The organism is Nocardia sp. NPDC003693, from assembly GCF_053981095.1.
Genome location: NZ_JBSFNO010000014.1, coordinates 1 through 56250, shown reverse-complemented (window position 1 = coordinate 56250; position 56250 = coordinate 1). Strand labels below are relative to the sequence as shown.

52 protein-coding genes and 1 tRNA gene are annotated in these 56250 nt (G+C 69.8%); 23 read left to right on the top strand and 30 right to left on the bottom strand.

Translation table 11 applies throughout. The features are described from left to right. The first annotated feature begins 19 nt into the window (after window positions 1–19). The 4 genes from ACWDOP_RS17575 to ACWDOP_RS17560 all read left to right on the top strand — a co-directional run bounded on the left by ACWDOP_RS17575 (window position 20) and on the right by ACWDOP_RS17560 (window position 3470). A complete protein-coding gene (locus ACWDOP_RS17575) occupies window positions 20–1450 on the top strand; it encodes an amino acid permease (RefSeq protein WP_456345930.1) in 1431 nt (476 codons plus the stop codon). A gap of 10 nt (window positions 1451–1460) precedes the next feature. Next, window positions 1461–2273: a serine hydrolase domain-containing protein gene (locus ACWDOP_RS17570; protein WP_456345929.1), complete on the top strand. Its 813-nt coding sequence runs from the start codon at window positions 1461–1463 to the stop codon at window positions 2271–2273. 118 nt (window positions 2274–2391) lie between these two features. Further along, window positions 2392–2925, top strand: a complete 534-nt coding sequence (locus ACWDOP_RS17565) for a DUF3145 domain-containing protein (protein WP_454201189.1) — start codon at window positions 2392–2394, stop codon at window positions 2923–2925. 128 nt (window positions 2926–3053) lie between these two features. Then, window positions 3054–3470: a hypothetical protein gene (locus tag ACWDOP_RS17560; protein WP_456345928.1), complete on the top strand. Its 417-nt coding sequence runs from the start codon at window positions 3054–3056 to the stop codon at window positions 3468–3470. Between the two features lie 10 nt (window positions 3471–3480). On the opposite strand, the gene ACWDOP_RS17555 is transcribed toward ACWDOP_RS17560, so the two are convergent. The 7 genes from ACWDOP_RS17555 to aceE all read right to left on the bottom strand — a co-directional run bounded on the left by ACWDOP_RS17555 (window position 3481) and on the right by aceE (window position 14381). Next, window positions 3481–5541: a protein kinase domain-containing protein gene (locus ACWDOP_RS17555; RefSeq protein WP_456345927.1), complete on the bottom strand. Its 2061-nt coding sequence runs from the start codon at window positions 5539–5541 to the stop codon at window positions 3481–3483. Between the two features lie 305 nt (window positions 5542–5846). Beyond that, window positions 5847–7277, bottom strand: a complete 1431-nt coding sequence (locus tag ACWDOP_RS17550) for an acyl-CoA carboxylase subunit beta (RefSeq protein WP_354989761.1) — start codon at window positions 7275–7277, stop codon at window positions 5847–5849. Between the two features lie 184 nt (window positions 7278–7461). Then, complete coding sequence (locus ACWDOP_RS17545) at window positions 7462–8712, bottom strand: KasA/KasB family beta-ketoacyl-ACP synthase (protein ID WP_454201186.1); 1251 nt, start codon at window positions 8710–8712, stop codon at window positions 7462–7464. A gap of 9 nt (window positions 8713–8721) precedes the next feature. Beyond that, window positions 8722–9039: a meromycolate extension acyl carrier protein AcpM gene (acpM, locus tag ACWDOP_RS17540; RefSeq protein WP_354989759.1), complete on the bottom strand. Its 318-nt coding sequence runs from the start codon at window positions 9037–9039 to the stop codon at window positions 8722–8724. Between the two features lie 84 nt (window positions 9040–9123). After that, on the bottom strand, window positions 9124–10038 hold the full coding sequence (locus ACWDOP_RS17535; RefSeq protein WP_454201185.1) for an ACP S-malonyltransferase: 915 nt from the start codon (window positions 10036–10038) through the stop codon (window positions 9124–9126). A 128-nt stretch (window positions 10039–10166) separates the two neighbouring features. Next, window positions 10167–11462, bottom strand: a complete 1296-nt coding sequence (locus tag ACWDOP_RS17530) for a PucR family transcriptional regulator (RefSeq protein ID WP_454201446.1) — start codon at window positions 11460–11462, stop codon at window positions 10167–10169. 45 nt (window positions 11463–11507) lie between these two features. Further along, window positions 11508–14381, bottom strand: coding sequence for a pyruvate dehydrogenase (acetyl-transferring), homodimeric type (aceE, locus tag ACWDOP_RS17525; protein WP_456346018.1), 2874 nt, complete (start codon window positions 14379–14381; stop codon window positions 11508–11510). 212 nt (window positions 14382–14593) lie between these two features. Between aceE and ACWDOP_RS17520 the strand changes: the two genes are divergently transcribed. The 4 genes from ACWDOP_RS17520 (at window position 14594) to ACWDOP_RS17505 (ending at window position 16392) form a co-directional block, all read left to right on the top strand. Beyond that, complete coding sequence (locus tag ACWDOP_RS17520; protein WP_456345926.1) at window positions 14594–15151, top strand: hypothetical protein; 558 nt, start codon at window positions 14594–14596, stop codon at window positions 15149–15151. A gap of 126 nt (window positions 15152–15277) precedes the next feature. Next, window positions 15278–15700, top strand: coding sequence for a DUF3052 domain-containing protein (locus ACWDOP_RS17515; RefSeq protein ID WP_454201444.1), 423 nt, complete (start codon window positions 15278–15280; stop codon window positions 15698–15700). A 91-nt stretch (window positions 15701–15791) separates the two neighbouring features. Further along, window positions 15792–16256: a peroxiredoxin gene (locus ACWDOP_RS17510; RefSeq protein ID WP_454201183.1), complete on the top strand. Its 465-nt coding sequence runs from the start codon at window positions 15792–15794 to the stop codon at window positions 16254–16256. A gap of 61 nt (window positions 16257–16317) precedes the next feature. Further along, window positions 16318–16392, top strand: a tRNA-Val gene (locus ACWDOP_RS17505). Between the two features lie 852 nt (window positions 16393–17244). Here the strand turns inward: ACWDOP_RS17505 and ACWDOP_RS17500 are convergent. Beyond that, on the bottom strand, window positions 17245–17556 hold the full coding sequence (locus tag ACWDOP_RS17500) for a hypothetical protein (RefSeq protein ID WP_454201153.1): 312 nt from the start codon (window positions 17554–17556) through the stop codon (window positions 17245–17247). 57 nt (window positions 17557–17613) lie between these two features. On the opposite strand from ACWDOP_RS17500, the gene ACWDOP_RS17495 reads away from it, so the two are divergent. Then, the gene (locus tag ACWDOP_RS17495) at window positions 17614–18381 is read left to right on the top strand and encodes a DUF2625 family protein (protein ID WP_456345925.1); all 768 of its coding nucleotides are present in this window, start codon (window positions 17614–17616) and stop codon (window positions 18379–18381) included. Between the two features lie 95 nt (window positions 18382–18476). Here the strand turns inward: ACWDOP_RS17495 and ACWDOP_RS17490 are convergent, their stop codons facing one another. Both ACWDOP_RS17490 and ACWDOP_RS17485 read right to left on the bottom strand, forming a co-directional pair. Next, entirely contained in the window at window positions 18477–19676 is a 1200-nt protein-coding gene (locus tag ACWDOP_RS17490) for a lipid-transfer protein (RefSeq protein ID WP_456345924.1), read from the bottom strand. Then, the gene (locus tag ACWDOP_RS17485; protein WP_456345923.1) at window positions 19669–20115 is read right to left on the bottom strand and encodes a Zn-ribbon domain-containing OB-fold protein; all 447 of its coding nucleotides are present in this window, start codon (window positions 20113–20115) and stop codon (window positions 19669–19671) included. The genes ACWDOP_RS17490 and ACWDOP_RS17485 overlap by 8 nt, the downstream gene beginning before the upstream one ends. A 92-nt stretch (window positions 20116–20207) precedes the next feature. On the opposite strand from ACWDOP_RS17485, the gene ACWDOP_RS17480 reads away from it, so the two are divergent. The 3 genes from ACWDOP_RS17480 to ACWDOP_RS17470 all read left to right on the top strand — a co-directional run bounded on the left by ACWDOP_RS17480 (window position 20208) and on the right by ACWDOP_RS17470 (window position 23394). Beyond that, window positions 20208–21026 carry a GTP-binding protein gene (locus ACWDOP_RS17480; RefSeq protein ID WP_456345922.1) on the top strand — a complete coding sequence of 273 codons (819 nt, stop codon included), beginning with the start codon at window positions 20208–20210 and terminating at the stop codon, window positions 21024–21026. A gap of 72 nt (window positions 21027–21098) precedes the next feature. Further along, window positions 21099–22091 carry a hypothetical protein gene (locus ACWDOP_RS17475; RefSeq protein WP_456345921.1) on the top strand — a complete coding sequence of 331 codons (993 nt, stop codon included), beginning with the start codon at window positions 21099–21101 and terminating at the stop codon, window positions 22089–22091. Window positions 22092–22305: 214 nt separating this feature from the next. After that, window positions 22306–23394 carry a serine hydrolase domain-containing protein gene (locus ACWDOP_RS17470; protein WP_456345920.1) on the top strand — a complete coding sequence of 363 codons (1089 nt, stop codon included), beginning with the start codon at window positions 22306–22308 and terminating at the stop codon, window positions 23392–23394. Between the two features lie 7 nt (window positions 23395–23401). On the opposite strand, the gene ACWDOP_RS17465 is transcribed toward ACWDOP_RS17470, so the two are convergent. Next, window positions 23402–24313 (bottom strand): LysR family transcriptional regulator, encoded by a 912-nt coding sequence (locus ACWDOP_RS17465; RefSeq protein ID WP_456345919.1) that lies wholly within the window; start codon window positions 24311–24313, stop codon window positions 23402–23404. A gap of 398 nt (window positions 24314–24711) precedes the next feature. Here ACWDOP_RS17465 and ACWDOP_RS17460 point away from each other — a divergent pair, with 398 nt between their 5' ends. Continuing rightward, a complete protein-coding gene (locus tag ACWDOP_RS17460) occupies window positions 24712–26184 on the top strand; it encodes a glyceraldehyde-3-phosphate dehydrogenase (RefSeq protein ID WP_454201145.1) in 1473 nt (490 codons plus the stop codon). A gap of 85 nt (window positions 26185–26269) precedes the next feature. Here ACWDOP_RS17460 and ACWDOP_RS17455 read toward each other — a convergent pair whose 3' ends face one another. From ACWDOP_RS17455 to ACWDOP_RS17445, 3 genes are all read right to left on the bottom strand, one after another. Beyond that, window positions 26270–27211 (bottom strand): alpha/beta fold hydrolase, encoded by a 942-nt coding sequence (locus tag ACWDOP_RS17455; protein ID WP_456345918.1) that lies wholly within the window; start codon window positions 27209–27211, stop codon window positions 26270–26272. A gap of 147 nt (window positions 27212–27358) precedes the next feature. Then, entirely contained in the window at window positions 27359–28297 is a 939-nt protein-coding gene (locus tag ACWDOP_RS17450; RefSeq protein ID WP_456345917.1) for a cutinase family protein, read from the bottom strand. A gap of 302 nt (window positions 28298–28599) precedes the next feature. Continuing rightward, window positions 28600–29838: a serine hydrolase domain-containing protein gene (locus tag ACWDOP_RS17445; RefSeq protein WP_456345916.1), complete on the bottom strand. Its 1239-nt coding sequence runs from the start codon at window positions 29836–29838 to the stop codon at window positions 28600–28602. A 424-nt stretch (window positions 29839–30262) separates the two neighbouring features. On the opposite strand from ACWDOP_RS17445, the gene ACWDOP_RS17440 reads away from it, so the two are divergent. Next, on the top strand, window positions 30263–31129 hold the full coding sequence (locus tag ACWDOP_RS17440) for a MinD/ParA family ATP-binding protein (RefSeq protein ID WP_454201141.1): 867 nt from the start codon (window positions 30263–30265) through the stop codon (window positions 31127–31129). A 30-nt stretch (window positions 31130–31159) separates the two neighbouring features. Here ACWDOP_RS17440 and ACWDOP_RS17435 read toward each other — a convergent pair whose 3' ends face one another. The 4 genes from ACWDOP_RS17435 to ACWDOP_RS17420 form a co-directional block, all read right to left on the bottom strand. After that, window positions 31160–33085: a hypothetical protein gene (locus ACWDOP_RS17435; RefSeq protein ID WP_456345915.1), complete on the bottom strand. Its 1926-nt coding sequence runs from the start codon at window positions 33083–33085 to the stop codon at window positions 31160–31162. A 591-nt stretch (window positions 33086–33676) separates the two neighbouring features. Beyond that, complete coding sequence (locus tag ACWDOP_RS17430; protein WP_454201139.1) at window positions 33677–34411, bottom strand: DUF7873 family protein; 735 nt, start codon at window positions 34409–34411, stop codon at window positions 33677–33679. A gap of 93 nt (window positions 34412–34504) precedes the next feature. Next, window positions 34505–35506, bottom strand: coding sequence for an alpha/beta hydrolase (locus ACWDOP_RS17425; RefSeq protein WP_456345914.1), 1002 nt, complete (start codon window positions 35504–35506; stop codon window positions 34505–34507). An 83-nt stretch (window positions 35507–35589) separates the two neighbouring features. Further along, window positions 35590–36246, bottom strand: a complete 657-nt coding sequence (locus ACWDOP_RS17420) for a hypothetical protein (RefSeq protein WP_456345913.1) — start codon at window positions 36244–36246, stop codon at window positions 35590–35592. 497 nt (window positions 36247–36743) lie between these two features. On the opposite strand from ACWDOP_RS17420, the gene ACWDOP_RS17415 reads away from it, so the two are divergent. Beyond that, window positions 36744–36911, top strand: a complete 168-nt coding sequence (locus ACWDOP_RS17415; RefSeq protein ID WP_456345912.1) for a hypothetical protein — start codon at window positions 36744–36746, stop codon at window positions 36909–36911. 32 nt (window positions 36912–36943) lie between these two features. Here the strand turns inward: ACWDOP_RS17415 and ACWDOP_RS17410 are convergent, their stop codons facing one another. Beyond that, the gene (locus ACWDOP_RS17410; protein ID WP_456345911.1) at window positions 36944–37741 is read right to left on the bottom strand and encodes a HugZ family pyridoxamine 5'-phosphate oxidase; all 798 of its coding nucleotides are present in this window, start codon (window positions 37739–37741) and stop codon (window positions 36944–36946) included. A 162-nt stretch (window positions 37742–37903) separates the two neighbouring features. On the opposite strand from ACWDOP_RS17410, the gene gndA reads away from it, so the two are divergent. Next, on the top strand, window positions 37904–39346 hold the full coding sequence (gndA, locus tag ACWDOP_RS17405) for an NADP-dependent phosphogluconate dehydrogenase (protein ID WP_454201134.1): 1443 nt from the start codon (window positions 37904–37906) through the stop codon (window positions 39344–39346). 434 nt (window positions 39347–39780) lie between these two features. Here the strand turns inward: gndA and ACWDOP_RS17400 are convergent, their stop codons facing one another. The 6 genes from ACWDOP_RS17400 to ACWDOP_RS17375 all read right to left on the bottom strand — a co-directional run bounded on the left by ACWDOP_RS17400 (window position 39781) and on the right by ACWDOP_RS17375 (window position 44640). Then, complete coding sequence (locus ACWDOP_RS17400) at window positions 39781–41088, bottom strand: hypothetical protein (protein WP_456345910.1); 1308 nt, start codon at window positions 41086–41088, stop codon at window positions 39781–39783. A 160-nt stretch (window positions 41089–41248) separates the two neighbouring features. Continuing rightward, window positions 41249–41959: a SanA/YdcF family protein gene (locus tag ACWDOP_RS17395; RefSeq protein WP_456345909.1), complete on the bottom strand. Its 711-nt coding sequence runs from the start codon at window positions 41957–41959 to the stop codon at window positions 41249–41251. 69 nt (window positions 41960–42028) lie between these two features. Beyond that, the gene (locus ACWDOP_RS17390) at window positions 42029–42670 is read right to left on the bottom strand and encodes a TetR/AcrR family transcriptional regulator (protein ID WP_456345908.1); all 642 of its coding nucleotides are present in this window, start codon (window positions 42668–42670) and stop codon (window positions 42029–42031) included. Between the two features lie 106 nt (window positions 42671–42776). Continuing rightward, window positions 42777–42929: a hypothetical protein gene (locus ACWDOP_RS17385; RefSeq protein WP_454201130.1), complete on the bottom strand. Its 153-nt coding sequence runs from the start codon at window positions 42927–42929 to the stop codon at window positions 42777–42779. A gap of 162 nt (window positions 42930–43091) precedes the next feature. Then, window positions 43092–43607, bottom strand: coding sequence for a gamma carbonic anhydrase family protein (locus tag ACWDOP_RS17380; protein ID WP_454201129.1), 516 nt, complete (start codon window positions 43605–43607; stop codon window positions 43092–43094). Between the two features lie 64 nt (window positions 43608–43671). Continuing rightward, window positions 43672–44640, bottom strand: a complete 969-nt coding sequence (locus ACWDOP_RS17375; RefSeq protein ID WP_456345907.1) for a GlxA family transcriptional regulator — start codon at window positions 44638–44640, stop codon at window positions 43672–43674. Window positions 44641–44725: 85 nt separating this feature from the next. On the opposite strand from ACWDOP_RS17375, the gene ACWDOP_RS17370 reads away from it, so the two are divergent. Then, complete coding sequence (locus ACWDOP_RS17370) at window positions 44726–45502, top strand: MBL fold metallo-hydrolase (protein WP_456345906.1); 777 nt, start codon at window positions 44726–44728, stop codon at window positions 45500–45502. Between the two features lie 238 nt (window positions 45503–45740). Then, window positions 45741–46850 carry an alanine dehydrogenase gene (ald, locus tag ACWDOP_RS17365; protein ID WP_456345905.1) on the top strand — a complete coding sequence of 370 codons (1110 nt, stop codon included), beginning with the start codon at window positions 45741–45743 and terminating at the stop codon, window positions 46848–46850. Window positions 46851–46968: 118 nt separating this feature from the next. Here ald and sigJ read toward each other — a convergent pair whose 3' ends face one another. Next, window positions 46969–47925, bottom strand: coding sequence for an RNA polymerase sigma factor SigJ (sigJ, locus tag ACWDOP_RS17360; protein WP_456345904.1), 957 nt, complete (start codon window positions 47923–47925; stop codon window positions 46969–46971). Between the two features lie 254 nt (window positions 47926–48179). Beyond that, window positions 48180–49142: a cobalamin biosynthesis protein gene (locus ACWDOP_RS17355; RefSeq protein WP_456346017.1), complete on the bottom strand. Its 963-nt coding sequence runs from the start codon at window positions 49140–49142 to the stop codon at window positions 48180–48182. Window positions 49143–49260: 118 nt separating this feature from the next. On the opposite strand from ACWDOP_RS17355, the gene ACWDOP_RS17350 reads away from it, so the two are divergent. Then, window positions 49261–49590 carry a hypothetical protein gene (locus ACWDOP_RS17350; protein WP_456345903.1) on the top strand — a complete coding sequence of 110 codons (330 nt, stop codon included), beginning with the start codon at window positions 49261–49263 and terminating at the stop codon, window positions 49588–49590. 86 nt (window positions 49591–49676) lie between these two features. Here the strand turns inward: ACWDOP_RS17350 and ACWDOP_RS17345 are convergent, their stop codons facing one another. Together ACWDOP_RS17345 and ACWDOP_RS17340 are read right to left on the bottom strand one after the other, a co-directional pair. Next, on the bottom strand, window positions 49677–50585 hold the full coding sequence (locus ACWDOP_RS17345; RefSeq protein ID WP_454201123.1) for an SURF1 family cytochrome oxidase biogenesis protein: 909 nt from the start codon (window positions 50583–50585) through the stop codon (window positions 49677–49679). Next, window positions 50582–51067 (bottom strand): low molecular weight protein-tyrosine-phosphatase, encoded by a 486-nt coding sequence (locus tag ACWDOP_RS17340; protein ID WP_454201122.1) that lies wholly within the window; start codon window positions 51065–51067, stop codon window positions 50582–50584. The genes ACWDOP_RS17345 and ACWDOP_RS17340 overlap by 4 nt, the downstream gene beginning before the upstream one ends. A 43-nt stretch (window positions 51068–51110) precedes the next feature. Between ACWDOP_RS17340 and cobC the strand changes: the two genes are divergently transcribed. Further along, on the top strand, window positions 51111–52151 hold the full coding sequence (cobC, locus tag ACWDOP_RS17335) for an Rv2231c family pyridoxal phosphate-dependent protein CobC (RefSeq protein WP_456345902.1): 1041 nt from the start codon (window positions 51111–51113) through the stop codon (window positions 52149–52151). Between the two features lie 55 nt (window positions 52152–52206). Further along, window positions 52207–53310, top strand: coding sequence for a Nif3-like dinuclear metal center hexameric protein (locus ACWDOP_RS17330; RefSeq protein WP_456346016.1), 1104 nt, complete (start codon window positions 52207–52209; stop codon window positions 53308–53310). 244 nt (window positions 53311–53554) lie between these two features. On the opposite strand, the gene ACWDOP_RS17325 is transcribed toward ACWDOP_RS17330, so the two are convergent. Beyond that, a complete protein-coding gene (locus ACWDOP_RS17325) occupies window positions 53555–53998 on the bottom strand; it encodes an OsmC family protein (RefSeq protein ID WP_456345901.1) in 444 nt (147 codons plus the stop codon). A 169-nt stretch (window positions 53999–54167) separates the two neighbouring features. On the opposite strand from ACWDOP_RS17325, the gene ACWDOP_RS17320 reads away from it, so the two are divergent. Then, the gene (locus ACWDOP_RS17320) at window positions 54168–54905 is read left to right on the top strand and encodes a zinc ribbon domain-containing protein (RefSeq protein WP_454201119.1); all 738 of its coding nucleotides are present in this window, start codon (window positions 54168–54170) and stop codon (window positions 54903–54905) included. Further along, window positions 54863–56125, top strand: coding sequence for a bifunctional RNase H/acid phosphatase (locus ACWDOP_RS17315; protein ID WP_456345900.1), 1263 nt, complete (start codon window positions 54863–54865; stop codon window positions 56123–56125). The genes ACWDOP_RS17320 and ACWDOP_RS17315 overlap by 43 nt, the downstream gene beginning before the upstream one ends. The last annotated feature ends 125 nt before the right edge of the window (window positions 56126–56250 follow it).

Below are 56250 nucleotides of genomic sequence, written 5' to 3'. Positions count from 1 at the left end.
GCCGGTAGCGTGGGGGTTCGTGCCTGGAATCTCTCGGATTACCGGTTCGTTGCTGCGAACCAAACCTGTGGAACAGCTCGCGTCGGACGGGGAGCACACCGCGCTGCGGCGGAGCATGGGGCTGGTGCCGCTGATCTCGCTGTCGGTGGGCGCGACGCTGGGCACCGGGATCTTCGTGGTGCTGGGGGAGGCCGCGCCGCTGGCGGGGCCCGCGGTGGTCATCTCGTTCGCGATCGCCGCACTCGCGGCCCTGTTCTCGGCGCTGTCGTACGCGGAACTGGCGGGGGCGGTACCGGTTTCGGGCTCGGCGTACTCGTACACCTACGCCACGCTCGGGGAGATCGTGGCCTGGGTGTGCGGCTGGTGCCTGCTGCTGGAGTACGGGGTATCGGTGGCGGCGGTGGCCGTGGGCTGGGGTGCGTACCTGAACGAATTCCTGGGATCGACCGTCGGATGGCGGATTCCGGACGCGCTGTCGTCCGCGCCGAGCGAGGGCGGGATCATCAACCTGCCCGCCGCCGTCGTCGTGCTGATCGCCATGGCCGTACTGCTGGACGGTATTCGAGAGAGCGCGCGGGTCACGACCGTCACCACGATCATCAAGGTCGCGGTCCTGGTGTTCTTCGTCGTCGTCGCGGTCACCGCCTTCGACTCCGACAACCTCCACCCCTTCGCCCCGGCGGGGGTCGCGGGCGTCGGCGCCGCCGCCTCCATGGTGTTCTTCTCCTTCATCGGCTTCGACGCCGCCTCCACCGCCGGCGAGGAAGCCAAGAATCCGCAGCGGGATCTGCCGCGGGCGATCATCATCTCGCTCGGCATCGTGACCCTCATGTACGTGCTGGTCGCCCTGACCGCCGTCGCGGCCGTCGGCGTGGACGAGGTCAGCGGCTCGGGGGCCTCGCTCGCCACCGTGCTCGAAAGCGTCACCGGGAAGGGTTGGCCCGCAACCATTCTCGCCGCCGGCGCGGTGATCGCCATCGCCTCGGTGGTGCTCACGGTGCTGTACGGGCAGACCCGCATCCTGGTCGCCATGTCCCGCGACGGGCTCATGCCGCGCGTGTTCTCCCGCGTCGGCGCCAAACGGGTGCCCACCGTCAACACCGTGATCGTCGGCGGTGTCGTCGCGGTGCTCTCGGCGCTCATCCCGCTCGGAGAACTGGTGAACGCCACCAACATCGGCACCCTGGTCTCGTTCGGCCTGGTGAACGTCGGCGTGCTGGTGCTGCGCCGCACCAAACCCGAGCTGCCGCGCACCTTCCGGACCCTGGTGCCGCTGGTGCCCGTGCTCGGGGTGGCCATGTGCGTGTGGCTGCTCGCGCATCTGCCGGGCGTGACCTGGCTGGCCTTCCTGCTCTGGTCCGCCGTCGGGCTGCTCGTCTACTTCGGATACGGCCGTCGCCGATCGCTGTTGAATCGGGCCCGGACTCCGGGCGGCGGCGATGGCTCGTAGGCTCGATGGTGTGCGAGCGCTGGAGCAGATTCGAAATTGGCCGGTTCGGCACGCCGCGGCGGGTGTCGCGGTGCGCGGTAAGGGCGGGGTCGACGCCGAGGGGGAGACCGATCGGGTCTTCCGGCTCGCGTCGGTGACCAAACCCCTTGTGGCCTACGCGGTTCTGGTCGCGGTGGAGGAGGGCGCGGTCGAACTCGATCAACCCGCCGGACCGCCCGGATCCACCGTGCGGCACCTGCTCGCCCACACCTCCGGGCTGGCCTTCGACACCACCGAGGTGCTGGCCGAGCCCGGCGCGCGGCGGATCTATTCCAGCGCCGGATTCGAGGTGCTCGCCGATTTCGTCGCAGGGCAAACCGGAATAGCGTTCGGCCGCTACCTGCACGAGGCCGTTTTCGAGCCGCTCGGCATGACATCGTCCGTGCTCGACGGCCCTGCGGGGCACGGGGCGCGCTCCTCGGTCGCCGATCTGCTGCGATTCGCCAGTGAATTGCTGGACCCGGTTGTCGTTAGTCAGGAATTGCTCGGCGACGCCTGCGCAGTGCAGTTCCCGGACCGCAACGGAATACTGCCCGGCTACGGGTCGCAGCGGCCCAACGATTGGGGTCTCGGCTTCGAAATTCGCGACCACAAGCTGCCGCACTGGACGGGTGGGTCCAACTCGCCGGGTACTTTCGGGCACTTCGGGCAAACCGGAACATTTCTGTGGGTCGACCCGGACGTCGGCATAGCGTGTCTCGCGCTGGCGGACGAAAATTTCGGTGACTGGGCGCGCGCGGCGTGGCCGACCCTCAGCGACGCCGTGATCGCGGAGTTTGCGTAGAACGCCGACACGGCCGATAAGTAACACACGTAACACCGGACACTCCAGTAAGCTCGGGCATCGCTGGCTCGATGGGTCGTTGGGGAAGACGTCCCCGTCGGAGCCGGAGGTGTTAGTGGTGCGCGGATCGAATCAGTTCGCCGACGCGACGTCTGGTGTCGTCTACATCCACTCGTCGCCGGCCGCGCTGTGCCCGCACATCGAATGGGCACTCACCTCGACCCTCAAGGCGCCCGCGAAACTGCGCTGGACCGCGCAGCCCGCGGCGCCGGGAAATTTGCGCGCGACCACCGATTGGTACGGTCCGGTCGGTACCGGCGGGCGGTTAGCCAGCGCATTGCGAGACTGGACCGTCCTGTCCTTCGAAGTCACCGAGGACGCCAGTGAGGGTGTGGACGGTGAACGGTTCAGTTTTGTTCCGGGCCTCGGATTATGGAGCGGCGCGACGAGCGCGAATGGCGATGTGATGGTCGGGGAAATGCGATTGCGCGCCATTGTCGAGCAGGCCCGCGGCAATGGCCGGAGCTCGGCCACCGATATCGCCGCCGAGATCGACCGCGCCCTCGGCACCGCCTGGGACGACGCCCTCGAACCGTTCCGCTGGGCCGAGGAAGGCGCCGAAGTCACCTGGCTGCGCCGCGACGTCGGCTGATTCACCGGTCGCCGGGCCCCGGGAGCTCCGCACCGATACCGTCGAACGTGCGTGTCGTGCACGGGAATCGCCCGGCGCGCGTCGAGAATCCGCTGGCGGGTATTCGGCAGATCGAGACAGGAGTTCGCATGCGCATCGGTTCATCGGCCCTCGTGGTACTCGGCGCGGTCGCGGTGCTCGCGACAGCGGGCTGCAGCGAGGACTCGACCTCCGAGTCCGCCCCCGCCACCTCCGCCGAGGCGTTCTCCCAGGATTCGCGCCCCGCCGCACCCCTCGACCCGAAACTGCCCGTCGTGGACTGCGGCCCCGGCCCCCTCGGCCTGGCGGTCGTCGCCTACACCCAGAAGGGCACGGAATTCTGCGGCACGGCGCTGGCCGTCACCACGTCCTATACCGACGCCCGCAAGACGCAGGAGAGCGGTGACATCCCCGTCACCATCGAGAACGTGCGCTGGATCTGCGGTGAGCGCCAAGGGGATCCGAATCCCTTCCAGGAGTGCTCGAGCCAGAACGAGTCCGCGGATCGGATTCGACTCCAGTCCTGAGCGCGATGCCTCACGACGTGGCGGGTCGTCGTTCGGCCCGCCGCACCGCGACGAGGTTGACCGCCGCCAGCACCGGCAGCGTCACCGCGAAGACCGCGGGCGCGATCATGTAGGTGTCGATGGACACCGCCCCGGTGTTGGTATCGACGACCAGGCTCTGGGTCACCAGGAAGACCGCGAGCAGCGCGCCGCCCACCGCCCAGCCCAGCACGATCGCGCCGGAGATTTTGCGCGGCAACAGAAAAGCGGCCCCGATGGGTACGGCGGCGGCGAACAACGCGGCCGTGGCGAACTGCCAGGCGTAGCCCGGGCTAAGCGCGGCCCGCTCGTCGATCGGTGCGTGCGCCAGCAGCAGCGCGACCGAGCCGATCCCGCCCAGCACCGCGCTCGCGATTCCGAATCCGTCCCGCGGCGACCGGAACTCGAACTCTCGCCGCCATCCGGTGAGCAGCGCGACCGCCGCCACCGCGCCGCTCGCGGCGATCGCCGCCTGCCCGCCGACCAACAGCCGATACCCCGTCGCGACCGAGAGGTCCGAGCCGCTGCTCGCCATCCACGCCGGCAGTTCGGCGAACGCGACCACACCCCACAGCGCGGCCAGCCCGAACCCGGCGAGCATCGCCGCACACGCCTCTTGCCCGATCCGCCGCCCGAACACGAACCGCCGGGCGTAGGCGATCACCCCCGCCGCCAGCGCCCCGAACCCGAGCGCGCGAACATAGAAGTCGCCGTGGGTGAGCACGAGCCCGATGTCGTACGGATGCGGGAAACCTATACCGGAATAGCTATAAGTCGCGAAGGTCGCGCCCCCGCTCCACAGCACGAGCGCTCCGCCGAGAACGACCGCGATCGTGGCCACCCAATTGCAGATTCGGACAAACCTCTCCCGATTGGGAGTAGTCGGGCCCTGCTCCGGCGATACCGCCGGTCCGGACTCCGAGGGCGGCAACTCCCGCCCGGCGGCCGCCGACACGCGCTGCCCGGTTCGTGGCGACGAGTCCCTGACGGGCGCCGGCGTCGGGTTCGCGCTGTGTTCGGCTGTGGGCGGGGCATTCCCGCCCGGCGCGCCGGGGGACCCGGGCATCGGTGTGCGGGCGGCGGGGTCGGACGGGTAGGGGAGGGTCTCGTCGTGTTCGGTGGAGAACGGGAGTGGGGTGGGGTCCGGCATGGGGCGTGGGCCGGATCGTTCGGTGGGTGAGGGGGATCCGGGGCGGCGGACCCGGGTCGGGTGGGCGGCCTGGTTCAGGACCGCGCGAGCGGCGGTGGCCAGGGCGGTGCAGGTGGGATAGCGGTTGCGGGGATCCTTTGCCAGGGCCGTGGCTATGACGTTGTTCAGGGCCGGGGGCAGGTCGGGGCGCAGGTCGGTCGGGCGCGGGGGCGGGGTGTGCATGTGGGCGGCGATCACGGGGGCGGGATCGCGGTGGGGGAAGGGCTTTCGGCCGGTGAGGATCTCGTAGAAGGTGCAGCCCAGGGAGTAGATGTCGGCGCGGTGGTCGGCCGGATCGCCGTTGAAGCGTTCGGGAGCGGTGTAGGCCAGGGTCGCCACCAGGTGGGTGACGGTCAGGGAGTCGTCGAAGGCGCGGGCGATCCCGAAGTCGGACAGCACGGCTCGATCGGCGTCGTCATCGCTGCGGTCGATGAGGATGTTCGCGGGCTTCACATCGCGATGCAGAATCCCGTGCCGGTGCGCGTAGTCCAGGGCGCGGGCCGCATCGGTGAGCAGATTCAGCGCCACCTCGGCGCGCACCCCGCCGCGGGCGGTCGCCGTCAGCGTCGCGGCGTCCCCGCCGTTGACGAACTTCATACAGATCCACGGCGTCTCGTCCTCGGGACCGCTGCGGTCGTAGATGGGCACGATGTGCGGATGCTCGAGCCGCGCCACCAGCGCGGCCTCCCGATCGAAGCGGGCGCGCACCCCCGCGTCCCGGGCCGCGTCCTCGTTGAGGATCTTCAGCGCGATGCGGCGTTCGAGCCGCGGATGCGCTGCCAGATACACCCGGCCCATCCCGCCCACACCCAGCTCACGCTCGATCGTGTACCCGGCGAAGACCGCCCCCGGATCCAGCCGCATAGCGCCGCCTCCGCCGAAATTCCCTGTGCCAGCGAGAAAACCCTACGCTCCCGGCGCGTGCGGGGCAGGGGATCGGCTCGAGGGCGTCGGTGCACGAACCGAAGAACCGGAGGCGGGCCGTGCTCGCCGGCCGCCGGGCAGTCGTTGCGGCGGGGTCGGGCACGGAGCGGAATCGCCCACGGGGACAGTTGCATTCCGCGTGGGATCCGGCTCGTGCCGGGCCCCGGCGAGGGTGCACGGCAACCCATATACACAACCTTGGGCGGTCTCCGAAGAGACCGCCCACGGTGAGCTGTTGGAAAGACCTACAGCGGAATGTTCTTCAAATGGCTCGGCCGCGACGGCGCGGCGGCCAGGGCCGCGGCGATGACCGACCGGGTCTTGGCCGGATCGATGATCTCGTCGACCACGCCGATGGCCACGGCCCGTTCCACACCGCCCGCGATCTGCTCGTGCTCGACGGTGAGACGCTCGATCAGCGCCTCGCGCTCGGCCTCGGGTGCGGCGGCGATGGCCTTCTTGTGCAGAATGCCGACCGCGGCCTTGGCGCCCATGACCGCGACCTCGGACCCCGGCCAGGCGTACACCGCGGTCGCGCCCAGCGAGCGGGCATTCATGGCGATGTAGGCGCCACCGTAGATCTTGCGGGTCACCAGGGTCACGCGCGGGACGCGGGCCTCGGCGAACGCGTGCAGCAGCTTCGCGCCGCGGCGCACCACGCCCTCCCACTCCATGCCGACACCGGGCAGGTACCCCGGGACGTCGGTCAGGACCACCAGCGGAATACCGAACGAGTTGCACAGGCGCACGAATCGCGCGGCCTTCTCGGCACTCTCGGAGTTGAGGCAGCCGCCCATGCGAATGGGGTTGTTGGCCAGCACGCCGACGGTCCGACCGCCCAGGCGGCCCAGGCCGGTGACGATGCTGCGGGCGTAGCCGCCCTGCATCTCCTCGAAAGTGCTTTCACCGTCGACGTTGTCGAGCAGCTCGTGCACGATCGGCTTCACGTCGTAGGCGCGCTTGGCCGACTCCGGCAGCATGGCCTTGAGGTCGACGTCGCCGTGCGCGGCGGCGGTCAGATCGAATTCGCCCTGCTCGGCGAACATCGAGACCAGCCGGCGGCCGCGGTGCATGGCATCGGCCTCGTCGTCGGCCACGATGTGGCAGACGCCGGACTTCTTGCCGTGGGTGACCGGCCCGCCCAGGGTCGCCATATCCACGTTCTCGCCGGTGACGCTGCGAACCACGTCGGGACCGGTGACGAAGATACGGCCTTCGGGGGCCATGATCACGATGTCGGTGAGGGCCGGACCGTACGCGGCGCCACCGGCGGCGAAGCCGAGCACCACGGAGATCTGCGGGACGAGACCGGACGCGCGGACCATGGCCTCGAAGACCAGTCCGACGGCGTGCAGGGCCTCGACACCCTCGGCGAGCCGGGCGCCGCCCGAATGCCAGATGCCGACAACAGGAGTCTTGGAGTCGATCGCGGTGTCGATCGCGTCGACGATGTGCTTGCAGCCCTCCACGCCCATCGCGCCACCCATGACGGTGGCGTCGGAGCAGTAGGCGATGGTGCGCACGCCGTCCACTTCACCGATCGCGGCGAGCACGCCCGACTTGTCGCGGGGATGCAGCGGAAGAACGGTGCCGGGATCGAAGAATCGCTGCAACCGGCCCAGCGGGTCGCGGGGATCGGTCGCGGTGTCAGCATGAGCGGGGGCCATTATGGTCATCGCAAACTCTCCTCTTGGTAAGGAAGTGCGGTCGCTGAGAGCGGCTGCGAAATGTCGAAGTCCCGGCGGGAAGTTTCTCGTGGGGAGCCCAGTGGGTGCGGGTTCCCCATCAGAAGTCCCCGCCGGGACCACTTGTCTTACGAACCGGCGCTGATCCGAGCCGCGTTAACGGCTCGGAGATGCGTCAGTACCGGCCGAAGGCGAGCGCGACATTGTGCCCACCGAAACCGAAAGAGTTGTTGATCGCGTACTCGATGTCCTGACGGCGAGCCTCGCCGTGCACGACATCCAGGTCGATCTCCGGATCCTGGTTCTCGAGGTTCAGCGTCGGGGGGACGATGCCGTCCCGAACACTGAGGACCGTGAGCACCGACTCGAGCGCGCCGACGGCGCCGATCGAGTGGCCCAGGGCGGACTTGGGCGCGTAGACCGAGGCGTGCGAAACGCCTGCCTTGTGAATCGCGTTCTTCTCCGCGAGGTCACCGATGGGGGTGGCCGTCGCGTGAGCGTTGACGTGGGTGATGTCCTTGGGGGACAGACCCGCGGTCTGGATGGCCCGGGTCATCGCGCGACCCGCGCCGGTGCCCTCCGGATCCGGCGCCACGAGGTGGTAGCCGTCCGAAGTGATACCCGCGCCCATCAAGCGGGCGTGGATGGTGGCGCCACGTGCTTTGGCGTGCTCCTCGGTCTCGAGGACCATGAGCGCGCCCGCCTCGCCGAAGACGAAGCCGTCGCGATCCTTGTCGAAGGGACGCGAGGCGCCCTTCGGATCGTCGTTGCGGGTGCTCATCGCACGCATCATCGAGAAGGCCGCGATCGGAACCGCGTCGATGAAACCTTCGACACCACCGGTGACGACCATGTCGGCGTCACCCATGGCGATCATCCGCCAGGCGTTGGCAATGGCCTCCGAACCCGACGAGCACGCCGAGACCGGAGTGATCACTCCTGCCCGGGCCTGGAGTTCCAGGCCCACGACAGCCGACGGACCGTTCGGCATGACCATCTGAACAGCCAGCGGCGAGATCTTGCGATAGCCGCCGTTCTTCAGCTTGTCGACCGAGTCGATGAGGGCGTCGCCGCCGCCGAGACCGGTACCGATGGCCACACCGAGGCGCAGCGGGTCGATCTCCGGCGTGCCGGCGTTCTTCCACACCTCACGACCGAGGACCATCGCCAGCTGCTCGACGTACGCGAGCCGCCGGCATTCGACCCGGCTGAGCAGGGTGTCCGGCCGAACCTTCAGGTGACCACCGATACGGACCGGGAGGTCGTACTCGGTGATGAAGTCATCCTCGAGAACGTCGATGCCGCTCTCGCCATTGAGGAGGCCCTTCCACGTCGCATCGACGTCACCGGCGATCGACGTGGTCGCCGCCATGCTGGTTACGACGATGTTGGGGAAGTTCCCGTTCAAGGTGGAAGGAGTGGTCACAGTTCGGTCCTACTCGCTTCCGAACTTGGCCTTGAGCTCGCTGGCCGCATCGGCGTTCTCGGCCTCGAGCTTCTGGATGTACGACACGGCGTCGCCGACGGTCTTCAGGCTGGCGAGATCCTCGTCGGGGATCTTCACGCCGTACTTGTCCTCGGTCTGAACGGCGATCTCGACCATCGAAAGGGAGTCGATGTCCAGGTCGTCGACGAAGGACTTCTCGATCGTGACCTCGGAGGGCTCGATACCGGTCACCTCTTCGATGATCTTGCCAAGCTCTTCGACGATCTGTTCCTGGGTCAAAGCGGCCACTGTGGTGGCTCCCTTCATATTCCTGATAGTTGGTCGGATTGTTTTTTGTTGCTGCGGTCGTGTTCGCGTCGTCGCCGTTGACGATGCGGACCGCGAGTCAAGCTAGTCGGTGGCTGTGAGCTCGACCAGCGCGGGGATGTCCCCGGGGGTCTTGAGCGCCAGATTCGGGGTGCCCTTGAGCTCCCGCTTGGCGATACCGACCAGAGTTCCCGCCGGCGGCAGCTCTGCCACCGCGGAAACGCCCGCCGCACGGACGGTTTCGGTGCACAGGTCCCACCGCACGGGGCGGGTGACCTGGGCAGCGAGCTTGTCGATCGCGTCCTGGCCGGAGACGACCGGCTTGCCGTCGAAGTTCGACAGCAGCGTCCGGGTCGGCTCGCCGGGAACGATCTTGGCTATGGCCGCGGCCACGGCGTCCTGGGCAGGAGCCATGAATGCGGTGTGGAAGGCGCCGGCGACCGGCAGAGCCCGGACCCGCGCCTTTTCCGGTGCGCTGTCCGCCAGCTCGGCGAGCGCGTCCAGCCTACCGGCGGCCACGATCTGACCGACCGCGTTGCGGTTGGCCGGGATCAGGCCGAGTTCTTCGAGCCGGGCGAGCACGGCGGCTTCGTCACCGCCGAGCACCGCGGACATTCCGGTCGGCTCGAGTGCGCAAGCCTTGGCCATCTCCGCGCCGCGGAGAGCGGCCAGTGCCACCGCGTCGTCGGCCGAGATGACCCCGGCGACGGCAGCGGCGGCGAGTTCGCCGACCGAGTGTCCGGCGACGATGGTATCGCCGGGCAGCGAATCCTGGGGGATTTCCGCGAAAGCCAACAGGGCAGCCGCCACAACCAGGGGCTGAGTCACCGCGGTATCGGTGATCTCCTCCGCGGTTGCGGTCGTGCCCAAGCGAAGCAGGTCCAGTCCCGAGGCCTTCGACCACAGTGCGATTCGATCAACCGCACCGGGCAGTTCGAGCCATGGGGTGAGCATGCCTGGTGTCTGAGAGCCCTGTCCGGGCGCGAACAACGCGATCACGCCTCTAAGAGAACACTGTGAGGCCGGTCTCCAGAGATGTCGGCGCGAATGAAGGTTTGCGGGCAGTTTTGTGGGGAGTCCACAAACGGCCACGTGGCTCGGCCGGATCGTCCGATTCCCGAATCGCGTTACACCCCATCTACCGGATCTGTGACGGGCGCTACATCTGAGGCTGAAGTGGGCGATTCGTTACGGGTTCGTGTCAGCCTGCCTATCGTGGAGGCGATTCGTAACACGTAGGCATCGCGCGGATTCATCGGATCCCGGCCCGTGATGTCGGCGATACGCTTCAACCGATAGCGGACGGTGTTTGGATGAACGAACAGTTGCCGCGCACAAGTTTCGACGGCTCCGCCGCAGTCGAGATAGGCGTCCAGGGTGTTGGCCAGGTCGCTGGCGGCGGCCAACGGTAACACAAGATTCTCGTTGAGGGCGTTCACGGCCGCCCTGTCCCCGAGCAGGGCCCGTTCGGGCAGTAGTTCCGAGGCGTGGACCGGGCGCGGAGCGCCCCGCCAGCCCACCACCGCCTCCATGCCGGCCATGGCCTCGACCGAGCTGATGTGCGCCGCGGACAGCGTGCGGGTGGTCGGGCCGATGACGACGGGACCGTCGGAGAAGACCTCGGCGAGCAGATCCGCCAGGAACGGTGAGGGATAGAGGGGATCGCCCAGGTGGCCGCTGACCACCATCACCAGCCGGGCGCCCTGCACCACGGCCAGGGCCGCGCGATTGTGCCGGGCGGCGATCGCGTGCACCGCACCCATGCTGTTGACCTGATCGCTGGGCGGGGTGCCGACCAGCACGGTGGCCGGGGCTGTCGCGTCCCAGTTCAAAGTCGCTGCGCGGGAAAGCATTTCGGGCCCGGTGTCGCCGCGTACCACGGCGTCCACGACCAGGGCCTCCAGCCGGGTGTCCCACGCGCCGCGCGATTCGGCCGCGCTGGCGTACACCGAGGCGGCCGCGAAACCGAGCTCACGCCCGTATCGCAGCACCGCCTCGGTGAGCGCCACCAGCTGCCGGTCGTTGCGCGCGAGCGCGGGCAGCCACTGTTCGAAGAACTCCATGGCCACCCGGACCATGTCGACGGTCTGGCGCAGCGTCAGCCGCCGCGCCAGATCGTCCGGGATCACCTGGAAGGCGTCCAGGCTGAACCTGATGTCGCTCTCGGGATCCTGCAGCCACTCCAGGAAGTTCACCACCGCCGTCTGCACCAGCATCTGGACCCCGGCCCGTTGGGCGGCATCGAGATTGGCGAAGAACGGCAACCGATCCTGCATCGACGACACGGCCTCGGTGGAGAGCCGTCCCGAGAACTGCTTCACCCGTTTGAGCAGGGTGTCCGGCAGTGGATCCCGGGTTTGCCGATTCGGGGAGAGCGCGCCGGTCGGGAGGTAGACCTCATGTTCGGAGGAGCCTTCGTTGATCCGGCGCGGCCTCGGCGGTTTACGTTCCACAGTGTTTATCGTGCGTTATGCGTCTCCGCCTTCGGTACCGGGTGCCGCCTTCGGCGCGGCGTTGACGTCGTCGATCCGGTAGCGGGCGGCGGCTTCCACCAGCGTGGCCTGGTCGATCTTGCCCGCTTTGGCCAATCCCGACAGGGCCGCGATCACGATCGATGCCGCGTCCACATTGAAGACCCGGCGTGCCGCGGGCCGCGTGTCGGAGAAGCCGAAACCGTCGGTGCCGAGGGAGATGAACTCGCCCGGAACCCACTGGCGGATCTGATCGGGCACCGCGCGCATCCAGTCCGAGGCCGCCACGAAGGGACCCTCGGCCTGCGAAAGCGCCTGTGTCACATAGGGCTGTCCCGGATCGGTGTCCGGATGCCGCAGCCGCGCGATCTCCTTGGCCAGGGCCTCCTTGCGGAGTTCGCCCCACGAGGTCACCGACCAGACGTCGGCCTGCACACCCCACTCCTCGGCCAGCATCTGCTGTGCGCGCAGGCCGTCGGGCATGGTGACGCCCGCGACCAGGATCTGCGCGCGCACCGCGCCCTCGCCGCCGCGCTTGTAGAGGTAGATGCCCTTGAGCAGGCCCTCCACGTCCAGGTTCTCAGGCTCGGCCGGCTGGGACTGCGGCTCGTTGTAGAGGGTGATGTAGTAGAAGATGTCCTCGCCGCCGAACTCGTGATGCTCCGAGCGGGCCTCGGGATCGGTGCCCGGCAGGGCCTCCTGGTAACCGGTGATGCCGACGCCGCCGCCGTACATGCGGCGCAGGCCGTCCCGCACGATGTGGGCGAGCTCGAAGGCGAACGCCGGATCGTAGGGCACGCAGGCCGGATTGGTGGAGGCGAGCAGCAGCGAGTGACCGTCGTTGTGCTGCAGGCCCTCACCGGTCAGCGTGGTTCGCCCGGCGGTTGCTCCCAGGACGAAACCGCGCGCCATCTGATCCGCGGCGGCCCAGAGACCGTCGCCGGTGCGCTGGAAGCCGAACATCGAATAGAAGATGTAGAGCGGGATCATCGGCTCGCCGTGGGTGGCGTACGAGGTGCCGACCGCGGTGAACGACGCGGTCGATCCGGCCTCGTTGATGCCCTCGTGCAGGATCTGGCCGACCGAGGATTCTTTGTAGGCAAGCATCAAATCGGCGTCGACCGATGTGTACAACTGGCCGTTGCGGTTGTAGATCTTCAATGACGGGAACCACGAGTCCATACCGAAGGTGCGGGCCTCGTCGGGGATGATCGGCACGATGCGCTTGCCGATCTCCTTGTCGCGCAACAGTTCCTTCATCAGGCGCACGAAGGCCATCGTGGTGGCCACGCTCTGCTTGCCCGAGCCCTTGCGGACGGTGCGGTACGCCTCGTCGCCGGGGAGTTGCAGAGGCTTTGCCGCGGTGCGCCTCTCGGGCAGGAAGCCGCCCAGGTTCGCGCGCCGGCCCATCATGTACTGGATCTCCGGGGCGTCCATGCCGGGGTGGTAGTACGGGGGCAGGTACGGGTTCTTCTCGAGCTGCTCGTCGGTGATCGGGATGCGCTGCACGTCGCGGAAGGCCTTGAGGTCGTCCAGCGTCATCTTCTTCATCTGGTGCGTGGCGTTGCGGGCCTCGAAGTGCTTGCCCAGGCCGTAGCCCTTGATGGTCTTGGCGATGATGACCGTCGGCTGTCCCTTGTGCGCCATGGCCGCCGCGTAGGCCGCGTAGACCTTGCGGTAGTCGTGGCCGCCGCGCTTGAGGTTCCAGATGTCGCCGTCCGAGAGGCCCTTGACCAGTTCCTTGGTGCGCGGGTCGCGGCCGAAGAAGTGCTCGCGCACGTACGCGCCGTCGTTGGCCTTGTACGTCTGGAAGTCGCCGTCGGGGGTGGTGTTCATCAGGTTCACCAGCGCGCCGTCGCGGTCGGCCTGCAGCAGGGCGTCCCACTCGCGGCCCCACACGACCTTGATGACGTTCCAGCCGGCGCCGCGGAAGAACGCCTCGAGCTCCTGCACGATCTTGCCGTTGCCGCGGACGGGGCCGTCCAGGCGCTGCAGGTTGGCGTTGATGACGAAGGTGAGGTTGTCCAGGCCCTCGTTGGCGGCGACCTGAATGAGCCCGCGCGATTCGGGCTCGTCCATCTCACCGTCGCCCAGGAACGCCCACACGTGCTGATCGGAGGTGTCCTTGAGCCCGCGATCGTGCAGGTAGTGGTTGAAGCGCGCCTGGTAGATGGCGTTCATCGGGCCCAAACCCATGGAGACCGTGGGGAATTCCCAGAAGTCGGGCATCAGGCGCGGGTGCGGGTAGGACGACAGGCCGGCGCCGGGGCCGCCGTGCGAGTACTCCTGGCGGAAGCCGTCGAGCTGATCCTCGCTCAGGCGGCCTTCGAGGAAGGCGCGCGCGTACACGCCGGGGGAGGCGTGGCCCTGGATGAAGATCTGGTCGCCGCCGCCCGCGTGGTCCTTGCCGCGGAAGAAGTGGTTGAAGCCCACCTCGTACAGTGCCGAGGAAGAGGCATAGGTCGAAATGTGGCCGCCCACACCGATTCCCGGTCGCTGCGCGCGGTGCACCATGACCGCGGCGTTCCAGCGGATGTAGGCGCGGAAGCGGCGTTCGACCTCTTCGTCGCCGGGGAACCAGGGTTCGTTCTCGGTGGGGATGGTGTTGACGTAGTCGGTGGAGGTGAGTGCCGGAATAGCGACGTGGCGTTCACCGGCGCGCTCGAGCAGACGCAGCATGAGGTAGCGGGCGCGGCCGGGGCCTTCTCGCTTCAGCATTTCGTCGAAGGAGTCGAGCCATTCGCTGGTTTCCTCCGGATCGATGTCCGGAAGGTATGACGCCACCCCCTCGCGGATCACTCGGACCCGGCCCCCCGCCGGGGTTTTTCGTGCCGTGCCGTTTGTGGGACTCGACGAAGAAATCGGGTGCATCAGGTCGGTCAAGACGATTGCTCCTCGTACACAGGGATGAGACATCTGATAAGGCGTCATTACCCCGGGTTGTCGCTGGTGGGCGGCATACCCGTAACGATTGGTCCAGGGCGCACCTCACATCCTCGTGCATGGTGCGTCCCAGGTCATCATGTCAGTCGGGAATCGCGTACGGTTTCCAGGGAACCGGCCGAGGCAGCAAGGGGAGGACGATGAAGCAGCTGAACCCGCGGAGGTTCGGATTGGTCTGCGCCACAGCCGCGGTCGGTTTCGGGCTGGTTTTGGCCGGTTGCGCCAACGAAATCGAGGGTACGCCGACGGTGAACGAGGCCGACGCGACCGCGTATCGGGCCGAGGCGGCGACGTCGTCGGCGGCCGCGAGCTCGTCGAAGAAGGCGGCGGCCGAGGCCAAGGCGACGGCCGACAACTGCACCCCGTTCCGCACCACGACCGGCACGGCTGTGGATCGCTACAACGACTTCGTCGACGCGCACGACGCCAACGCGCCGGATCAGACCGAGAAGCGGGACACCGCGGCCACCGCGCTGGAGGAGGCCGCGAAGACCGTCGAGGCTCAGGTGACCGCCTCGGGCGCGGACCTGCCCACCGAGCTGGCGCAGAAGTTCACCGACTACGTGGTCGCCGCGCGCGGACTGGCGACCGAAGTGCGCAAAATGTCCAGTACTGCGCTCGTCGGGCCGCTCAACGACGCAAGTCGGCAGGTCAACGACGCCTTGAACGCCGTGCGGAGCGCGTGCCCGGCGCGGTGAGGTCGCGGCGATTCGAGGCTCACATACGACATTTAGGGTGCGAATTCGGCCGATCGGCTTGCGCTGCGGCCCATAACCATGTTCGCTTGCATCTACCTATTGTCTGGAGTTGAGGAGGACGCCACCGTGGTCGCCGCGGCGGACGCGCAGAACTACGCTCAGAAGCTTGGCATTTCACACGGAATGGTGATTCAGGAACTGGGCTGGGACGACGATACCGACGACGACCTGCGGGCCGCCGTTGAAGAGGCCATCGGGTCGGAACTGCTCGACGAGGACACCGATGAGGTCGTCGACGTCGTGCTCTTGTGGTGGCGGGACGGTGACGGCGACCTGGTCGACGAGCTCCTCAATGTCATCACCCCCTTGGCCGATGACGGCATCGTCTGGGTCCTGACCCCCAAGACCGGGCATTCCGGCCATGTCGATCCGGCGGAGATCGCCGAATCGGCCCAGCCGGCCGGCCTGACCCAGACCTCGTCGATCAGCCTCGGTGATTGGTCCGGCAGCCGCCTGGTGCAGCCCAAGACGCCCTCGAAGCAGCGCTGACCCGCCGCTTCCGTAAGGTTTTCCGGTAGACGGCGCGCCACCTCGTGTGGCGCGCCGTCTACGACTGCCCCGACAGGATGGAGGTTCCCGCATGCCACTCGAAGTCGGCACGCTCGCACCGGACTTCACGTTGAAGGACCAGAACAACCAGGAAGTTTCCCTGTCGGACTACCGCGGCGAGAAGAACGTCCTGGTGGTGTTCTATCCCCTCGCGTTCACCGGCATCTGCCAGGGTGAGCTGTGCAAGGTCCGCGACGAGCTCCCCAAGTTCCAGAACGACAACGCCGAGATCCTCGCGATCTCCGTAGGCCCCCCGCCCACCCACAAGATCTGGGCGGCCGAACAGGGCTACACGTTCCCCCTCCTGTCCGACTTCTGGCCCCACGGTGCGGTGGCGACCGCCTTCGGCGTCTTCAACGAGAAGTCCGGCTACCCGAACCGCGGGACGTTCGTGGTCGACAAGGACGGGATCATCCGTTTCGCGGAGATGAACGGCCCCGGCGAGGCCCGTGACCAGCAGGCTTGGGAGAAAGCCCTCGCCGCGCTAGATTCATAACCCGTCGCCCCGGTTTGTTGGCCGGGGTTGATCCGGATCTCGGCCTCGCGCCGGGGAATCCGGGCGTATAGCTCAGCGGTAGAGCACTGGTTTTACACACCAGCGGTCGGGGGTTCGATCCCCTCTGCGCCCACCATGAACCGGCAGGTGCCTTCGGGTGTCTGCCGGTTTTCTTTGCCCCAGGGGGTAGTTCGTGGGGCAACGTGGGGCAGCCGTCTCTAGCTGAGCACTCGCCGGACATCCGTCCACTGGCTTTCCTCAACTTCGCATATCGCTGAGTGGTGTGGACCCACTAGTGCGAGGGGCACCGGGCAGGTTCTCCGGTCGGACGAGAGGCAGTGTTGCCATCGGGGGGTTTCGTTCATGCGGCTTCTCGGAACCTGTCGCTGAGCGCTGATCCTGGCGGCTGTTTCTGTCCCACGGGACCGGCGATCGGTGCAGTACGCCCGGCGAGTAGTTCCTCGATGCGTGGCCAGGGAATGACCGCGCGAAATGCGCCGCACTGGCGGGCCAGGTTGCTCCCGGCCGCGTCTACCCGGTCTATGGCTTCCCGCAGGCGAGTTGGGTTTTCGCCCAGCGCCTCCGCCAGCCAGAGCAGGCCGGGTGCGCATTTGAAGTGGGTGTAGAAGAACTTGGCGTCCTGGCCGGGGTGCTGACGATCGTAGTAGCCCGGCGTCCCGTATTGCGCCAGCCAATTCGAGAGATGGTCACGTTGGCTTGCCCACCTCGATTGCGGGCCCGGGCGGGCTTGTTCGAAGGCATCTGTGATCGGTTGTCGCGCAGGCAGTCTCTGTACTACCGCGCGAGGGTGTTGCGCTGAGATCGACATCTGTTCGCCCCCGGATGTTGTCCACCTCCGGTTTATCACAGCCTGCACTCTTCGGCCGGTCGCCGGTCTTCGGTCCGGGGCCGATCGTCAGGAGCAACCGACACGTCGGGCCGGGGCGCGTAGCGCGACCCGGCCCGGCATGGCTGCGGAAGGGGAGGCTTACGCCGTCCGGGCGCACATCCCGTTCAGGACCACCACGGCCTGGCCGACCATCGAGTTGTCGCGGCTCTGGAGGGCGTCGGCGTAGGCGTCGATCGCGGCATCCACGTCGCCGGTCGCCTCGATCGCGCGGAGGCGGGTCGCGGCGTCGTCGAGCTCGTAGGGGCGGGGGCCCAGGGAGCTGTAGCTGTTGATGATGTCGGCGGCGGCCAGGCAGGCGGGGTCCATCGCGGACGCGGTGCCGGTGGGGACCACCAGGATCGCGGACGCGGCGCCGACGGTCAGCAGGGCGGAGGACAGGATCTTGCGCATTCGTTCACTCCAAGCGGTTGTGTTCGGTTTGCGGGTTCGAGTTTGCCTGATGCGCCGATGAATACGATCAGGCCCCCGGATGAAGATCTCCGTGCGGGAGCGAGTGTTACGCGGGGGCAGCGGAGTTCGGTCGTTCGGTGGAACAATCGAGGGGTGTCGTCGATTCGTGCTATTCAAGAACTGGCGGACGTGAAAGACCCCGCGTGGCCCGAGCTTCGGGAACTGGTGAGGTGGGCTACCGTCCCCGTGACCGTGCTGCCGCCGGACCCGGAGCAGGCTCGCGACACGCTGATTCGCTTGCAGGTCACCGCACGTTCGACCCTCGGCGCGCTCGCGCTCAACACCGGCGGCATCCTGGTCGACTACGGGTGGCTGCGCATCCTCGGCGGCGGCAGCGCGGAACTGCCCGACCTGGCGACCTCCAACGGCGTGCGCCGGCCCGGTGATCTGCCGACCGACGCGCTGGTCGTCGCCGTCGACGTGCTCGGCGGCCGCTTCGCCGTCAATGGCGGCGAGCTGCCCGGCGAGCCGGGCGAGGTCTGCTATTTCGGCCCGGACACCCTGGAGTGGACCCCGATCGGCTGCGGCCATTCGGCCTTCGTGCACTGGGCGCTCGGCGGCGGCACCACCGAATTCTACGAAGACCTGCGCTGGCCTGACTGGCACTACGAGATCCGCACACTCACGCTGGGACAGGGACTTTCGATCTACCCGCCGCTGTGGTCGGCCGAGGGCCTGGCCGATATCGCCGCGACGAGCAGATGCGCCGCCCCCATGTCCGAGGTCATCGCCCTGCTGGTCGCGACCGCCAAAACATTGCACTGACGCCATATTCGCGCGACAGCGCACCAGGCGACAGATGGCGATAACAAGCGAGCACCCCGAAAACCCGGGCCGCACCCGGGTTTTCGAGGATCACATCACCGGGTGACGATGGTGGCCGAACCGTGCCCGAACAGCCCCTGGTTGACCGCGATGCCCGCGGTGGCGTTCTCGACCTGACGCCCGTCGGCCTGACCGCGCAGCTGCCAGGTGAGCTCGCAGATCTGGGCGATGGCCTGGGCGGGGATGGCCTCGCCGAAGCAGGCCAGCCCGCCACTGGGATTCACCGGGATCCGCCCGCCCAGGGTCGTCGCGCCGCTGCGCAGCAGCTGTTCCGCGCCGCCTTCCTCGCACAGCGCGATGTCCTCGTACCAGTCGAGTTCGAGCGCCGTCGACAGGTCGTAAACCTCTGCGAGCGAAAGGTCTTCGGGCCCGAGGCCGGCTTCCTCGTACGCGGCGTGCGCGAGCGAGGACCGGAAGGTGCGCGCCGGCGGTTCGACGGCCACCGCGGAGTCCGTCGCGAAATCCGGAAGATCCAGCACGGTTTTCGGGAAGGTCGGGGTGACCGTGGACAGCGCCGAGATCCGCACCGGATCCGTGATGCCGTGGCGGCGTGCGTAATCCATGGAGGTCAGCACCAGTGCCGCGCCGCCGTCGCTGGTGGCGCAGATGTCGAGCAGGCGCAGCGGATCCGAGACGATGGCCGAGGCGGCGATCTCCTCGGCCGAAACCTCTTTGCGGTAGCGGGCATTGGGGTTGTTCAACCCGTGCTTGGCGTTCTTCACCTTGACCGCGGCGAAGTCGTCCAGGGTCGCGCCGTGCAGCGCCATGCGGCGGCGCGCGTAGAGCGCGAAGTAGATCGGGTTGGTCGCCCCGAGCAGGTGGAAGCGCAGCCAGTCCGGGTCGTCGCGGCGTTCGCCGCCGACCGGCTGGAAGAAGCCCTTCGGGGTGGTGTCCGCGCCGACGACCAGCGCCACGTCGGTCAGCCCGGCCAGGATCTGGGCGCGCGCGTTGGCGATGGCCTGCGCGCCGGAGGCACACGCGGCGTAGCTGCTCGAGATCTGCGCGCCGGACCAGCCCAGCGCCTGGGCGAAGGTCGCGCCGGAGACGAAGCCCGGGTAGCCGTTGCGGATGGTGTCCGCGCCCGCGATGTAGCCCACGTCCCGATGGCTCACCCCGGCGTCGGCCAGCGCCGCGCGCGCGGCGACGAGCCCGTATTCGACGAAGTTGCGGCCCCATTTGCCCCACGGGTGCATACCCGCGCCGAGGACCGCGATGTCGCGATTCGTGTCAGTCATTGACCGGCCTCCACATCCACACCGTGTGCTCGGCGTCGTCGTCCTCGTACAGCGTGCCGATGGTCAGTTCCACCGGCATGCCGACGGCCAGGTCGTCGACCGTGAAACTGCGGTCGACCTGCCCGAGGATCACCATCTTCTCGACCTCGAGCTCCACCGCCGCGACGACGTAGGGCACGAAGGGATCGGGGGAGACGTAGGGCGCGGGCGGCTTGTACCGGGCATCGGCGTACGACCAGATGCGGCCGCGCGTGGAAAACAGGTACTCGGCGAGCTCGGTGCCGTCGTGCGGACCGGAGCACTGCGGATTACGGCAGGCCAGGGTGTTCTTCGGGAAGTACGGTGTGCCGCACTCGTTGCACCGGGTTCCCTGCAGACGCACCTGACCGTCATCCGCAGTGAACCAGTCGGCCACGGCGGGGCGTTGTTCTTTCTGCACAAGCCGACGTTATAGGAACACGTTCTATTTTGGGAGGGGGAATCCGTTCCGCGCCCGCGTGCGCGCGGGTACGGTGAAGACGGCTGGAGGATATGCCGCGTCCTCGCCCCGACCTGGAGTACCACAACGCGATGGGCACCAAAGCTATTGATCCGCAATCGATCCGCAATGTCACGATCGTCGGTGACCCCGAGGAGACGGGGCGCGTGGTCCACCACCTGCTCCGGCGCTCCGGCAAACCTCGGACCAGCACGGAACCTGTTATTCATTGGGCGCCGGGGCGGGTCGATCACACCATTCGGGTAGCCGAGGTCGCCGAGTGCGCGCCGCTCGCGGAACTCGAGCGCGCCCTGCGGGTGGCGGACGGGCTGATCGTCGTGGTGCACGCCGGCCGGTTCCGCGGCCCGCGCCTGGAAACCCTGCTGCGGATCGCCGACGATCACCAGGTGGCCCGGCTCTGCCTGATCACCGGCCTGAACGATCCCGCCGCCGACTTCGACCGCTGCGTGCGCACCATCGCCGACACCCGCGGCGCGACCCCGCTCCCGCTGCAGATCCCCATCGGCACGGGCGCGAACTTCGACGGCGTCATCGATCTCGTTCAGATCCTGGCCCTGCAACCCCTCGCCGCCGAGCTCTACGGACCGCAGTGGAACCTCGCCGAAAGCCGGTACCGGGCACTGGTGGACACGGTCCTGGACCACCCGGTCCCCGGTTCGCACGCCGGCGAGCTGCCGCTGAACCAGTTCCACCACCGCGTCCGCCGACGCACCCGCATCGGCGATCTCGTGCCGATCCTGTGCAGCGCGGCGCCCAAGAGCAACGACATCGCCCCGCTCCTGGACGCCATGGTTCGGTACCTCCCGTCCCCCTTGGATGTGTGCCAGCCCGAACACGCCCTGGATTACTGACACTTCGCGCCGCGCCCGATCGTCGGGCGCGGCGGCGGGCTCCGAGCGCGGACGGGACGGCGGATGGTTCGAGTGGGGACGGTCGCGTCCGGGACGGTGAACGCCGTGCGCCGAGGCGTTGTCGCCGGCTGCGTCGCGGTCGTCGCGATCACCGGGCTCGCCGCCTGCGTCACCGCACCCGATCGGCAGGCCGAGGCGGACCGGCTGGAGACGGAGATCCGGGCCATGCCCGGGGTGCAGTGGTTGTCGGTCAACTACACCAACGAGTTCTCCTACGGCAGCCGGCTCGACCTGGACGTGGGGATGACCACCGCGTCCGAGGACCAGATCGGGGCTGTTGTCGCACGCATCGACGAGCTGACCGGGCCCGACTTCGACGGGTACCAGCGCACGACCGAATTCACCGTGGCCGAGTTCGCCACGATCGGGCGTGGGGCCGAGCTGTGGGCCGATTCGATCATCGACGACACCCGCCGGGTGCGGCGGTTTCGGGAACTGCTGCCCGTCGGCAGGCTCGAATGGCCGCGACATCCGGCGACTCCCGCCTCCTCGCTCACGGTGTTCGACGTGGAATCCGCGGACGCGGCGATCGTCGCCGCCCGCACGGCTTTCGGCGATCTCCTCGTCACGGCGCACTTCCGTCCCGGGCACATCGAACAGCGCGATTGGCAGGTCACGTTCCCGTTCACCGTGGATCAGGAATCGATTGTGCGCCAGCGGCTTTCCGAGCTGCCCGTGACGAGCGGGTCGATCGCGGTCAGTGGCGACACCGTCACCCGGCTGTCGGTCGACGCGACCCATCCGCCGACCGCCGAGGCCCACCTCGAACAGGTCATCGCAATCCTGCGCCCGCCGAAGGAGAGTCACCTCCTGCTCTCCTGGGGTGACCACAGCGGCGGCCTGGACCCCGGCGAGCTCCGGTTCGCGGGTGTGGTGGACGTCGGCGGGTGCGGCTACCGGCACGACCGCGGCGCGCGCGAGCAGGAACCCGGGCGTTTCTACACCCCCGAGGCGATCGAGCTGCAGCGCAAGCTCCGCGCGAAGTACGACACCTGCGCGCGGTGAATCGGTCGCCGGGTGCTGGCCGGGGGTATGGCGTCGCGGCGTGTGGCAACCCCACGCCCGGGCGGCACTCCGCATAGGAGGGGAGAAGGTCCGTCACGGGCCGGCGCGGTGCGGCTGCCGGTACCGGGTCGAGGCATGCGCGCCGGGTGATCGCCGAGCGATAGCGAAGCGTGTCGCCCCGGTTTGCGGACCAACCCCGATTACCGTGCTCGGAATGCGTCGAGTGCTGCTCGTCCTGTCCGCCGCGATGATGTTCGCGGGCGTCGTCGAAACCCCCGCGGCCGCCGATCCGGGCGGCTGGCAGCGGGCCCTCGAGGACATCGTCGCCTCGGGCGCGGCGGGGGTGCAGGCCCACGTGGAGACACCGGCGGGCCCGTGGGACGGGACGGCCGGGGTGGTGCGGCTGGGCGGCAACGAGCCGATTCCGGTCGGCGCTCGGTTCCGCGTCGGAAGCATCACCAAGACCTTCACCGCGACCGCCCTGCTGCAGCTCGTCGGTGAGGGCCGTATCGGCCTCGACGACAACGTCGCCGGATGGTTGCCCGAGTACGGCTTCGATCCGCGCATCACGGTGCGGATGATCCTGGCCCAGACCAGCGGCCTGCTCGACTACCTCAACGGCGGCTCGGGGTATGCCCCGCTGGTGGGTGATTCGCTCGGCGACATCCGGCGCACCTGGCAGCCCTCGGACTTCGTGCGCTGGGCCACCGACAAACCCCTCGAGTTCGCGCCCGGCAGCGACTGGGCGTATTCGAACACCAACTACATCGTCGCGGGGATGCTGATCGAGAAGGCGTCCTGGCTGCCGTATCACGTCAACATCTACACCCGGATCACGTTGCCGCTGCTCATGTTGAGCACCGGCGTGCCGCAGACCTTCGACCGGGTGCTCGGCCCGCACGCGCACGGCTACTACGACTACGGCGGCGGCCTGCTCGACGTCACCGACCAGAACCCCTCGTACGTGTGGGCGGCCGGCGGAATCGTCTCCTCCACCCGGGATCTGAGTACGTTCTTCGCCGGCCTGCTGGGCGGCCGGCTGCTGGCGCCGCACCTCCTGGCCGAGATGCGCGCGTTCCGGCACGTGAACGACACCTACGACTACGGGCTCGGACTGTACGAGTTCCGGCTCGGCGACGGCTGCGTGGGGCAGGGCCACACCGGGTACGTGAACGGGTTCGGCTCGCGCGCCCTGCGCAGTCCGGATGGGCGCTACAGCATCTCGCTGTCGATCACCGACGCCGCCGGTGACTTCTCCGGTCCGGTGCGCCGGCTCGTCGAATCCGTCATGTGCCGAAGCTGAGCGCGGGTCAGCCGGTCCGGCCGGCGGTTTCCGAGCTCAACTCCGCCAGGATCGCCTGAATCGCGGGACTCGAGTCCGAGCTGGTCCGCCACGCCGCGTACACCTCGCGCTTGGGCGGCCGCAGCAGCGGTCGCGACACCAGCTCCGCACCCAGCGGCGGCCGGGCCAGCCGCGGAATCAGCGCGATGACCGCACCGGAGGCGACCAGCGACAACTGCGTCGCGAAGTCGTCGATGAGGTGGCGGACGTCGGGGTCCTCGCTCGCCTCGGCGAACAGTCGCCGGAACCACTGGTGGCACACCGATCCCGGCGGGCTGGTGACCCAGGCGTGCCCGGCGAGATCGGTGCGGGTGAGCGGTCGGTCGAGCGCGGCGAGCGGATGCGTGCGCGCCATGACGACATCGCCCAGGTCGGTGTCCACCAGGCGCCGGGTCAGCGCCGACGGCAGCGCGGCGGAGAGCCCGTCCGCGTCGTGCACGAGGGCCAGATCCGCGGTGCCGGCGTCCACGCTGTGCAGTGCGCGGTCGGGATCCTGTTCGGTGATGCGCACCTGCAGGCCGGGGTGGCGCGCGGACAGTCGCGCGAGGGCCGGTGCCAGCAGCCCGCGAATGGCGGTCGAGAAGGCGACCACGCGCAGGGTTCCGGTCGGCTCGCCGTGGGAGACCAACTGCGCGGCGGCGACACACCGTTCCAGCGCCTGGAAGACCTCGGGCGCGGACTCGACGATGACCTGACCGGCCGGGGTCAGCACGACCTTGCGCCCGGCGGGCGCGAGCACCGCCACGCCGATTTGACGCTCGAGCCGCTTGATCTGCTGGGAGACCGCCGAGGCCGTGAAGCCGAGCTCCTCGGCGGCCTGCGCGAGGGTCCCCAGTTCGGCCACCGATCGCAGCGCGCGCAATGCTCCGACGTCGATCATGAAGGCAGACTACGGGATTGCGGTCCGGGTCCGGCCAGCTCGGAACCGGTGCCCGGGGCCGCGTCCGCGCCGATCGCGGGCGGTCGCCGACCCCGCCGGGGCGCCGGTCATGATTCCCGGGTACCGGAGTGTGGCGGAATCCACTTCCTTCGCGCCGCGCCGCCCGCCGAGCCTCCGGCCGGGCGGCTCGCGCCGAACACGGAAGTCGATGCGGGCCAATCGGAATACCGCGAATTCGCCGCCGATCGCACCGCCCCGGAACGGCCGCGCGCCCGCGTCGCGCCGGCCCGAAACGGGTGAACATCGACCTCACAGGGGGGTAGCGGGGCTCTGTGATAGTGCGGACCTGGTTAGCATCGATCAGTCGTACTGATCGAGGAAACCCCTGAGGACGTGTGTTGACTACCGACCATCTTGACCGCTGGAACGCCCACGAAGCTTCCGCGGAGGCGATGATTCCGATCATTGGACGGCTGTACCGGGACAAGGGCGTCACCATCCTGCTGCACAGCCGATCGCTGGTGAACAAATCGGTGATCAGCATTCTGCGCACCCACCGCTTCGCGCGCCAGATCGAGGGCGAAGAGCTCTCGATCGAGGAGACCCTGCCCTTCCTCGAGGTGCTCACCACCCTCGACCTGGGCCCCAGCAAGATCGACCTGGGCCGGCTGGTGATGGCCTACCGCGCCGACGACCGCGGTCTCACCGTTCCCGAGTTCACCGCCGACGTGCTCTCGGAGATCACCGGCGCGAACAAGGCCGAGGCCCAGGGCCCGCGCGACGTGGTGCTGTACGGCTTCGGCCGCATCGGCCGCCTGGTCACCCGCCTGCTCATCGAGAAGAGCGGTTCGGGCAACGGCCTGAACCTGCGCGCGGTCGTGGTCCGCAAGGGCGGCAAGGACGATCTGGCCAAGCGCGCCTCGCTGCTGCGCCGCGACTCGGTGCACGGTCAGTTCAACGGCACCATCAAGGTCGACGCGGACAACGACACGATCATCGCCAACGGCAATGTCATCAAGTTCATCTACAGCGACGACCCGGCCGCCATCGACTACACCGCGTACGGCATCAACGACGCGATCCTGATCGACAACACCGGCAAGTGGCGCGATCGCGCCGGCCTGGGCCAGCACCTGCGCCCCGGCATCGCCAAGGTGCTGCTCACCGCGCCGGGCAAGGGCGACGTGCCCAACATCGTGCACGGGGTCAACCACCGCACGCTGGATCAGTCCGAGCAGATCGTGTCCTGCGCGTCCTGCACCACCAACGCCATCGTGCCGCCGCTCAAGGCCATGGACGACGAGTACGGCATCGTGCGCGGGCACGTGGAGACGGTGCACTCGTTCACCAACGATCAGAACCTGCTGGACAACTTCCACCCGGCCGATCGCCGCGGCCGGTCGGCGCCGTTCAACCTGGTGCTGACCGAGACCGGCGCGGCCTCCGCGGTGGCCAAGGCCATGCCCGACTTCAAGGCCAAGATCACCGGCAACTCGATTCGCGTTCCCACGCCGGATGTCTCGGTCGCGATCCTGAATCTGCAGCTGCGCCGCGAGGTCGATAAGGCTGAGGTGCTGGAGTACCTGCGCGGGGTCTCCCTGGCCGGTCCGCTTAGCCGCAACCTCGACTACACCGCCGCCACCGACGTCGTCTCCAGCGATTTCATCGGCTCGCGCGCGGCCTCGATCGTGGACGCCAACGCCACCATCGTCGACGGTGACACCGCGATCCTGTACCTCTGGTACGACAACGAGTTCGGCTACTCCTGCCAGGTCGTGCGCACGGTGCAGTACATCTCGGGCATCGAGTACCCGACGTACCCGCACCTGCCCGCGGACGACCGCGAGGCCGCCCCGGCCGGCGCGCGGTAGCGCTTGACTCTCTGAACGTGTTCGGCCGCCGCGAGATCCGCGGCGGCCGAACACGTTTCGGTGTGCTTCGACGCGGCGGCCCGGCTCAGCGCGGTTGCCCGGCGGGCCGGCGCGCGCGGCAGGCCGCCAGTATGACCTCCCGGGCCGCCCGGCCCTCAGGGGTCGGGAACAGGGCGTAGTTGTGCGGCTGGCCCGGCGCCTCGTGGTAGTCGACCGCGACCCCGGCGGCCTCGGCGCGCTCGGCGAGTCCCCGGGCGTCGGTGAGGAAGATTTCCCGGGTCCCGCTGAACACCGTGAGCGGGGGCAGGCCGGCCATCGGCCCGAACAGCGGGCTCACCCGGGGATCGCGCACGTCCAGGCCGTCCGCGTAGACGCGGCCGATCTCGGCGAATCCCGGTGTCCGATGGAAGGGATCGACCGTTTCGAGGGCGGGCATATCGGGGTGTGACATCGAGGCGTCGAGCCACGGGGAGATCAGGATCAGTTCCGCCGGGCGCGGGCCGTTCGCGGCGGCCAGGGCCTGGGTCGCGGCCAGCGCCAATCCGGCGCCCGCGGAATTGCCGATCACGAAGGTCCGGCCCGGGCCGCGTTCGGCGAGGGTGCGGGCCAGCAGCGCGGCGGTGACCTCGACCATCTCGGCCGCCCCGGCGTGCGGGATCAGCGGATAGATCGGCACGATCGCCTCGGCGTTCAGCTCCCGGCCCAGTCGCGCGGCGAACTTCCAATGCGCGCCCACGATTTCCCGGATGAAGCCGCCGCCGTGCAGGAAGAAGACGGTGTCGCGTACCGGCCCGGGCGGGGTGACGCGGAAGACCGGCCAGTCCCGGAATTCCTCGCGGGTGACCGCGGCGTGTTTACCCAGGGCGGCGGGCGGGCGTACCTCGCCGGTTGTGCGGTCCCGCTTCGCGAGCGCCGCGTGCACCCGGGCCGGACTGCCGAACAGTTCGCGGTCGCCCATCGCCGCCACCAGGGCGGTGACCACGCGGGTCTGCCAACTCGGCCGCGCGGCGCGCTCGTCGGTATTCATGCTCGCTCATCTCCCTGTCGTCCCGTTGGGTGCCGGTGACCGGCACCCATCGAGCCTGACGGACCCCGCACGGCGGCGCTTTCGGAAACCTGCGGTGCCGTGAATTCGATGGACGACAGGGGATGAGTTCGCGAATGGTGCTGGGCCTCAGTAGTTCTCGTCGGCCTCGTCGGCTATCCAGTCACGCAGCCAGGCGGTGGCGGTGGAACCGCTCTCGTCGACCACGTAGCGGGGATAGGACTGGTGCACGCCGGATTCCAGGAAATCCTGTACCTGACGCATCCATTGTTCACCGGCGGGATTCTCGGCGGGAGCCGACAGAATGGCGTTGCCGCCGGGCAGCAGCGCCTCACCGAGAATGGCGTTCAGGGTGAGCGCGTAATTGGGGAATTGCAGCGGATCGGGAGCCGAGAGCTGGGTCATGAAACCCGCGAAGCGGCCGGCCAGATCGTCGTTGGGAACCGAACAGTACAGGTCGCCCTCGGCGCAGAAGGTGCGCACCTTCGGGGTGAGCCAGCCGAAGCCGCCGACTCGGGCGCCGCCCGCTCCGGCGCCGGGCACCGGGGGACCGACGAGCACGTCGGTGGGGGAGCGGCGGGGATCGGAGAGCAGACCGACGGCCACCACCTTCTCGGGCGGAATGACACCGAGGCCGGTGCCGATCTCCGCGGCCAGATCACCGGCGGCGTCGGCGCCCTGGCTGTATCCGATCAGAGCGAACTTGGTTGTGGCACAGCGCGCTGCCATTCTGACGATCATGGCGCGGGCATTGGTGACGGCCTCGAGCTTGGAGCGGCCGTACACCTCGCCCTCCCACGGCAGCGCGGTGGCCGCGTAGTTCACGTAGTCGGTGCGCACGGTGCCGGGTAGTCCGCGGGTGACCCCGGCCAGCATGCCCTGGCCGGGGTCGTCTCTGGAGGTTTCCCAGGTGCCGGGGACGGCCACCACGTTGACGTTGGGGCAATCGGCGGGACTCGCGTAGGCCGGTGTCGCACCGGCCGCGCCGAGTATTCCCGCGGCGGTCGCCAGGACCGTCGCGATGGCGCCGGATGCCGCTTTGAAGGATCGCGTAGTTCGAAAGGACAAGGTCCACACCCCTTGTTTTGTTTCAGAACGTTCGGACGACTTCTCCACACTCACATTGGTGCCGATATGTGCGCCCCCACGCGATGACACCGGGCTTGCGCTCGGTGAGGGGCGACGCGATGGGCCGAAGATATCAAAGGAACCGGATGGTCTGTCGTTGGTTGGCGGAGAAACGCCGTAAACGCCGCTACCAGCGCCTTCGGCTACGGCGAGCCTCGCGAAACCCGCTCCCGGGTGAGTCGCGATCGGAGGCTGATCCGGACCCGCGCCGGGGGTCGGCGCGGACTCGGGTGCGGGGTGCGTCAGGCCGCGCCCGCGGTGCGTTCCACGGCGTCGAGCGCGGGCAGGCTCGCCGCGCGCAGGATCTGGTGGATGAGCGGGACGATGAGGGTCATGTCGATGGCGCTCCAGCCCAGCGACATTCGGTTGTGCACGAAGCCGATGGACACCCCCGAGCGCGGATCGGCCCAGCCGGTCGAGCCGAACGCGCCCATGTGGCCGTAGCCGCGCGGGGCGCGCAGCGCGGGCAGGCTGTGGTAGCCCAGGTGCCAGAACGGCACCACCAGGGCCCGGTCGAGCTGATAGGTGCGCACCCGCTCGAGCGCCCGCACCGTGTGCGCGCTCAGGTAGGGCTTGCCGGCCGCGGTGCCGCCCGCGGCCAGCGCGCCGTACATGGTGGCCAGCCCGGTCGCGGTGCACACCGCGTTGCCCGCGGGCAGCGCCGTCTCGAGGATGCGGGGCCGATCGCCGCGGAAGATGGCCTCCAGCCCGGGGACGTAGATCGAGGCGATCGGCGCGCGTACGAGATTCGGCAGCCGGAAGGCCAGCGCCGCGGCCGGCCCCGGAATCGTGCGGTCGGCAAGGGTTTTCATCGAGCCGACCAGGTCCGCGGGCCGGGTGGGCGCGGTGGCGGGCGGGCGGCCCAGGTGGATGCCGTCGGTGCCGAGCGGCTCGGCGATCTCGGTGCGGAACAGCTCGGTCATGTCCCGGCCGGTGATCGCGCGGGCCAATCCGGCCATCAGCCAGCCGATGGTGAGGGCGTGATAGATCGGGGTGCCGCGCAGGCGATCGGGCGCGGCGGCGGCGAGCCGCTCCTCCATGAGGCGGTGGTCCAGTACCTCCTCGACGGTGGTCGCGGGCAGCGCGGACAGCCCGGCGCGGTGGCTCAGCAGCTCTTCGACGGTGATGTCCGCCTTGCCGTTCGCGGCGAATTCGGGCCAGTACTCGGCCACCGGCGCGGCGTAGTCGAGCAGGCCGCGATCGGCGAGCCGGGCCAGGACGGTGGCCGCGACGCCCTTGGAGGCGGAGTAGATCATGGCCCCGGTGTCGGCGGTCCAGGGCGTGCCGTGCGCGTCGGCCGATCCCGCCCAGATGTTCACGATCGGAACGCCGTGCTGATGCACCGCGAGCGCACCGCCATTTCCACTGCGCCCGGCGAAGATTCGCGCGAAGGTCCGCAGCGGGGCGTCGAATCGGGGATCGGCGGCGCCCTGCACTCCGATCGGCAGACAGGCGGCGGTGACTGACTGTGGTGCGTTCATCGACCAACGATAGCGGCGGGGCGGGCTCGGAAACAAGAGCTGTCTGAGACAGAATGAATTCGCCTGTCCGACACAATGTGCCAACGTCGCGATTCGTTGTGAAATCGTTCGCACGAACAGGCGCGTCCCCGAGATCGGATGTAGTATCTTTCGCTATCGAAAGGGGTTGTTGTGCAACTGTTTTGCAACTCCCTTTCGGCAATGCGACCGTAGGGGGTGTGCCGGGGGCGGGTACTCGAGGATTTCATCGAATATGTCGTAGCGCAGGGGGAACAACGTCGGCACGACGTGGAGTCGGCCGCCCCGCGAGGCGCTGCATCCAGATCGTTCACGCGATGTACGCCATCGCTGTCGCCGTCAGCGCGGACGCCGCGACAATCCCGATTCCGCAGCTTGGAATGCCGCTCGCACGAAGGAATCTCCAGTGTTCGACGTAATCCCCGATCATCCGGCCCGGCTGTCCACCACCCCGACCGACCTCTCGCTGCTGCTGCGCCCGCCGCCCCCGGGATCGCCCACCGACCTGGTCCGCCCGAAGATCAACAACGGCATGCTGCTGTGGGCCGATCTGCCCTCGGTGCTGGTGCTGGGCAGCTCCGGCGGCTCGGGCGCCACCACCACCGCGCTCGGCATCGCCACCGCCGCCTCCTACAACTACCGTGAGCATTCGCCGGTCGTGGTGGACGCCACCGCCACCGGCGGCGATCTGGCCTCGCGCGGGTGCGATGCCATCGATCCCGCGGGCACCGTGCAGAGCTGGCTGAACATGAGTCACCGCAGCCTGGCCTCGGCCGTGCTGGACAGCTGCGGCGAGAACACCTCGAGCGTCGGCATCCTGCCCCGCGGCCCGGAGGCGCTGCCGCGCCGGGAGAGCTACGCCTCGGTGCACCGCAGCCTCTGTGACGCCGGCTGCCTGCCGGTGTACGACGCGGGCGCGCCGGTCACCAACCGCATGATCTCGCCGCTGCTCTCGGATTCCCGTATCGCCCTGGTGATCACCCTGGCCGCCCGGCCCGACGCGGTGAACCGGCTGCGCCCCGCCCTGGTCTGGCTCGACGACAACTACGGCGAATACCACCTCGCCGAGGCCGTCATCGTGGTGACCCGCCAGCACCCCACCGACGGGCCGGGCGTCGCCAAACACATCCGCACCTACCTCGGTAAGTTCGTGCGCTCGGTCGCCGAGATTCCCTACGACGCCCACCTCGCCTCCGGTGGCCCTGTCACCTGGTCCAAGCTCGCGCCGCCGACCCGCACCGCCTACCGGCAGATCGTCAATCTGCTCCGATAGGGCTGCGCGGCACCGGGTTTCGCGGGCCGGTCAGGGCTGGTAGCGGGTGCTGCCGTCCACCGGGCGGGTCGTGCTGACCAGTTTCGCGTAGCAGTGATCGGCGTCGATGTTCTGCTGCGCGCACCACCCGATCGCGCCGCCGGACGTGGCGAAGGAAACCCCCGCCACGGTGACCCAGTAGTCGTCCTCGCCGTAGGTCGTCCACGAGCCCGATTCCAGCAGGCGCGCGCCGGGATAGCGCCCGCGCAGCTCGCGGTGCTCCCGCAGGATGTCGGCGTGACCCCAGGTCGTGCCCTCGGCGCTCATGCCGTACCGCTTCGAACTCAGTTGCGGCACCCAGCGTTCGGCGAGTTCGCGGCGGACCGCGTCGTCGTCGGCGGCGACCGTGGCGCGGAGTTCGGCCAGTCCGGTGGCTTCGCCGTCCGGGGGAGCTGCCGCGGTGGTGGCGGGGCCCGGCATGGCGTTCACGGTCTCGCCGGTGGTGATGCCGGCCGCGGTGGTGTCCGGCTCGCCGCGCAGTTCCAGGACGACGGCGACCGCGACGGCCGCGATGACCGCCAGGGCCGTGGCCACCGCGACGCGCCACTTGGCCGCGGGACGGCGGGCAGGCGGCTGGGGGTCTCTATCCGGTTGGCGCTGACCGGGATTCGATGGGTGCTGGTCGGGATTCGGTGAGTGCGGGTCGTGAGCGCGTGAGCGCGGGCTGTGGGTCGGTGAGTATGGGTCCTCGGCGCGTGAGTGCGGGTTGTGGGCCGGTGCGTGCGGATCCTCGGCGCGTGGGCGCGGGCGCCGGGCGTGTGGGCGCGGGTCGTGGGGCGGCGAGTGTGGGTCGTTGGCGCGTGCGCGTGGGTCGTGGGCCGGTGCGTGCGGGGTGTGGGCATGTGAACGTGGATCGTGGGCAGGCAACCGCGGATCGTGGGAACGTGCGCGTGGGTCCTGGGCCGGTGCGTGTTGCCCACGTGAGCGTGGGTCGCGAGCCCGTGCGGCACCCGACTCGGCGACCGGGCCCGGCTGCCCGCCTCGAATCGCGGTGTCCCCCGGCGCGTTTCCCGGCACCCGCGGCAGGACGGCGGTCACGTGCGCGGCCTCGACCGCCGGATCGAGTGCTTCGGCCAGCGCCGAGATCCACTCCTCGGGCACCGGCCGCATCCCCGGCGCGGGGGAGAGCGCCGCCCGGGTGAGCCGCACGATCGCGGCGGGCGTGTACGGCGGCAGCCGGGCGGGGTCGCGGGTGGCGGGGTCCCCGGAGAGCATTCGCAACGCGAGCAGGCCGAGTTTGTAGGCGTCGGAGTACGGCGTGGCCGATTGCTCGCCCGATCCGATCGAGCGCACGTCCCAGCCCGGCGTCTCCGCCTGCGGGCTCACCGACACCGCGCCCGATCGCGCGGTGTCGCACCCGGTGAGATACACCCGGCGCGCGGGCCGCAGCGCGAACAGCAGGTTCCGCGGCGCGAGATCACCGACCGAAACACGATGCCGGTGCAGCAGTTTCAGCGTTTCGGCGACCTCGGCCAGCAGCTCGTACCGGTGCCGGTCGGTGAGCGCGATGCCGCGCGCGGCCACCAGCCCGTCGGCGTCCAGCAGGTACTGGAAGCGGGCCGCGACCGGCGGTGCGTGATCGTTCCCGGCGTCGAGGAAGAACACGCGCGGCGCGAGCGGCATCAGGAATCCCGCGATCGCGCCGGAACCGTCCTGCTCGACGACCCCGCACGGCCACGCCGCCCGCGCGAGCAACTCGGCCCGCTCCGCACGCGCCAGCGTGCCGGGAAAGGCGGCGAGCTCCGCCAGCGCGGCCCCGTCCAGCTCGCCCAGCACCCGCGGTTCGTATTCCAGAAAAGCCAGCGAATTCCCCGGCGGCGCCCCCGCGTTCGGCGCGGCGTACACCACGCCCCGCTCCCCGTAGCTGAGCCGGTACAGCGTCCCCAGCGCCGTCCGCTTCCATCGCCGCAGTGCCATGAGCCAGCCTTCACTCCCCGGAGCGGCCACCTCGGCCGGCGGTCCCGAGTCGCTCCGGTGCCGCACACCCGAGCCGGAGGGAATGCTGTGGCCCTCGTCTCGCATGATCGCAACGAGCATAGCGTTCCCGGGGCCCGAATCCCGGTGCGGTTCAACACTGATATCGGGTGCTGCCGGGTGATGGTGCGGACATGGGGAAGCCCCGAGGGCTAGCCTGCCTCGGGGCTCCGGTGTCCACCCATTTGCAACGCGCCGACACGGTGGAGAACGGTCTGAGTTTGAGGACGTAGTGCTCTGCGATTGAGCTACGGCCCATTGGTGGCTGAGCCGGCGGGAGTTGAACCCGCAACCTCTACGTTGACAAACCGTTCGTTCGATTCGGCGTTCGGTGGAAAATGCTGAAGCTCGAGCGATAATCTGAGTTTCAAGGCACGGCGCCTCTGCCGTTGGGCTACCCCGCCGGGTGGATGGCAGGGGGAGGATTCGAACCTCCACTGGACCGTTGTGGTGCCTGTGACACAGAGCTTCTGTTTCAGCTTGCGCTCTTGCGCGGCACCGACATTAGCCGGTGCCGCGGGCGCTGCCAACCGATTATCGGGCGAACAGGTAGCCGAAGACCTCCGCACCCGGATGCTGCTGGGTGATCTCGGCGTTGTTGGCCTCCTCGCGGGCGAATTTCACCGCCTGCTGGAGCTTTTCGACCCGTTCGGTCAGTTCGTTCACCCGCTTGGCGGGCAGCGCGCCGGAGAACTTGATGGTGCGCCAGTAGCCCACGACGACGTCCTCGTGGTAGACCTCGACCTGCGCCGGATGCTTGTCCGTCGCTTCGGCTTTCACATGGTTGCGCGGAATCTTCTTGGTGCGCACCGTCTGTACCGGCTCGGTCGCGTAGCAGTCGGCGGAGGCGTCGTACTCCCAGGACTCGGCGGCGTCGAGCACCGGCAGCTTGCGCACGAAGGTGTGCAGGTCGACCAGCTGCTTCTCGAGGAAGAGCAGATAGGTGACCGGGGCGTCGCGCACCAGCGTGCGCCCGTCGACCACCACGTCGGCGGTGGCCGCGCAGTTGGCCCAATCCTTGGTCGCCACCACGTCGAACAGCTTGGTCAGAATCTGCGCCGTGGTCTCGAGCACCGCGTCCGCCTTGACCTGCACCCGCGTCGACTCGGGCGGCAGCTGCTCGCCCTCTTCGTCCTTGGGCCGGTAGGTGCGCGAAATACCGGTCAGCAGCGGATTCTTCGCCAGCTGGTGATGGGCGTCGGTGAGCTCGGAAAAGGTTCGGGACTTGATCCCTTTCTCCACGGCGACAATCTGATTCAAACGTGTCATGCCCGCACTGTAACGATCACCGGCCCGGCCCGACCAGTGGATTTTCACCGGATCGGGCCGCGCGCAGGCGGTTTCGGTGTCAGCCGTGCGGCATCAGCGGGTGAGCGCCTCTTCCAGCACCGGCCACGACCGATGCAGCGCGTCCTCCCAGTACTTCCACGAATGCGTTCCGGTGGGCCGGAATTCGACCGTCGCGGGAATGGCCAGCGTGGAGAGCTTCTCGGCCAGGCGCACGGTGCACGCGTTGGTGGCGGCCTCGATGGCCCCGCCCAGGATGATCTGGTTCGCCAGGGTGAACGCCTGGCCGCCGACCATGTCGAGGGTGTCCGCGGGTCCGGGCAGTCCGGTCGAGGACGAGATGTAGATCGTCTTGCCGCGCAGGCGTTCGGCGTTGACGAGCGCGTCGTTGGCCAGCCACGCGGGATCGTTGTCCTCGCCCCACATGTTGCGGGGGTCGGCGTCACCGCGCTCGAGCACGAGTCCGACGTACTCGCGGCCCAGTTGATCGGAGGTGGAGGCGCAGCCGCTGTAGGAGGCCACCGCGCGGTAGACGTCGGGGGCGGCGATCGCCAGGTTCAGCGCGGAGGACGCCGACATCGACACCCCGGCAATGGCGTTCGCGCCGGACGCGCCCAGGGCGGCGTCGAGCACGGGCGGCAGTTCGCTGGTCAGGAACGTCGTCCACTTGTGCCGGCCGAGCGCGGGATCGTCACGCTGCCAGTCGGTGTAGTACGAGAACGAGCCGTCCACGGGGGTGACCACATTGACGTTCTTGGTGGCGAAGTAGTGCACGATGTCGGTCTGCCGGTACCAGGTCGCCATGCCGGTGCCGCCGCCCGCGCCGTTGAGCAGATACAGCGTGGGACGCGGCACGCTGTTGTCGAAGGGGAGCAGTACCTGCAGCGCGATGGTCCGGCCCATGCTGGGGGAGAACACGTGCATGGTCTGCTGCCGCGGGTTCGCCTTGTCGACACGCACGACCTCGGCCTCGGTGGGATCCGCACCGGCGACGGCGGGATCGACCGCCGGAACCGCGAAAGCCAGTGCGGCGGTGAGGCAGGAACTCGCGAGCAGTGCCCACAGTCGGTGTTTCATGAACAAAGCGCTCTTTCGTAGAACTCGCCGGCAAGACCGGGCCGGCCGCCGGCGTCCCGCGGGACACCGGCCGCCGGTGGTGATCAGCTGCCGATGTACTTCTTGATCACGTCGGCGATGACGTCGCTGAAGGAGCCGGTCGAGCTGAGCTGTCCGTCGGAGGAACCGAGGCCGTTGTTGCCCAGGCTGCCGACCACGCCCTCACCCGCGTTGGGGGCGCGAGTGGTGAAGCAGGCGGTCAGGTTCGGCATCTCGTTGCTCACGCCGACCGTGCCGGCCACGCCGACGCCACCACTGGTGATCTGCTGACCCTTGGGCAGGTTGCCGGGCACGATGTAGGTGATGTCCATGGTCAGCGGGTTGCTGGAGTTGACGAACCAGCCGGTGTTGGTGACCTTCCAGCCGGCCCCGTTGGGGCTGGCGGTGACCTCTTCGGTGCGCTGGCCGCCCACGAGGTGGTACGCGGTGATGGTGGTCTTGACCGGTGAGCCGAAGCCCGACGGCGGGAAGTCCGTGATGGTGTTGACGTACGGATTGCCGATGCTCGTCGTGCCGATGATGATCGTGTAGGTCACCGCCGTTCCGACGCCGACGGTCTCGGCGCTGGCGATCTTCTCGTAGATGTGCTTGATACCGACCGTGCTGATGTCCTGCTTGGTCTGGTAGCTGCGCACCTCGCAGCCCTCGGCGGCCGAGGCGGTGCCCGCGCTGACGCCGACGGTCAAGCCCGCAGAAACCAAAGCGGCCGACGCTGCGATCGCGGCGATCCGATGAGTTCGGAACATTCTTTCTCCTCTTCGTCCCGCAGCTGTCACGGGACACCACAAAGCTGCCGAGTTCTGCGGAAACTCGGGGGTGATTCGGGCCACCCGGGGACCTAGTAAACAGGTGAAACTGGGCGTGCGTCCAGGTTTTCGAAAAATTGCTTGCGAGAATTCGGAAACCTACTGCGACAGCGTTATCGGGCAATGCTCGAATAACAATTCCGGTGAATCCCGGTGGGTGAATGCAGGGCTGCGCAAAGCCCTGTGCGAAGGGTCTGACTATAACACGTTTCAGTCGCTGTCCAACCCACTCGCCACCGAACGGGAGCCGGCCGCCCGGTACGCCCGGCGCCGGAAATGCGGTGGAGCCCGCGCGCCCGGGCGGACGATGATGTCGAGCATGTTCCGCGTCGAAGGTCTCGAACGCGCCGAGTGCGAGCCCACCGGCATCCGCACCCCGCTCGGGGGTGGTCGTGCACACGGTCACCCTGGACCGGTACGTGCTGCCCGACTTGCCGTGCGCGGCATGGCGTTTACCCACCGGTGCGCGGCTGTACCGCTGGCGGGACCGAGCCGCCACCGTCGACGTCGGCATCGACGCCGCACCTGCCCAGCTCGGTCCCGGGCTCACCTGGACGTGAGTGGGTGGCCCGGCGCGAGCGCGGCTGTCCGACTATGCCTGCTGCGAAGCTCGGGCCAGATCGACCGTCGCCGAACGCAAGTCGGCCAGGGTGTCGATGGGCGACAGGTACCCGACGCGGGTCACCGCGATCCCGCGCGGCGTCGTGACGCGCAGGTCCAGGCCGTAGCGATCGGCCACCTCGCACACCGCCGCCGTCGCGTCCGGATAACCGCCGCGGGCGCGGGCCATGTCCAGCAGGGCGTCGGCGTGATCGTCGTTCAGGTGCGCGATGGCGCGGCCCGCGCCCGGCGCGACCGGATCGGGCGCGGCGGCACGGTAGTCCGCGGCGGTGGCCGAGTCCATGCGGCCGTAGCCGCCCACCCAGCGCACGCGTTCCACGCGCAGGATCCAGACGGTGAAATCACTGAAGTCGATGTAGTACTTGGCCGCCGGGACCGCGGCGAGGTGGGCCGCGCGGGCCGCCTCGGCCTCCGCGCCCTCGGGACGCTCGACGACGCCCGCGAGGGTGACCCGGGCCGCGGCGAGCGGATCCGACGGCAGGTCCGGGGTGACCACGGACAGGCTCGCGCGCGGATCGTTTGCGAGATTTCGTCCGTGCTCGGCCAGCCGGGAGACGCACAGGACGGGCTGCCCGTCCAGCAGTCCGTAGGTCACGAACGAGGCCCACGGCGCGCCGTCGGCGGACAGCGAGGCGAGGGTGGCGGCATTGGTGACCTCGGCGATGGTGCGCGCCTCCTCGGCTGCCGAGGGGCGTGCGGAATTCGCGATCGGGGCCAGTGGCTGCGGGGTCGAGGGCGCGTCACCGGGGTCGCCGTGGTCGAGAGGCATGGCTCACAGGCTACGCGGAGCCGGGGTGGACCAGGGACCGTCTCTTCGCCCGCGGGGGCGACCCGGTAGAAAAGACACAGGCGTCAGGGGCTTGCACCTGCGCCGCCGCCGCATTCGGTTGCGGGCGGTCACGCACCTACAGCAGTCGAATGGAGAGAGTCTATGGCGGCCTCTACAGCGCGCGCCCAGATCGGCGTCACCGGTCTCGCGGTCATGGGCAGCAACATCGCCCGCAACTTCGCCCGGCACGGCTACACCGTCGCGCTGCACAATCGCAGTGTCGCCAAGACCGACGCGCTGCTCGCCGAGCACAGTGGCGACGGCGATTTCGTGCGCACCGAGACCATCGAGGAGTTCGTCGCCGCGCTGGAGAAGCCGCGCCGCGTGCTCATCATGGTGAAGGCGGGCGACGCCACCGACGCCGTCATCGAGGAACTGGCCGACGCCATGGAGCCCGGCGACATCATCATCGACGGCGGCAACGCCCTCTACACCGACACCATTCGGCGCGAGGCGGCCATGGCCGCGCGCGGGCTGAACTTCGTGGGCGCGGGCATCTCCGGCGGTGAGGAGGGCGCGCTCAACGGCCCGGCCATCATGCCCGGTGGCCCCAAGGAGTCCTACGAATCCCTGGGCCCGCTGCTGGAATCCATCGCGGCGCAGGTCGACGGCACCCCGTGCTGCACCCACATCGGCCCCGACGGTTCCGGCCACTTCGTCAAGATGGTGCACAACGGCATCGAGTACGCCGACATGCAGCTGATCGGCGAGGCGTACAACCTGTTCCGCGACGCGCTGGGCCTGGACGCCAAGCAGATCGCCGACGTGTTCACCGAGTGGAACAAGGGCGACCTGGAGAGCTACCTGGTCGAGATCACCGCCGAGGTGCTGAACCAGGTCGACGCCAAGACCGGCAAGGCCCTGGTCGACGTGATCGTGGACGCCGCCGAGCAGAAGGGCACCGGCCGCTGGACGGTCAAGTCCGCGCTCGATCTGGGCGTGCCGGTGACCGGGATCGCCGAGGCCGTGTTCGCGCGCGCCCTGTCCGGTTCGCGTGCCCAGCGCAAGGCCGCGGTGGGCCTGGCCTCGGGTCACCTGGCCGACAAGCCCACCGACGTGGCCGAGTTCACCGAGGCCATCCGCCAGGCCCTGTACGCGTCGAAGATCGTCGCCTACGCCCAGGGCTTCGATCAGATCGCCGCCGGTTCCGCCGAGTACGACTGGAACCTCAATCCCGGTGACCTGGCCACGATCTGGCGCGGCGGCTGCATCATCCGCGCCCGGTTCCTGAACCGGATCAAGGACGCCTACGAGCAGAACCCGGAGCTGCCGTCCCTGATCCTGGCCCCGTACTTCCGCGAGGCGATCGAGACCGCGATCGACTCCTGGCGCCGCGTGGTCTCGACCGCGACCCTGCTCGGCATCCCGGTTCCGGCCTTCGCCTCCTCGCTCTCGTACTACGACGCCCTGCGCGCCGAGCGCCTGCCCGCCGCCCTGACCCAGGGCCAGCGCGACTTCTTCGGCGCCCACACCTACGAGCGCGTGGACGCCGACGGCAAGTACCACACCCTCTGGAGCGGCGACCGCTCCGAGATCAGCGCCTAGCGAACAGGTTTCACCCGGAGGGCGGTGCCCGCGCGATAACCGCGCGCACCGCCCTCCGGCGTTCGCGGCGCCGAGCGGTGTCCGAGTTCGGCTCGCCTGTCGTGGACGGGTGCTCGGTCGTGGGCGTCCTGCTCCGGCGGGGCGAGCGCGCTCCGCCTGAGAGCAGCAACTCGAACTCGGTTGTGCCGGTGGATAAGCCGGGAGCCCGTTGCGCGACGCGACGAGGTTTCGGCGATCACCGCGACCGCGGCCGGGAAGCCGCGCGGGTGGTCGGCATCGGCAGCAGCGCCGCATCGCACGACAGGTCCGGGCCGCAGTTACCAACCGGCGCGCCGTGTCCCCGGGTTCCGTTGCCCCACTGGCGGGTTCGCCGCCGCCCTCACTTCGGCAGGGCCCCAACGGGTTCGGGGGTAGCAACCGATGTCCCGGCGGATTCAGGGTGATGGAGGTGCCGCCGGCTCACCGCGGGCGGTGATCGAGGCCAGGGCCGCGCGGATCGCGGCGCACAGCCGGGTGTCGTCGCGTGGGCGGCCGTGGGTGGCGGGGGAGACGTCGAAGCCCAGGAGGCGTTCGTCCGAGGCCAGCGCGGGGGACAGGAGGGGGATCGCGGCGTGGGCGGGGGCGCCGATCGCGGTGACCAGGCGCAGGGCCGTGCGGGATTCGCGATCGGTGTAACCCGTGGTGAAGGGTTCCAGGGCGCGTAGCGCCTCGGGGAGGGCGGGGGCGGGATCGCCGGTCAGGTGGAACCAGGCGTAGGCCGCGTTGATGCGTTCCCAGCGGTTGTCCGAGGTCAGGCGGGGGCGTAGCGCCGGGGCGAAATCGGCTGCGAGGGTGCCCAATTCGGCGAGTCGGCCGTAGTCGACGGCGCGGCCGGAGTGCAGGGCGGCGCCGAGGACCTCGCGGGCCAGGGTGGGATCCGAGGTCAGCCGCCAGTGTGCCCACGCGGCCTGCTGTACACCGAGCCAACGGTATTCGCGGACGGGAGCGTCGCCGGTGTAGTGGTGCGGCGGGCGGTCGAGGCCGCGGGCGATGCGTTCGAGGGCGGATGCGGCGGCGCGCGGCCCGTGCGGGCCCAGCGCGCCGAGCGCGGCCACCGCCGTGCGGGCGCCGGTCGTGCGCAGTTCGCCGACCAGCCGCATGTTCGCCCCGATCCGCGACGGCGCTGAGGCGGGCTTCCAGGACGACAGGGCGGTGAGCAGGCTGTCGTGGGTGAAGGTCCGGGTCATGGTGACGCGCATGGCCCAGTGCAGTGGATCCGGCAGTTCGGCCAGTGGGGCGAGCACCGACTCCACCGCCAGGCTCGCGAATCGCTCCGCGCGCCACTCGGTGGTCAGCCACTCGCGCAACGCCTCGGCCGCGCCGGGATGGCCGATGCCGCCGAGGGTGCGCAGCGCGGCGGGGAAGGTGCGCTCGCGCTCGAGCGCGGTCACCAGCAGCGGGATGACGGGCGTGTAGTCCGGGGCGGGCTCGCTGTCGACCAGCGCGAGCAGGGCCCCGCTCTCGGTGCCGCCCTCGAACCGGGTGCGGACCAGGTTGCGCGCGAGCCCGATCAGCAGTTCGGGATCCGCCGTGCGCCAGGCCATCAGGACGGCCGCGGCCATGTCGGAGCCGGCCCACCGGCCGTTGGGGTCGTCCGATCGCAACGCCGTCACCGCGTTCTCCACCCGCGCGGCCAGCCCCATCGCGCGCCGGTTGGCCGCCCGTTCGTCGATGGCGGCTCGGCGTCGATCCTCCCACCTCATCCCCGAACGCTACCGGCGGCGGCGTGCGGGCCGCACGTGAATCCGGTTCGGCGCGGTCGGATGCCGGGCCGCGGACGCGGCCGGCCACGCACCCGGGCACCCGCTCGCCGCCGCCGATCCGTTCGCCGACCATGCCGGCCCGGGCAGTTGCGCCCGGGTGTCAGGACGTAGCCGTCATCGCCTCGCGCACCGACGACTCCTCCGGCCCGAGGAGCTTCGGATCCGGCTGCACGGCAATGGAATACATGGCCTTCACGGCCGCGAGCTGATCGCGGAGCCAGCACTTGCGGTACGTGCCGTTGTGTATCTGGGTGTCGTCCCCGACCGCGACGGCGTCGATCCCGACCGAGCGGCACAGGGCGATGGTGCGCGGCACGCTGAAATCCTGGGTGACCGCGATGGCCGAGCGCACCCCGAAGATCCGGTACGCGCGGGCGCACGAGTCGTAGGTGCTGAACCCCGCGTAGTCCAGCGCGATCTTGTTCGCCGGGACGCCGCGATCGAGCAGATACTGCCGCATGTTGTCGGGCTCGTTGTAGGAGTTGTGCCCGTTGTCCCCGGTCAGCAGCAGCGCCCGGACCTTCCCCGATTCCAGCAGCTGCCGCCCCAGATCGAGCCGGGCGGCCAGATACGGCGAGGGCTTGCGGGTGCTGTACATCTCGGCGCCGAAGACGATGGCGACGTCGGCGGCGGGCGCGGTCGCGGCCGAGTACTGGAAATCCCGGGTGGTGAAGCGAATCCACAGCACCGAGCTCAGCAGCACCAGCAGCCCGGCCAGCAGCGCGGCCACGAACATCTTGCCGATACGGCGCGGCCGCAGCAGGGTTCGCACCCGGGTGCGGGTGCCGCGCGGTGTGTCACGGAGCTTCATGGCCCGAGTGTGCCCGATCTTGCTCGGGAAACGGTTGGCGCTCGCTTGTAACCGCGCGGCGTCAGAGCCCTACGGCTGCGGCGCCGGCTGCACGCCGATCATCGGCAGGATCGTGCGCCGCGCGAAGTCCCGCGCAGCCTGTTCGTCGTCCAGCGGAATGAGCCCGTCCGGGGTCAGCACCAGCGACTGCCCCAGCCGCGCGAGGACCTCGGCCACCAGATCCGCGTCGAAGTCCGGCACGTTGCCCGAGGCCTGCAGCCCGCGTAGCTTGTCGGCCAGATACGACCGGCCGACCGCGAGCACCGCGCCGCCGTCCGTGGTCAGCCTGGGCAGGATGGCGTCGGGTTCGGTGCGCAGAAGTCGTTGCAGCAGTTGATTGTTCGCCAGGTTGGTGATGAACGAGACGAAGATCTCCACCATCTGCTCGTCGACCGGAACGCCGTTGTCGGCGACCTCCAGTACCCGCTTGTCGATCTCGGCGACGAACTGCTGCGCCTCGCGCACCCCGACCGCCTCGACCAGCTCGTTCTTGGACTCGAAGCGCCGATACAGCGTGGCGGGGCTGATGCCCGCGCGCCGCGCGATCTCACCCATGCTGGTGCGCTTGATACCGAAATCCAGGAATGCCGAGAGCGCACTCTCGAGTAACTGTTCACCCTCGGTGCGCGGCTTCTCCAGAATGCGTTGCAGGATGGCTGGCACGGACGGCATCGAGTCTCCAGTCGATCGGTTGGCATCCGCGACATTGCGGTGACGGCGGCGTCATTATCGCATCGGGCCGCGGGTGTACCGGTCTCCGCGCGAACCTACTGTCCAGTTACCGGACGTTGAGCGCGGCCATTTCCCGCTCGATGACGTTGGCGGCGAAATCGATGCCGTTCGATCGCAATTCGTGAACGCGGCGCTGCAGCGCCTCGATGCCCCCCGGCTGTGCCGCTATGTCGGCCACGCTGATCAGCCGTCGGTGCATACTGTTCTGCTCGTACGACACCGTATGAAACCTCCTGCTAGCCCGTGCGCGATCCCGGCGAGGGCCGCGGAGCCCCGGGCCGCCGGGAACGCTTCGACGAATGCTAGCAGCGCGTTATATGGTCGCTTGTTCAGTGTGGGAGTTCTCACATGCCCCCTCGAGTCACACCTCTTGACCACCCCGGTGCAGGCTCATGTTGTGCAGGTACACAGCGGCATTGAGCTTGATGCGCTCCACCTCGGCCTCGCCCAGTTCGCGCCGCACCTTGCCCGGCACGCCCGCCACCAGGGAGCCCGGCGGAATCTGCGCGCCCTCGGGGATCAGGGCATTGGCGGCGATCAGGCTGCCCGCGCCGATCACCGCGCCGTTGAGCACCGTCGCGCCCATGCCGACCAGCACGTCGTCCCCGACGGTGCAGCCGTGCAGGATCGCGTTGTGGCCCACCGAAACCCCCGCGCCCACGGTCAGCGGGAAGCCGGGATCGGCGTGCAGCACGCAGCCGTCCTGAATATTGGTGCCCGCCCCGACGGTGATGTCCTCCAGATCGCCGCGCAGGACCGCCGAGTACCAGACGCTGACCTCGCCCGCCAGCGTCACCCGCCCGATCACGGTGGCATTCGGCGCGACCCACGCGGTCTCGTCGATTTTCGGCTCGTGCTCGCCCAACTTGATCCTCATGATCGAGAACCTAACAAAGCCCGGGCGCGGGCAACGGGCGGGCGATCACCGCGCGACCCCGGGGCTACGCGCGCGCCGGGACCTCCGTGCGCCGGAACAGGGTCCGGTGGGTCGCGGGCGCCGTGCCGAGCAGGCGATGGAAGTGGTGCCGCAGATTGACCGCGGTGCCGAGCCCGGCCTCGGCGGCGATCCGCTCGACGGTGTCGTCGGTGGATTCCAGTAGCAGGCGGGCCCGGTCCACCCGCTGGTGCAGCAGCCACTGCTGCGGACTGGACCCGGTGCGCTCGCGGAAGCGGCGGGTGAAGGTGCGCCGGGACATGAGCGCGGTGCGGGCCCAGGTGTCCAGATCCACGGGGGAGCCGAGATGGGTTCGGGCCCAGACCATCGCGTGCTCGATGGGATCGTCGTCGAGCGCGTCGGGCACCGCGACCGGTATGTACTGGGCCTGCGAACCGCTGCGATGCGGGGCCAGCACCAGGCTGCGCGCGAGTTCGGTGGCGGCGCGACTGCCGTGATCCCCGCGCACGATGTGCAGGCAGCAGTCCAGGGCGGCGGCCACCCCCGCGGAGGTGATGAGGTCGCCGTGATCGGACCACAGGGTGTCGGCGCGGACCCGGACCGCCGGGAAGGCGCGGGCCAGTTCGGCGGCGGCGGACCAGTGCGTGGTGAGCTCGCGGCCGTCGGCCAGTCCACTCGCGGCCACCGCCCAGGAACCCAGGCAGAGCCCGACGACGCGCGCGCCACGCTCGTGGGCGGCGTGCAGGGCCTCGCGCAGCGGATCGGAAAGCGGTTGCCGGCGTATCCAACTCGGGATCACGACGGTGTCGGCGTCCGCGACGGCCTCCAGGCCGTGGTGCGCGACGATGTCGAATCCCGCCGGGGTGGACAGGATTCCGGGTCGCTCGGCGCACACCCGAACGGTGTAGGGCGATTCGGTGCTGGTGCTCAGCCCGGCCCGGCCGAACACCAGGCTCGGCACCGAGAGGTGGAACGGACTGATCCGATCGAACGCGAGGACGGCAACCGAACGCATGCCCCGATTCTAACTGGCCCGATATGAGCGATCAGTGGCTCACGGGCCACTGTCGTGCGGGCGGCCGCGGGCGCAAGCTGATCTCATGACGAACACGATCGCCCCCGCCACCATCGAGATCCTGCATGTCGGCGGGCCCACGGTGCGCCTGCGCTACGGCAACCTGACCTGGCTGACCGATCCCACGTTCGACGCGCCCGGCAGCTACCCCGGGCCGCTGACCCTGCACAAACTGACCGGGCCCGCGGTCTCGGTCGCGGACATCGGGCACGTCGACGCGGTGCTGCTCTCGCACGACCAGCACGCCGACAATCTCGACACCTCCGGCCGGGAGTTCCTCGGCACCGCCGAGCGCGTGTTCTCCACCCCCGACGCGGCCGGACGCCTGGAAAACGTTCGCGGGCTGCGCAATTGGGAGTCGGTGCGGGTCGGCGAGGTCACCGTCACCGGGGTGCCCGCGCTGCACGGTCCCGAGGGCGCGGAGGCGCTCTCGGGCGTGGTCACCGGGTTCGTGCTGCGTGCGGACGGGCAGCCGACGGTCTACATCTCCGGGGACAACGCCTCGGTGGAGCTGGTGGCCGAGATCGCCGAGCGCATCGGGCGGATCGATCTGGCCGTGCTCAATGTGGGTGCGGCGAACGTGGATCGGTTCGGCGACAGCGATGTGACGCTCAACGGCCGCAGCGCCGTGCGGGCCGCGCGGGAGTTGCCGGGGGCGGTCATCGTGCCGGTGCACGGGGAAGGCTGGGCGCACTTCTCCGAGACCCTGGAGTACCTGGGGCGGAACTTCGAGTACGCGGGACTCGCGGATCGGCTGCGGATTCCGGTGCCGGGGGTCGCGCTGACCGTAACCGCCGGGTAGCCGGAACGCCGATCCGTAGGTGCGGCACCGACCGAGTGGCGGGTGCCGGGGTGCATGACCGGTGCCTGTTCCGACAACTGGTCGGTGGTGAACAGACACGAGCCGTCGCGGTCTCGGACCTCCCTCGTCCGCGTGTCGATCAGCGCGCCGCACGGCCGGATTGCTGATCGATTGCCTACCGGTGAGTTCGGTCGTGGCGATGGTGGCGGAGACCGAGCGGGTGGGCCACGATGGCGGTATGAGGATTGGGGTTCCACGGGAGGTCAAACAGCAGGAGGATCGGATCGCCTTGACCCCGGCCGGCGCCGGGGAACTGGCGCGATCCGGGCACGAGGTCTTCATCGAGGCCGGGGCCGGCGACGGCTCGGGATTCGCGGACGCGGACTATCTCACCGCCGGCGCGCGGATCGCGGACGGGCCCGACGCGGTCTGGGCCGCCGCCGAACTCGTGCTGAAGGTCAAAGAGCCCATCGCGCAGGAGTATTCGCGCATGCGGTCCGGCCAGGTGCTGTTCACCTACCTGCACCTGGCGGCCTCCCGCGAATGCACCGAGGCGATTCTGCGCTCCGGGATCACCGCCATCGCCTACGAGACGGTGCGCGGCCCGGACGGTTCGCTGCCGCTGCTCGCGCCCATGAGCGAGGTCGCGGGCAAGCTGGGCACGCAGGTCGGGGCCTATCACCTGATGTCACCGCACGGCGGGGAGGGCGTGCTGCTGGGCGGGGTGCCCGGGGCGCGGCCCGCCGACGTGGTGGTGCTCGGCGGCGGGGTGGCCGGCGGCAACGCCGCGGCGGTCGCGGTCGGCATGGGCGCGCGGGTCACGGTGCTGGACACCAACATCGCGCGCCTGCGCGAACTCGACGCCCGGTTCGGCGGGCGGGTGAGCACCATCGGGTCGAACGCGGCCGAGGTCGAGAAGGCAGTGCTGGCCGCCGATCTCGTCATCGGCTCGGTGCTGGTGCCGGGCGCTCGCGCGCCGAAACTGGTGCCGGACAGCATGGTCGCGGGTATGCGGCCCGGATCGGTGCTGGTCGACATCGCGATCGATCAGGGCGGGTGCTTCCAGAGTTCGCATCCGACCACGCACGCCGAACCCACCTTCCGGGTGGCGGAGTCGGTGTTCTACTGCGTGGCGAACATGCCGGGCGCGGTGCCGCACACGTCCACGGTGGCGCTGACCAATGTGACGCTGCCGTACGCGCGGGCCATCGCCGATCGCGGCTGGCGGGCGGCGTGCGACGCGGATCCCGGTCTGGCGCAGGGGCTCACGGCCGACGCGGGGCAGCTGTACTCCCCGGAGGTGGCCGCCGCGCACGGGTTGCACACCGTGGCGGGCGCGGCGTCGTAGGCGCACGGCCGCGCCGAGCCAGGGGCGGATAACGGCCGCGATCCGGCGGTCCGAAGCGCGGGTGGCCGGGACACTCGGTAGGTCCCGGCCGTCGGGGGCGGGTGCGTTTCGGCTTGACCTATTCGGGCGCGGATTCGCCCAGCGGCCAATCGGGTTCGCCGTCGAGCGGCAGGTTGTGCAGCTTGTCGGGGTTGCGGACCACGTCGATATTGGTGATGCGACCGTTGTCGATGGTGAAGGCGAACACGCCGGTGTTCTTGCCGTCGAAGATGACCAGTCCGGGGCGGCCGTTGACCAGAACCGAACGGCCCCATGCCCCGCCGACCTTGCGCGCGCTCTTCAGGAAGATGAGGAAGGTCTCCGCCACCCGCTCCGCGCCGTGCATCGGATCGAGGAAGGCCAGCACCTTGCCGCCGCCGTCGGCGGTGAAGGTGACATTGGAATCCAGCACGCCCAGCAGGGCGCTGAGATCGCCGGAGCGCCAGGCCACCGCGAAGGCGGACACCACCTTCTCCTGCTCCTCCGGGCTGGCCGGGAACCGCGGGGTGCCGGACTCGACGTGCTTGCGGGCGCGAGAAGCCAACTGCCGCACCGCCGCCGGGGTGCGCCCTACCACCTCGGCCACCTCCGGGCCGGTCATGCCGAACACGTCCTGGAGCACGAAAGCGGTGCGCTCGGCCGGGGACAGCGACTCCAGGACCACCAGCAGCGCGGTGGTGACCCGCTCGTCCTGCGAGACGCGGTCGGCCGGATCGTCCCAGCTGGTGACCTCGGGTTCGGGCAGCCATTCCCCGACGTACTGTTCGCGCCGGGCGCGCGCCGAACCGAGGTGGTCGAGTGCGAGCCGTCCGGTGACGGTGGTCAGCCAGGCGCGCAGGTTCTCGATCTCCGCGCCTTCCGGGCTGGTCTCGTAGTACCGCTGCAGCCGCAGCCACGCGTCCTGCACCACGTCGTCGGCGTCGCTCAGGCTGCCCAGCGTGCTGTACGCGACGCGCCGCAGGTACGCCCGGTGCTCCTCGAACTGCCTGCCCAGCTCGGCCGAGTCCGGTCCACCCCGTCGTTCGTCGCCACTCATTACCGCTCACCCTTCGTTCGCACCCGCCGCCCCGGCGAGCCTCTACCGCATCGACGAAACAGCTCGGACCACTGTGACATTCCGTCGGAGATGTCCGGGTCGGGCACCTGCGGCGGTATCGCACCGGTCGCGATTCCAGTGGCATCCACGTCCGGCCCGGTCGTCGCAGCGCCGCCGGGACGACCCGGACCGGCCGCGGAAGCCAGGCGTCCAGGCGCCAGTGTTGACGTCGCTGCTCCGCGCGCCGATCCGCGTCAGCGGCGTGCGAGGGCGACCGCCGCCGCCACCGCGACGGCGGCGACCTGCACCGCCTCGGACAGGCGGACGGCCCGGCGCAGGTCGGGCACGCGCGGCGCGGGCCCGTCCCCGAGGGTCGGCCGCATCTCGATCCCGTGCCGGTATTCGGTCCGCCCGCCGAGCTGAACCCCCAGTGCCCCGGCCATACTCGCCTCGGCGACACCGGCATTGGGGCTCGGATGCTTGCTCGCGTCCCGCCGCCAGGCGTGCCATGCGTCGCGCGGCCGCCCGCCGATCACCGGCGCGAGCGCCACGGTCAGCAGTCCCGCTACCCGGGCCGCCCCGAGGTTGGCCACGTCGTCGGTGCGCGCGGCCGCCCACCCGAACCGCGAGTACCGCTCGTTGCGGTATCCGATCATCGCGTCGAGCGTGTTGATCGCGCGGTACCCCAGCAGCCCCGGCGCCCCCGCGACCGCGCCCCAGAACAGCGGCGCGACGGTCGCGTCGGAGGTGTTCTCCGCGATGGATTCGAGCGCGGCCCGAGCCAGCCCGTCCGCGTCCAGCAGCTCCGGATCCCGCCCGCACAGCGACGGCAGCAGCGCCCGCGCCCCCTCGATGTCCCCGCCCTCGAGCAGGTCCGCCATCTCCCGCCCGGTCTTCGCCAAGGTCGTCCCGCCCAGCACGGTCCACGTGGCAGCCGCGGTGACCAGCACCTGCCCGAGGGCGCGTGCGCCCCCGGCACCGTCGCGTCCGCGTGGCCTCCCGATCACCCGCCGCGCCCCCGCCCCGATCCCGGCGGCCCCGCCCACCAGAACCAGTTCGTGCACGACCCCCGCCCACCGCCGATCCCGGTAGGTCACGCCCTCCAACCTGGCGGCGACGTTCCCGAACCCCGCCACCGGGTGCCCCCGCCGCGGGTCTCCGAACCCACGGTCCAAGCCGAACCCGACCACGATCCCAGCCGCAACGGCACACCCCATTAGCACCCGCCGAGGCTAATCGACCCCCACACCACCACCCTCGCGCCACCCCCGCACGCGCGTCGGAGCCGACGGCGCTCTCCGCGCTTCGACCCCGCCCGTGTGCCACGGTGATGGCGTGGCCGATGAACGTCCTTATCCCGGACCGCGGGAGCGTGCCCGCGAGCGCCGGCTGCTCGCCGACCTGACCGCGACCGTCGAAGCGTTACGGGCACGGTCCGGGGGCTATTGCGAGGACGGTCTGCTGCGCTACTTCGGTCCCGCGTTGAGCGCACTCGAAGCGGTGCTCGAGCGGGACGGTCCCCTGGACGAGCGCAGACGGGTACTCGCCGACATCCGAAACCCGTTCGGCGGCGGCATGGGAAGCCCCATCAACGACTGCACGTTCTCCGCGGAGATCGACGACCTGCTGCTGAAGGTCCGCGCCAACTACGACATCTACCGCTGAGCCGCGCACGTCGTGCGGTGAGTATCGGTGGCGAGTGAGCGGCCGGGCCGGACTGTGCGTGTCGTCTCCGGCGAGTTTGCCGGACGTCAGTTGCGGGTGCCGCCGTAGCGGTCGGCGAGGCGGGCCTCGTTCGTCTGGGGTTTGGGCGAAGCGGCCGGTGCGGTGGGCTCGGTGGCCGGGGCGGAAGTGGGTGTCGTTGCCGCCGGGGCGGATTCGCCGCGTTCGCGGCGGCGGGCGCGCATCTCGGCGTACACGAAGTAGCCGAGGCCGAGGGGAGCCATCACGCCGAAGGCGAGCCACTGCAGGCCGTAGGAGAGGTAGGGGCCGTCTTCGAGCTGGGGGAGGGCCACGGGGGTGAAGACACCCGGCTGGCCCTCGTCGAGCTGCAGGTAGCCGGGGCGGCCGGTCGTGGGGACCGTCGTCAGGGGCAGGTTCAGGAAGGCCGAGAGCTGGGTCGTGTCGATCGAATAGACCTGGCGGTAGCCGTCTTCGGTCATGGGCGGCTTGTCGGCGGGGACCCCTTCGGAGGCGCGGACCCGGGCCTCGAGGGTCTGTGCACCGGCGGGTGGCTCGGGAACCCGGGGCGCGCGCGTGCCGTCGACGGCCGCGATCAGGCCGCGATCGATCAGCAGGGTCCGGCCGTCGTCGAGGCGGAACGGCGTCAGCACGGCGAACGCGGGTGCCGAGGACAGGTGGCGCAGGCGGACCAGCACCGTGGACTCGGGCACGTAGGTTCCGGTCGCGGTGACCCGGCGCCACTCGGTGTCCGTCCCGGTGCCGTCGAGCATGCCGCGCACATCGACCGGCGCGGCGTCGACCGAATCCTCGATGCGCTGATTGCGTTCGGCGGTCGAGGTGTTCTTGCCGAGCTGCCAGGGCGCGAGCACGGTGAAGCACAGGTAGGCGAACCCCGCCACGACCACCGCGAGAATCAGCCAGCTGGGCCGGAGCAGGAAGGTCAGCCGGCGTAGCCCCGCGGCTTTCGAGGTACTCATACGTCCGCACCCAGCTGCGCGCGCACCCAGTCCAGCAGCCCGGGCACGGCCGCCTCGATCTGCTCGCGCACGAGTTCGAAATCCGAGCGGTCGCCGTAGTACGGGTCGGGCACATCGGGCCCGTCCGCGCCGGGGTCGAAGCTGCGCAGCAGCCGCCGCCGCTCGGCCGGCACTCCGAGATGAGCCAGCGCCCGCTCGTGCCCGGTGTCCAGGGCGATCAGCAGGTCCGCGTCCAGATGGTCCGCGCCGATCACCGCGGCCACGTGCCCGACCGGGTAGCCGTGCGCCCGCAGCTCGTCCGTGGTCCGGTAGTCGGCGTCGTCACCGACGTGCCAGCTCCCGGTTCCGGCACTGCTGACCCGGACCCGATCGCCGAGTCCCGCGCGCTCGAGGTGCGCGGCGAAGATCTTCTCGGCCATCGGCGACCGGCAGATATTGCCCGTGCAGATCATCGACACATGCAGCTCGCCCACGACAGCCATTGTGTCCGGTAGCCCTCGAGCCCGGCCACGTAGGGTGTTCGCTGTGCCGGAGACCAGCGGTGTGGACTATTCGAGATTGCGGCATCACGGCGATGCCGAGGTACACGCGGGCATGGTGGACTTCGCGGTCAACGTGCAGGGCAGCGCCCCGCCGGACTGGTTGCGGGCGCGGCTCGCGGCACGCCTGGGCGAACTCGGCAGGTACCCGGACGCGGGGGAGGAACTCGCCGCGCGGCGCGCGGTGGCCGCCCGGCACGACCGCCGCCCCGAGGAGGTGCTGTTGCTCGCGGGCGCGGCCGAGGGGTTCGCGCTGCTGCCCCGGCTCGGCGCGCACACGGCCGCGGTCATCCACCCGTCCTTCACCGAACCCGAGCTCGCGCTGCGCGAGGCGGGCGTCCCCGTCGAGCGCGTGGTGCTCGAACCGCCGTACGACCTCGACCCCGCGCTGGTTCCGGAGTCCGCGGATCTCGTGGTGATCGGCAACCCCACCAATCCCACCTCGGTCCTGCACCCGGCCGGCGCCCTGCTGGCCCTGCGCCGCCCCGGTCGGATCGTGGTCGTCGACGAGGCCTTCGCGGACGCGATCCCCGGTGAACCCGAATCCCTCTCCGGTCTGCGCGCCCCCGACGTGCTGGTGCTGCGCAGCCTCACCAAGACCTGGGCCCTGGCCGGCCTGCGCTGCGGCTATTTGCTCGGCGATCCCGCCCTGCTGGCCCGGCTGAGTCACGGCCGCCCGCACTGGCCGCTGGGCACACTGCAGCTCGAGGCCATCGCCGCCACGAGCACCCCCGCCGCGGTCGCCGAATCACAGCGCCGGGCCCACGCCATCGCCGCCGACCGCGCCGCCATGATCCCGCGCCTGCGCGCACTCGGCATCGAGGTGCACGAGCCCGCGACCGGCCCGTTCCTGCTCATTCGCGTCCCCGACGCCGAACTGCTGCGAAAGCAGCTCGCGGACAAGGGAATCGCGGTGCGCCGCGGTGATACCTTCCCTGGATTGGACACGGGATTCCTGCGGCTGGCGGTGCGCCCCGCCGCGGAGGTCGACGCGCTCGTCGCGGCCGTCCAGCAGGTCGGACTGTGAGAGTGACTGTGGCGGAGGAGGTTCGGTTGTGGTGACGGTGCGATTGGCCGATGTCATGGCGGCGCTGGACGCGGCGTATCCGCCGCGCCTGGCCGAATCGTGGGATTCGGTCGGCCTGGTGAGCGGGGATCCCGCCGACCCGGTGTCGCGGGTGCTGTTCGCCGTGGACGCCACCGCGGCGGTGGTGGATCAGGCCGTCGCCTGGGGCGCGCAGGCGCTGGTCGTGCATCACCCGCTGCTGCTGCGCGGGGTCGACACGGTCGCGGCCAGCACCCCGAAGGGCGCGCTGGTGCACCGGCTGATTCGCGCGGGCTGCGCGTTGTTCACCGCGCACACCAACGCCGACTCCGCCGATCCGGGCGTCTCCGATGCCCTGGCCGCGGCCGTCGGTGTTCGAGTGACGGGCCCCCTGGAACCCAAACCGGTTGCCGCCCTGGACAAGTGGTCGGTAGCCGTCCCGCGCACGCATACCGAGGCCGTCCTCGCCGCGCTGTTCGCCGCGGGCGCGGGCGCCACCGGCAACTACGGCGACAGCGCGTGGCGGGCCCCCGGTCTCGGCCAATTCCGTCCCCTGGAGGGCGCGAATCCCGCGCTGGGAGCCATCGGCGAGCTCGAGATCGTCGAGGAGGATCGCGTCGAGGTCGTGGCCCCGCCGGCCAAGCGGGCTGCGGTCCTGGCCGCGCTGCTCGCCGCGCACCCGTACGAGGAACCCGCGTACGACGTCACCGAACGCGCGAAACTGCCCTCCACGCTGGGAATCGGCCGCGTCGGCGAGCTCGCGGCCCCGGAAACCCTGCGCGAGTTCACCGCTCGCGTGCGCGCCGGACTGCCCGCCACCACCTGGGGCGTGCGCGCGGCCGGCGATCCGGACCGCCTGATCCGCACGGTCGCCGTCTGCGGCGGCGCGGGCGACTCGTTCCTGAACACCGTCGCGAAACTGGGCGTCGACGCCTACGTCACCTCCGACCTGCGCCACCACCCCGCCGACGAACACCTGCGCGCGGGCGGCCCCGCCCTGATCGACGCCGCCCACTGGGCCACCGAGTTCCCCTGGTGCGCACAGGCGGAAGGCGTCGTGCACGCGGCGCTGCCGGGCGTGGAGACCAAGGTCTCCGACATCCGCACGGACCCATGGAGTTTGGGCGCGGCGGACTGCTGAGGGCCCGCGCACCGAGCGCGCTGCCGGGCAGCTTCCGGCGCGGCTGCAGCGCTCGTGGCGCGCTGTCGCCGTCCCCGGGCAGGGCGCCGACCGCCACCACGGCGGGCTGATCGAGACCAAATCGGTTGCCGCGCTCGTAGTGCGCAGCTGTCGCTGTCCCCGGACAGGGCGCCGACCGCCACCGGGGAGGGCGAACCGAGACACAGTCGTCCGGAGGTCGGCGATCGAACCGGCGCCGAATCCTTTACGGCTGAACGACTTCGATCGTCGGCTCGTGCGCCACGGGAAAGTTCACCGAGTTGGCGATGAAGCACTTCTCGTGGGCGACCGAGTGCAGCGCGACGGCCTTGTCCACCATGCTCGCGTCCCGCACGGTGACCTTCGGCCGCAGGGTGACGTGCTGGAAACGCACGTCGTCCATCACCCCGACCGCGGTGTCGTGATAGCTCGTCACCACCACGCCCGCCTCCGCGCACAGGTGCAGGAACCAGAGCATGTGGCAGTCCGAGAGCGAGGCGACCAGCAGCTGCTCCGGATTCCAGCGGTCGGTGTCGCCCCGGAACTTCGGATCCGACGTGGCGAGAATCGGTGGCCGTCCCGCCGTGAGCAGTTCGTGATTGCGCGAGTAGGAGCGGTAACCGGTGGTCTCCCCGGACCATGTCACCTCGACCTCGTAAACGTGACCCATGCCTCGACATTAGTCGCGGTCCGGCCGGAAACCACCGCTGTTTTCGAGCTCGGCCGCCCCCGGCCGCGCGGGGAATGCCCAGGCCGCGGTGGCCTTGGGCGGCAGTAGCCCCGACGGCGGCTAAGGTGGGAGTCTTGATCCGTCCATAGCGTCCAGGAGACCTTCCGCGTTGAATGCCGAACCTTCGATCCAGTCCAAGCTGCTCGACCTCGCCGCCGTCGACGCCGAACTGACCCGGATCGAGCATCGCCGCAAGGTGCTGCCCGAGGAGCAGGAGGTGCGCGGGCTCGAGGCCGAGCGCACCGCGCGCAAGGACGAGGCGGTCAAGGTCGAGATCCTCATCGACGACCTCGACCGCGACAACCGCAAGCTGGAAGGCGAGATCGACGCGGTCAGCAAGCGCGAGGACCGCGACCGCGGCCTGCTGACCTCGGGTTCGGTCGGCGCCAAGCAGCTCTCGGAGCTGCAGCACGAACTCACCAGCCTCGAACGCCGCCGCAAGGTCCTCGAGGACGAGCTGATCGACGTGATGGAGCGCCGCGAGGCCGCCTCCGCCGCGCACGATCACGCCGGCGCGAACCTGGACAAGGCGCAGGACGATCTGGTCGACGCCGAGCGCCGGCGCGACGACGCCCTCGCCGACCTGAACGTCGCCCAGCAGCGCTGCGAATCCGATCGTGCCGCCCTGACCGGCGTCTTCCCGGCCGAGCTGCTCGCGATCTACGACAAGCAGCGCCTGGCCAACGGCGTCGGCGCGGCGCTGCTGCAGGCCCGCCGCTGCGGCGCCTGCCGCATCGAACTGGACCGCGGCGAGATCTCCCGCATCGCCCAGACCGCACCAGACGTGGTCGTGCGCTGCCCCGAATGCAGCGCGATCATGGTGCGCACCAAGCACTCCGGGCTCTGATCGGCGTGGACGAGGTGATCGTCGAGGCCGACGGCGGGTCGCGCGGCAACCCCGGTCCGGCCGGATACGGCGCGGTGGTGTTCGGCTCGAACCGCGGCGTGCTCGCCGAGCGCAGGGAATACATCGGGATCGCCACCAACAACGTGGCCGAATACCGCGGTCTCATAGCGGGTTTGGAGGCCGCCGCCGAGCTGGGCGCGCGCGAGGTGTCGGTGCGGATGGACTCCAAACTGGTGGTCGAGCAGATGTCCGGGCGCTGGCAGGTCAAGCACGCGGCCATGATCCCGCTCGCGGACCGGGCCCGGCGCCTGGTCGCCGGATTCGACCGGGTGAGCTTCACCTGGATTCCGCGCAAGGAGAACTCGCACGCCGACCGGCTGGCCAACGAGGCCATGGACGACGCGCACGTCGTGGGCGAGGTCCGCGAGGCACTGGGCGCCGGCGCCGCGAACACCGGTGACGCGACACGATCGGTGCAGCTCGCCGCACCCGCGTCCGCCGACGCGGTGTCGGCCACCGACGACGCGCTCGGGTCCGCCGAATCGCGTGAGCCCGCTCGAAACCCCCACGCCGCACAGGATCCGGCTCCCGGCTGGTCCGGCGCGGTCGGGCGGCCGACGCGGCTGCTGCTGCTCCGGCACGGGCAGACCGAGCTGTCGGTCGAACGCCGCTACTCCGGCCGCGGCAATCCGCCGCTCACCGCGCTGGGCCGCGAACAGGCCGCCAACGCCGCGACGATGCTGGGGCGCAAGGGCGATATCGCCGCGATCGTGTGCTCCCCGCTGGGCCGCGCCCGCGAGACCGCCGAGGCCGCCGGCGCGGCGCTCGGGCTGCCCGTGCGGGTGCTGGACGGTTTGATCGAGACCGATTTCGGCGCGTGGGAGGGGCTCACGTTCCTCGAAGCCCGCGACCAGGATCCGGAGCTGCACGGGCGCTGGCTGGGCGACCCGTCGGTCCCGCCGCCCGGCGGCGAGAGCTTCGACGCGGTGCGCGAACGGATCGAGGGCGTGCGCCGCGATCTCGTCGCGCTGTACCCGGGCGCGAATGTGCTTGTGGTCAGCCATGTCACGCCGATCAAGACGCTGCTGCAGCTCGCGCTCGGCGTCGGGCCGTCGCTGCTGTACCGGCTGCACCTCGATCTGGCGTCGCTGTCGATCGCCGAGTTCTACCCCGACGGCGGCTCCTCGGTCCGCCTGGTGAACGACACCTCGTACCTGTAGCGGGATCCGCCTGCCCCGCACCGGGTTCGGGAACACGATGCCCCGGATCCGGCCGGCGGACCTCGGTGCCCGAGGTGTACAGCGCGATACCCCGGCCCAGGGCGGTCCAATCCAGGTTGCGCACA

Bases quoted from the DNA above. Each gene is read 5' to 3' on its own strand.
- ACWDOP_RS17560 (WP_456345928.1), top strand. From the start codon at position 3,054: ATGCGCATCGGTTCATCGGCCCTCGTGGTACTCGGCGCGGTCGCGGTG.
- ACWDOP_RS17555 (WP_456345927.1), bottom strand. From the start codon at position 5,541: ATGCGGCTGGATCCGGGGGCGGTCTTCGCCGGGTACACGATCGAGCGT.
- ACWDOP_RS17550 (WP_354989761.1), bottom strand. From the start codon at position 7,277: ATGACCATAATGGCCCCCGCTCATGCTGACACCGCGACCGATCCCCGC.
- acpM (WP_354989759.1), bottom strand. From the start codon at position 9,039: ATGAAGGGAGCCACCACAGTGGCCGCTTTGACCCAGGAACAGATCGTC.
- aceE (WP_456346018.1), bottom strand. From the start codon at position 14,381: ATGCACCCGATTTCTTCGTCGAGTCCCACAAACGGCACGGCACGAAAA.
- ACWDOP_RS17520 (WP_456345926.1), top strand. From the start codon at position 14,594: ATGAAGCAGCTGAACCCGCGGAGGTTCGGATTGGTCTGCGCCACAGCC.
- ACWDOP_RS17510 (WP_454201183.1), top strand. From the start codon at position 15,792: ATGCCACTCGAAGTCGGCACGCTCGCACCGGACTTCACGTTGAAGGAC.
- ACWDOP_RS17500 (WP_454201153.1), bottom strand. From the start codon at position 17,556: ATGCGCAAGATCCTGTCCTCCGCCCTGCTGACCGTCGGCGCCGCGTCC.
- ACWDOP_RS17495 (WP_456345925.1), top strand. From the start codon at position 17,614: ATGAATACGATCAGGCCCCCGGATGAAGATCTCCGTGCGGGAGCGAGT.
- ACWDOP_RS17490 (WP_456345924.1), bottom strand. From the start codon at position 19,676: ATGACTGACACGAATCGCGACATCGCGGTCCTCGGCGCGGGTATGCAC.
- ACWDOP_RS17480 (WP_456345922.1), top strand. From the start codon at position 20,208: ATGCCGCGTCCTCGCCCCGACCTGGAGTACCACAACGCGATGGGCACC.
- ACWDOP_RS17470 (WP_456345920.1), top strand. From the start codon at position 22,306: ATGCGTCGAGTGCTGCTCGTCCTGTCCGCCGCGATGATGTTCGCGGGC.
- ACWDOP_RS17465 (WP_456345919.1), bottom strand. From the start codon at position 24,313: ATGATCGACGTCGGAGCATTGCGCGCGCTGCGATCGGTGGCCGAACTG.
- ACWDOP_RS17455 (WP_456345918.1), bottom strand. From the start codon at position 27,211: ATGAATACCGACGAGCGCGCCGCGCGGCCGAGTTGGCAGACCCGCGTG.
- ACWDOP_RS17445 (WP_456345916.1), bottom strand. From the start codon at position 29,838: ATGAACGCACCACAGTCAGTCACCGCCGCCTGTCTGCCGATCGGAGTG.
- ACWDOP_RS17435 (WP_456345915.1), bottom strand. From the start codon at position 33,085: ATGGCACTGCGGCGATGGAAGCGGACGGCGCTGGGGACGCTGTACCGG.
- ACWDOP_RS17430 (WP_454201139.1), bottom strand. From the start codon at position 34,411: ATGACACGTTTGAATCAGATTGTCGCCGTGGAGAAAGGGATCAAGTCC.
- ACWDOP_RS17425 (WP_456345914.1), bottom strand. From the start codon at position 35,506: ATGAAACACCGACTGTGGGCACTGCTCGCGAGTTCCTGCCTCACCGCC.
- ACWDOP_RS17410 (WP_456345911.1), bottom strand. From the start codon at position 37,741: ATGCCTCTCGACCACGGCGACCCCGGTGACGCGCCCTCGACCCCGCAG.
- gndA (WP_454201134.1), top strand. From the start codon at position 37,904: ATGGCGGCCTCTACAGCGCGCGCCCAGATCGGCGTCACCGGTCTCGCG.
- ACWDOP_RS17400 (WP_456345910.1), bottom strand. From the start codon at position 41,088: ATGAGGTGGGAGGATCGACGCCGAGCCGCCATCGACGAACGGGCGGCC.
- ACWDOP_RS17395 (WP_456345909.1), bottom strand. From the start codon at position 41,959: ATGAAGCTCCGTGACACACCGCGCGGCACCCGCACCCGGGTGCGAACC.
- ACWDOP_RS17390 (WP_456345908.1), bottom strand. From the start codon at position 42,670: ATGCCGTCCGTGCCAGCCATCCTGCAACGCATTCTGGAGAAGCCGCGC.
- ACWDOP_RS17385 (WP_454201130.1), bottom strand. From the start codon at position 42,929: ATGCACCGACGGCTGATCAGCGTGGCCGACATAGCGGCACAGCCGGGG.
- ACWDOP_RS17380 (WP_454201129.1), bottom strand. From the start codon at position 43,607: ATGAGGATCAAGTTGGGCGAGCACGAGCCGAAAATCGACGAGACCGCG.
- ACWDOP_RS17375 (WP_456345907.1), bottom strand. From the start codon at position 44,640: ATGCGTTCGGTTGCCGTCCTCGCGTTCGATCGGATCAGTCCGTTCCAC.
- ACWDOP_RS17370 (WP_456345906.1), top strand. From the start codon at position 44,726: ATGACGAACACGATCGCCCCCGCCACCATCGAGATCCTGCATGTCGGC.
- ald (WP_456345905.1), top strand. From the start codon at position 45,741: ATGAGGATTGGGGTTCCACGGGAGGTCAAACAGCAGGAGGATCGGATC.
- sigJ (WP_456345904.1), bottom strand. From the start codon at position 47,925: ATGAGTGGCGACGAACGACGGGGTGGACCGGACTCGGCCGAGCTGGGC.
- ACWDOP_RS17355 (WP_456346017.1), bottom strand. From the start codon at position 49,142: ATGGGGTGTGCCGTTGCGGCTGGGATCGTGGTCGGGTTCGGCTTGGAC.
- ACWDOP_RS17345 (WP_454201123.1), bottom strand. From the start codon at position 50,585: ATGAGTACCTCGAAAGCCGCGGGGCTACGCCGGCTGACCTTCCTGCTC.
- ACWDOP_RS17340 (WP_454201122.1), bottom strand. From the start codon at position 51,067: ATGGCTGTCGTGGGCGAGCTGCATGTGTCGATGATCTGCACGGGCAAT.
- ACWDOP_RS17330 (WP_456346016.1), top strand. From the start codon at position 52,207: ATGGCGGCGCTGGACGCGGCGTATCCGCCGCGCCTGGCCGAATCGTGG.
- ACWDOP_RS17325 (WP_456345901.1), bottom strand. From the start codon at position 53,998: ATGGGTCACGTTTACGAGGTCGAGGTGACATGGTCCGGGGAGACCACC.
- ACWDOP_RS17315 (WP_456345900.1), top strand. From the start codon at position 54,863: ATGCAGCGCGATCATGGTGCGCACCAAGCACTCCGGGCTCTGATCGGC.